Annotated in this window: 51 protein-coding genes (2 of these 51 cut by a window edge); 39 read left to right on the top strand and 12 right to left on the bottom strand. The window is 54.1% G+C overall.

Annotated features, from left to right (window positions below; genetic code table 11):
* Together AC0YNX_RS24405 and AC0YNX_RS24410 are read right to left on the bottom strand one after the other, a co-directional pair.
* On the bottom strand, positions 1–3,413 hold the 5' portion of the coding sequence (locus AC0YNX_RS24405; protein ID WP_475818301.1) for an endo-1,4-beta-xylanase. 1,498 nt of this gene lie to the left of the window's left edge; only the first 3,413 of its 4,911 coding nucleotides appear in the window; it begins with the start codon at positions 3,411–3,413; its stop codon lies off the left edge, out of view.
* A 104-nt stretch (positions 3,414–3,517) separates the two neighbouring features.
* On the bottom strand, positions 3,518–4,411 hold the full coding sequence (locus AC0YNX_RS24410; protein WP_475818526.1) for a LysR family transcriptional regulator: 894 nt from the start codon (positions 4,409–4,411) through the stop codon (positions 3,518–3,520).
* Positions 4,412–4,569: 158 nt separating this feature from the next.
* Here AC0YNX_RS24410 and zwf point away from each other — a divergent pair, with 158 nt between their 5' ends.
* The 3 genes from zwf to fsa all read left to right on the top strand — a co-directional run bounded on the left by zwf (position 4,570) and on the right by fsa (position 8,863).
* Positions 4,570–6,120 (top strand): glucose-6-phosphate dehydrogenase, encoded by a 1,551-nt coding sequence (gene zwf / locus AC0YNX_RS24415; protein WP_475818302.1) that lies wholly within the window; start codon positions 4,570–4,572, stop codon positions 6,118–6,120.
* Positions 6,098–8,092, top strand: a complete 1,995-nt coding sequence (tkt, locus tag AC0YNX_RS24420; protein ID WP_475818303.1) for a transketolase — start codon at positions 6,098–6,100, stop codon at positions 8,090–8,092. Before zwf ends, tkt begins: the two co-directional genes overlap by 23 nt.
* 105 nt (positions 8,093–8,197) lie before the next feature.
* Positions 8,198–8,863, top strand: a complete 666-nt coding sequence (gene fsa, locus AC0YNX_RS24425) for a fructose-6-phosphate aldolase (RefSeq protein WP_475818304.1) — start codon at positions 8,198–8,200, stop codon at positions 8,861–8,863.
* Positions 8,864–9,903: 1,040 nt separating this feature from the next.
* Here fsa and AC0YNX_RS24430 read toward each other — a convergent pair.
* Positions 9,904–10,794 (bottom strand): ankyrin repeat domain-containing protein, encoded by an 891-nt coding sequence (locus tag AC0YNX_RS24430; protein WP_475818305.1) that lies wholly within the window; start codon positions 10,792–10,794, stop codon positions 9,904–9,906.
* 149 nt (positions 10,795–10,943) lie between these two features.
* Here AC0YNX_RS24430 and AC0YNX_RS24435 point away from each other — a divergent pair, with 149 nt between their 5' ends.
* From AC0YNX_RS24435 to AC0YNX_RS24465, 7 genes are all read left to right on the top strand, one after another.
* Positions 10,944–12,128 (top strand): acyl-CoA dehydrogenase family protein, encoded by a 1,185-nt coding sequence (locus AC0YNX_RS24435; RefSeq protein WP_475818306.1) that lies wholly within the window; start codon positions 10,944–10,946, stop codon positions 12,126–12,128.
* Positions 12,121–13,332, top strand: a complete 1,212-nt coding sequence (locus tag AC0YNX_RS24440; RefSeq protein WP_475818307.1) for an acetyl-CoA C-acetyltransferase — start codon at positions 12,121–12,123, stop codon at positions 13,330–13,332. Before AC0YNX_RS24435 ends, AC0YNX_RS24440 begins: the two co-directional genes overlap by 8 nt.
* A 62-nt stretch (positions 13,333–13,394) precedes the next feature.
* A complete protein-coding gene (locus AC0YNX_RS24445) occupies positions 13,395–14,255 on the top strand; it encodes a 3-hydroxybutyryl-CoA dehydrogenase (RefSeq protein ID WP_475818308.1) in 861 nt (286 codons plus the stop codon).
* Between the two features lie 9 nt (positions 14,256–14,264).
* Positions 14,265–15,398 (top strand): acyl-CoA dehydrogenase family protein, encoded by a 1,134-nt coding sequence (locus tag AC0YNX_RS24450; protein WP_475818309.1) that lies wholly within the window; start codon positions 14,265–14,267, stop codon positions 15,396–15,398.
* A gap of 89 nt (positions 15,399–15,487) precedes the next feature.
* Positions 15,488–16,396, top strand: coding sequence for a methylisocitrate lyase (gene prpB / locus AC0YNX_RS24455; RefSeq protein ID WP_475818310.1), 909 nt, complete (start codon positions 15,488–15,490; stop codon positions 16,394–16,396).
* A 3-nt stretch (positions 16,397–16,399) separates the two neighbouring features.
* Positions 16,400–17,680, top strand: a complete 1,281-nt coding sequence (locus AC0YNX_RS24460) for a citrate/2-methylcitrate synthase (protein WP_475818311.1) — start codon at positions 16,400–16,402, stop codon at positions 17,678–17,680.
* A 61-nt stretch (positions 17,681–17,741) separates the two neighbouring features.
* Positions 17,742–19,169, top strand: coding sequence for a bifunctional 2-methylcitrate dehydratase/aconitate hydratase (locus AC0YNX_RS24465; protein ID WP_475818527.1), 1,428 nt, complete (start codon positions 17,742–17,744; stop codon positions 19,167–19,169).
* Between the two features lie 94 nt (positions 19,170–19,263).
* On the opposite strand, the gene AC0YNX_RS24470 is transcribed toward AC0YNX_RS24465, so the two are convergent.
* Positions 19,264–21,081, bottom strand: coding sequence for an APC family permease (locus AC0YNX_RS24470; RefSeq protein WP_475818312.1), 1,818 nt, complete (start codon positions 21,079–21,081; stop codon positions 19,264–19,266).
* Between the two features lie 206 nt (positions 21,082–21,287).
* On the opposite strand from AC0YNX_RS24470, the gene hisJ reads away from it, so the two are divergent.
* From hisJ to AC0YNX_RS24495, 5 genes are all read left to right on the top strand, one after another.
* Positions 21,288–22,139 (top strand): histidinol-phosphatase HisJ, encoded by an 852-nt coding sequence (hisJ, locus tag AC0YNX_RS24475; RefSeq protein ID WP_475818313.1) that lies wholly within the window; start codon positions 21,288–21,290, stop codon positions 22,137–22,139.
* 39 nt (positions 22,140–22,178) lie between these two features.
* Positions 22,179–22,919 (top strand): MgtC/SapB family protein, encoded by a 741-nt coding sequence (locus tag AC0YNX_RS24480; RefSeq protein WP_475818314.1) that lies wholly within the window; start codon positions 22,179–22,181, stop codon positions 22,917–22,919.
* A 32-nt stretch (positions 22,920–22,951) separates the two neighbouring features.
* Entirely contained in the window at positions 22,952–23,905 is a 954-nt protein-coding gene (locus AC0YNX_RS24485; protein ID WP_475818315.1) for a metallophosphoesterase family protein, read from the top strand.
* A gap of 161 nt (positions 23,906–24,066) precedes the next feature.
* A complete protein-coding gene (locus AC0YNX_RS24490; RefSeq protein WP_475818316.1) occupies positions 24,067–24,624 on the top strand; it encodes an SLOG family protein in 558 nt (185 codons plus the stop codon).
* A 19-nt stretch (positions 24,625–24,643) separates the two neighbouring features.
* Positions 24,644–24,982 carry a DUF1904 family protein gene (locus AC0YNX_RS24495; protein ID WP_475818317.1) on the top strand — a complete coding sequence of 113 codons (339 nt, stop codon included), beginning with the start codon at positions 24,644–24,646 and terminating at the stop codon, positions 24,980–24,982.
* 452 nt (positions 24,983–25,434) lie between these two features.
* Here the strand turns inward: AC0YNX_RS24495 and AC0YNX_RS24500 are convergent, their stop codons facing one another.
* On the bottom strand, positions 25,435–26,193 hold the full coding sequence (locus AC0YNX_RS24500; protein ID WP_475818318.1) for a glycerophosphodiester phosphodiesterase: 759 nt from the start codon (positions 26,191–26,193) through the stop codon (positions 25,435–25,437).
* Positions 26,194–26,475: 282 nt separating this feature from the next.
* Between AC0YNX_RS24500 and AC0YNX_RS24505 the strand changes: the two genes are divergently transcribed.
* From AC0YNX_RS24505 to AC0YNX_RS24520, 4 genes are all read left to right on the top strand, one after another.
* A complete protein-coding gene (locus AC0YNX_RS24505; RefSeq protein ID WP_475818319.1) occupies positions 26,476–27,441 on the top strand; it encodes a carbohydrate ABC transporter permease in 966 nt (321 codons plus the stop codon).
* Between the two features lie 5 nt (positions 27,442–27,446).
* The gene (locus tag AC0YNX_RS24510) at positions 27,447–28,277 is read left to right on the top strand and encodes a carbohydrate ABC transporter permease (RefSeq protein WP_475818528.1); all 831 of its coding nucleotides are present in this window, start codon (positions 27,447–27,449) and stop codon (positions 28,275–28,277) included.
* A gap of 91 nt (positions 28,278–28,368) precedes the next feature.
* A complete protein-coding gene (locus tag AC0YNX_RS24515; protein WP_475818320.1) occupies positions 28,369–29,799 on the top strand; it encodes an ABC transporter substrate-binding protein in 1,431 nt (476 codons plus the stop codon).
* 986 nt (positions 29,800–30,785) lie between these two features.
* Positions 30,786–31,712, top strand: coding sequence for a nucleoside hydrolase (locus AC0YNX_RS24520; RefSeq protein ID WP_475818321.1), 927 nt, complete (start codon positions 30,786–30,788; stop codon positions 31,710–31,712).
* 154 nt (positions 31,713–31,866) lie between these two features.
* On the opposite strand, the gene AC0YNX_RS24525 is transcribed toward AC0YNX_RS24520, so the two are convergent.
* Positions 31,867–32,775, bottom strand: a complete 909-nt coding sequence (locus tag AC0YNX_RS24525; RefSeq protein WP_475818322.1) for a M15 family metallopeptidase — start codon at positions 32,773–32,775, stop codon at positions 31,867–31,869.
* A 263-nt stretch (positions 32,776–33,038) separates the two neighbouring features.
* Between AC0YNX_RS24525 and AC0YNX_RS24530 the strand changes: the two genes are divergently transcribed.
* The 5 genes from AC0YNX_RS24530 to AC0YNX_RS24550 all read left to right on the top strand — a co-directional run bounded on the left by AC0YNX_RS24530 (position 33,039) and on the right by AC0YNX_RS24550 (position 36,167).
* On the top strand, positions 33,039–34,670 hold the full coding sequence (locus AC0YNX_RS24530; RefSeq protein WP_475818323.1) for a glycosyl hydrolase: 1,632 nt from the start codon (positions 33,039–33,041) through the stop codon (positions 34,668–34,670).
* A 112-nt stretch (positions 34,671–34,782) separates the two neighbouring features.
* Entirely contained in the window at positions 34,783–34,956 is a 174-nt protein-coding gene (locus AC0YNX_RS24535) for a hypothetical protein (protein WP_475818324.1), read from the top strand.
* A gap of 94 nt (positions 34,957–35,050) precedes the next feature.
* Positions 35,051–35,257, top strand: coding sequence for a hypothetical protein (locus AC0YNX_RS24540; protein ID WP_126014522.1), 207 nt, complete (start codon positions 35,051–35,053; stop codon positions 35,255–35,257).
* Positions 35,258–35,324: 67 nt separating this feature from the next.
* A complete protein-coding gene (locus AC0YNX_RS24545) occupies positions 35,325–35,801 on the top strand; it encodes an MEKHLA domain-containing protein (protein WP_475818325.1) in 477 nt (158 codons plus the stop codon).
* A gap of 3 nt (positions 35,802–35,804) precedes the next feature.
* On the top strand, positions 35,805–36,167 hold the full coding sequence (locus AC0YNX_RS24550; RefSeq protein WP_475818326.1) for an MmcQ/YjbR family DNA-binding protein: 363 nt from the start codon (positions 35,805–35,807) through the stop codon (positions 36,165–36,167).
* A 37-nt stretch (positions 36,168–36,204) separates the two neighbouring features.
* Here the strand turns inward: AC0YNX_RS24550 and AC0YNX_RS24555 are convergent, their stop codons facing one another.
* Complete coding sequence (locus AC0YNX_RS24555; protein WP_475818327.1) at positions 36,205–36,993, bottom strand: lipase family protein; 789 nt, start codon at positions 36,991–36,993, stop codon at positions 36,205–36,207.
* A gap of 153 nt (positions 36,994–37,146) precedes the next feature.
* Here AC0YNX_RS24555 and AC0YNX_RS24560 point away from each other — a divergent pair, with 153 nt between their 5' ends.
* Entirely contained in the window at positions 37,147–38,322 is a 1,176-nt protein-coding gene (locus AC0YNX_RS24560; RefSeq protein WP_475818328.1) for a PP2C family protein-serine/threonine phosphatase, read from the top strand.
* A gap of 272 nt (positions 38,323–38,594) precedes the next feature.
* On the top strand, positions 38,595–38,780 hold the full coding sequence (locus AC0YNX_RS24565; protein WP_475818329.1) for a hypothetical protein: 186 nt from the start codon (positions 38,595–38,597) through the stop codon (positions 38,778–38,780).
* A 173-nt stretch (positions 38,781–38,953) separates the two neighbouring features.
* Here AC0YNX_RS24565 and AC0YNX_RS24570 read toward each other — a convergent pair whose 3' ends face one another.
* From AC0YNX_RS24570 to AC0YNX_RS24590, 5 genes are all read right to left on the bottom strand, one after another.
* Positions 38,954–40,162: a magnesium transporter CorA family protein gene (locus AC0YNX_RS24570; RefSeq protein WP_475818330.1), complete on the bottom strand. Its 1,209-nt coding sequence runs from the start codon at positions 40,160–40,162 to the stop codon at positions 38,954–38,956.
* Between the two features lie 169 nt (positions 40,163–40,331).
* Positions 40,332–41,108, bottom strand: a complete 777-nt coding sequence (locus tag AC0YNX_RS24575; RefSeq protein WP_475818331.1) for a sigma-70 family RNA polymerase sigma factor — start codon at positions 41,106–41,108, stop codon at positions 40,332–40,334.
* On the bottom strand, positions 41,108–41,581 hold the full coding sequence (gene rsbW, locus AC0YNX_RS24580) for an anti-sigma B factor RsbW (RefSeq protein ID WP_475818332.1): 474 nt from the start codon (positions 41,579–41,581) through the stop codon (positions 41,108–41,110). The genes AC0YNX_RS24575 and rsbW overlap by 1 nt, the downstream gene beginning before the upstream one ends.
* A gap of 42 nt (positions 41,582–41,623) precedes the next feature.
* Positions 41,624–41,947, bottom strand: a complete 324-nt coding sequence (locus tag AC0YNX_RS24585) for an STAS domain-containing protein (RefSeq protein ID WP_475818333.1) — start codon at positions 41,945–41,947, stop codon at positions 41,624–41,626.
* Positions 41,948–42,030: 83 nt separating this feature from the next.
* On the bottom strand, positions 42,031–43,161 hold the full coding sequence (locus tag AC0YNX_RS24590) for a GntR family transcriptional regulator (protein ID WP_475818334.1): 1,131 nt from the start codon (positions 43,159–43,161) through the stop codon (positions 42,031–42,033).
* Between the two features lie 467 nt (positions 43,162–43,628).
* Here AC0YNX_RS24590 and AC0YNX_RS24595 point away from each other — a divergent pair, with 467 nt between their 5' ends.
* The 13 genes from AC0YNX_RS24595 to AC0YNX_RS24655 form a co-directional block, all read left to right on the top strand.
* Positions 43,629–45,260 (top strand): hypothetical protein, encoded by a 1,632-nt coding sequence (locus tag AC0YNX_RS24595; RefSeq protein ID WP_475818335.1) that lies wholly within the window; start codon positions 43,629–43,631, stop codon positions 45,258–45,260.
* Positions 45,261–45,375: 115 nt separating this feature from the next.
* A complete protein-coding gene (locus tag AC0YNX_RS24600; protein WP_475818336.1) occupies positions 45,376–47,142 on the top strand; it encodes a type 2 periplasmic-binding domain-containing protein in 1,767 nt (588 codons plus the stop codon).
* Between the two features lie 75 nt (positions 47,143–47,217).
* Entirely contained in the window at positions 47,218–48,198 is a 981-nt protein-coding gene (locus AC0YNX_RS24605) for an ABC transporter permease (RefSeq protein WP_475818337.1), read from the top strand.
* A 15-nt stretch (positions 48,199–48,213) separates the two neighbouring features.
* On the top strand, positions 48,214–49,092 hold the full coding sequence (locus AC0YNX_RS24610; protein ID WP_475818338.1) for a carbohydrate ABC transporter permease: 879 nt from the start codon (positions 48,214–48,216) through the stop codon (positions 49,090–49,092).
* 6 nt (positions 49,093–49,098) lie between these two features.
* Positions 49,099–50,793 carry a hypothetical protein gene (locus AC0YNX_RS24615; protein ID WP_475818339.1) on the top strand — a complete coding sequence of 565 codons (1,695 nt, stop codon included), beginning with the start codon at positions 49,099–49,101 and terminating at the stop codon, positions 50,791–50,793.
* A gap of 3 nt (positions 50,794–50,796) precedes the next feature.
* Positions 50,797–51,558, top strand: coding sequence for a phytanoyl-CoA dioxygenase family protein (locus AC0YNX_RS24620; RefSeq protein ID WP_475818340.1), 762 nt, complete (start codon positions 50,797–50,799; stop codon positions 51,556–51,558).
* A gap of 15 nt (positions 51,559–51,573) precedes the next feature.
* Entirely contained in the window at positions 51,574–52,779 is a 1,206-nt protein-coding gene (locus tag AC0YNX_RS24625) for an enolase C-terminal domain-like protein (protein WP_475818341.1), read from the top strand.
* Positions 52,780–53,115: 336 nt separating this feature from the next.
* A complete protein-coding gene (locus tag AC0YNX_RS24630; protein WP_475818342.1) occupies positions 53,116–53,640 on the top strand; it encodes a general stress protein in 525 nt (174 codons plus the stop codon).
* 298 nt (positions 53,641–53,938) lie between these two features.
* A complete protein-coding gene (locus AC0YNX_RS24635) occupies positions 53,939–54,463 on the top strand; it encodes a sigma-70 family RNA polymerase sigma factor (RefSeq protein WP_475818343.1) in 525 nt (174 codons plus the stop codon).
* Positions 54,460–55,599 (top strand): hypothetical protein, encoded by a 1,140-nt coding sequence (locus tag AC0YNX_RS24640; RefSeq protein ID WP_475818344.1) that lies wholly within the window; start codon positions 54,460–54,462, stop codon positions 55,597–55,599. Before AC0YNX_RS24635 ends, AC0YNX_RS24640 begins: the two co-directional genes overlap by 4 nt.
* The gene (locus AC0YNX_RS24645) at positions 55,596–56,561 is read left to right on the top strand and encodes an ABC transporter ATP-binding protein (RefSeq protein WP_475818345.1); all 966 of its coding nucleotides are present in this window, start codon (positions 55,596–55,598) and stop codon (positions 56,559–56,561) included. Before AC0YNX_RS24640 ends, AC0YNX_RS24645 begins: the two co-directional genes overlap by 4 nt.
* On the top strand, positions 56,558–57,409 hold the full coding sequence (locus AC0YNX_RS24650) for an ABC transporter permease (RefSeq protein ID WP_475818346.1): 852 nt from the start codon (positions 56,558–56,560) through the stop codon (positions 57,407–57,409). The genes AC0YNX_RS24645 and AC0YNX_RS24650 overlap by 4 nt, the downstream gene beginning before the upstream one ends.
* Positions 57,410–57,426: 17 nt before the next feature.
* On the top strand, positions 57,427–57,671 hold the beginning of the coding sequence (locus AC0YNX_RS24655) for an ABC transporter ATP-binding protein (RefSeq protein WP_475818347.1). 682 nt of this gene lie beyond the right edge of the window; the window shows 245 of its 927 coding nt (coding positions 1–245); the start codon lies at positions 57,427–57,429; the stop codon falls past the right edge of the window.

The following is a 57,671-nucleotide window of genomic DNA, read 5'->3' on the forward strand; positions in this document are numbered from 1 at the left end:
TTATCGAAATTCACGCGATATTGACCGTCATCCGGCTCGTAGGAAGAGCTCTTGCCATTGTTTGCATCGACGAAAATCTCAACCGAATCTTCCTCGTATGCATTCGCGCTTGCTTTGCTCAGCAGATTATCCGTCACAACCGCATAGACGTACAGATGGCCGCCATCCCACATCGTCTTTGCCTTAGCAGTTGCACCTGAAGTCCCCGTTACCCACACGTTTGTAGAGATTTCATTGGCTTTTGACCATATGGAATCAGCTTTACCATCAATGACCGGCGTGCCTTGAATAGCATCGGTTGTCTTCGAAGAGTTAATGAATTGGAAAACGCCAAACTTGGATGTGTTCGATGCCTGGTTGAAAGTTGTATCATTCCAAGCAATCGTATGCGGGCTGTCATTGCCGCCATCTGTCGCGGTCAAATCGAAGCCGATCTGCTGATCAACAGCAGCACCAACCAGCGGCACAGCAGCCTCAATTACATAACCGCCGCTGCGTTCGACCACGGAGTAAGTAACGCCTTCGACATCGCTATGATTCCGTGTCAATGTATAGTGCACGTCATCACCTTCGTAGGTAGCCGTTTTGCCATTATTGCCGTCCACGTAGAGGTCAATCTGATCCGAAGTATCAGAGGTAGGGTCTATTACATCGACGTAAACATAGAGATGATTCGCATCCCATAACGGTTTAACTTGAACACGAAGCGGATTGCCTCCCGTTGCCGGAATGGAGATCGGGCTGACAGTGCTCCAAGCTAATTCGGTAGTACCGTCGATCACAGGCGTACCTTGAGCTACGCTCTGGTGATTCGTCATGACTTTCAATTGCGATGGATCAACAATGCCCCAGTATGCTTGCTTCGCTTGCATTCTAGCATCGAATGGAAGAGGAAAGTCCTTTGTATGACCATTTTGGCCGTCCAACCATGTGTGATCATCGGCGATCCCCCAGATTGTTACGCCAGTCAAACTATCCTTCGACGCTTTGAATGCATCGAAGACCTCTGCATAGCGGTGTCCAAGCTGAATATCCACATCTTCAGGAAGCGAAGCGTAATTGCCTGCGCCTGTATAAACGCTGATGTCCAGCTCAGTAACCTGGTTCTCCACACCGAGATCCGCGAACATGTCGAATGTCTGCTTAATCTCATCAGCAGTCGGTCGCTCGATGTTAATGTGCATTTGATGACCGACCGCATCGACCGGCACTCCGCGCTCCTTCATGCCTTTGACAAGATCGTAAAGGAACTTCCGCTTCGCGGTATCCGTCGTGCTGTAATCATTAATAACGAGCTTTGTGCCAGCCGGCGCATACTCGTGAGCGAATTCAAAAGCCTTATCGATGTATGTTGGTCCGAGAATCTCGTACCATTTGCTGCGGCGGAAACCGTCTGGCTGTGCAGGGTCAATAACCTCGTTCACCACATCGTAAGTTTGGATATCCGTGCCAAAATGTTCGACGACACCTTTAATGTGGTTCTCCAAACGTTGCAGCAAAACTTGCTGATCTGCCGGGCTGTTCGTCAAGTCGCCGCCTTCCGCATTTTTGAACACCCATGCAGGTGTCTGCTGATGCCAGAGCAGCGTATGACCGCGCATCTTCATGCCATTATCAACGGCAAACTGACGAATCGCATCACTGCCAGTGAAGTTGAACTGTCCTTCCGTCGGTTCAATCGCATCCCATTTCATCGCATTCTCTGCAACGAGGCTGTTGTAATGCTTCTTTAGCAGCTCCGCGGTTGCGCCTGTCAGCTGCTCGGAAGATACCGCTGCGCCAATTGTGAAGTCGCCTGCATATACGTCCTTCATAGAAGGAATGTCAGTCTGAACAGGAAGCGGCAGGGAAGAGTTATCAACGGGGCCGATATACGACAATTGGAAATCATCCATATAGAACGATCTCGTGCCACCGTTGTCTGTCGCTGTCTCTACATAGGCATTCAAGACTGTTGGCGTATGCGTCATCGTGAATGTACCGGAAAGCTTAACCCATGCACTGTCAGTAACGGAGGTGTTAGCCGAAACATTGGCGTACATACTGTCGCCATGCTGCAAGCTAAGACGCAGAGTGGTTGCTGCTTGGCCTGGAGCCATCTTCACCCATACGGACAAGTCATATTGATAATTGCGGTGCATTTTGCCAAGGACATTAAGAAGAGGGCCGGCATACTGGCCTTCAGTTGTCGCAAGCAAGCTCTGCGCGCCACTCGAAGTGTGATTGTCTGCGGTAGATGCGCTTACAGAGTCGCCTGCATTGCGAGGAACCCAGCCTTGTACGCCATCCTCGAAATCGGAGCTCACACCGGATTGATCCAGATCACCCGGATCTTCGCCGCCGGAACCGGAGCCGGGCGTGACATCCTTGATTTGCACTTCATCCAGATATAAATCAGCTGTAGAGGTCGAAGTGCTATCGGATTCGAACCAGACCCGGAGCTCGGTCGTATTGCTAGGCACTTGGTAGCCTTTCAGCTCGAATGTGGTCCAAGCGCTATCTGCAACGGACTTGTTGCCGATCAGCCATGGATAGCTGTCCGTTCCGCCGGATTTCACTTTCGAAGCGAGATGAAGAGTATCGGAACCCTGGCCAAGTCGAACCTTGAACGAAAGATCGTAAGTATGATCAGATGCGAGAAGTCCAGTTAGGTCACGGCTCAAGCTGCTGTTTCGTGATGCCCGGTTCGTGAACTTCAACGACTTGCTGCCTTCAGAAGCATTGTCTGTAGAAACGGCAACGTCACCGGCATCTCCCCAGGACAATTTCTCCCAGCCGCCTACCGCATTATCATCAGCTTCGAAGCTTTGGTTCAGAACGACCGTCGATGGTGCATGAACCGGAGGAGTTACATCCTTGATCAGGACCTCGTCCAAGTAAACATCCGCTGTTGAAGTGGACGTACTGTCGGATTCGATCCATACCCGGAATTCAGTTGTACTGCTGGGCACTTGATAGCCTTTAAGTTCAAAGGTCGTCCAATCCGTGTCATTGACCGTTTTGTTGCCAATCAGCCACGGGTAGTCCGTCGTACCGGCTGAGACAACCTTGGAAGCGAGATGGAACGTATCGCTTCCAAGACCAGATCGAACCTTGAACGAAATATCGTACTTATGATCTGATTGCAACAAGCCGAGCATATCGTGGCTCAGGCTGCTATTGCGCGTTGCACGGTTCGAGAATTTCAGGGACTTGTTGCCATCAGAAGCAAAGTCCGATGTAACAACGGCAACGTCCCCGTTACCGCCCCAAGACAGCTTATCCCAGCCGCCGAGCTCTCCATCCTCGAAGCTCTGTTGAAGCACAATTGCCGGGTCTACAGCCGCTTCGGCTCGAAGTGCGAACCAGCCTTGCGGAACGAGCAACGCGATGGCCATTAGAAGCGAAATCACTCTTCTGATGCTTGCTTGCATGTGTGCAATTCCCCCTATCGGTAGTTTATTAAAGCGCTTACATTAACAACTACATTATAAATGCCGCCTAATTTAGGCGGCACCGGAGGAAGTATAGTACGTTCCTAACTAATTAAACTATTCCCAATCATATCTATAAACTTGACCGCAGCGCTCGACAGCGGCATGCTGCGCATCGTCATAATGCCGACCTGTGAAGGCGGCAATTGCACGTCGAGCTTAATCTCGAAGAGCGATCCGTCCTCCAGCTCTTTGGACACGAACTCGCGCGTTACATAGGAGATGCCGAGGCCTTTGCGCGCCAATTCGATGAGCAGATCGACGCTGCCCACTTCAATCTCTGGCTTTATCGTATGACCGTAGCTCTGGAACAGCTCCGTTATGGCCATCCGTGCCCGGCTGTTGCGCGAGAAGAGAATGACGGGATATTGCTGCAGCTTCTCAAGCGACAGCGATACATCCTTGAGCTCGGCGTACTTCTGCCCTGCAACGAAGCAGTCTTGCAGCTGCAAGCTTTCCCGCACTTCCAGCTGCGGATCGGTAATCGGCATCCGAACAACGCCAAGATCAATACGTCCTTCTTTCAGAAAAGAAATCACCTCAGGCGTCGTCCCGTGGTTCAGGTGAAGCTTAACGCCAGGGTACTTCCGATGATAATCCTCCAAATAGGGGAGGATATAATGTTTGAACAAAGAGTCGCTGCCGCCGATTCGCAGCTCGCCGCTGTCGAGATTTTTGAGTGCGGCCATTTTCTCTTCTGCGAGTGAGATGAGAATTTGCGACTGCTCGATATACGAATACAGAACAGCGCCTTCCTGCGTCAGCGCGACACCTTTGGGGTTACGGTAAAATAGCGTGATGCCGAAGTTGTCCTCCAGCTGCTTAATCGCGTGGCTGACACTTGGCTGGGTAATGTACAGCGCTTTGGCTGCCTGCGTGAGACTGCCTGTCTTCGCTGCCCAGTAAAATACTTTGTAAAGCTCGTAGTTTATGTTCATAGACATGGTCTATAGCTCCTGTGAAATATATTAATTACATGTATATGTGCTAATCGTATTATAGTGTAATTAAAGAAGAGAAGCTAGCGGCAAACATCGGCCAGCAATCAGTGAGCCGGCCTGACAGCTGCATGGCATAGGAAGGAGAACGATTACTCATGGAATCAATGACACTTATTCTGTTCGGCGCGACAGGTGATTTGGCGAAGCGCAAAATCTACCCGGCGCTCTACAATTTATATATCGATGGTAAGCTGCCGTCGTCTTTTTCCGTATTCGGACTTGGACGAAGAGAGCTGACGGATGAAACGTTCCAAGCGAACGTGGAGCAATCGCTTCGCACCTTCTCCAGAAGAGAACCAGGCGACGAGGCAGTCGTGCAAAATTTCATAAGCGCGTTCCGATATAGTGTGCTCAACATCGACCGCGAGGAAGATTACACGAAGCTGCTGCGCCGTGTTGAAGAACGTGAGGCGGCGCTACAAGCTGCGCCGAATCGTATGTTCTACCTATCCGTTGGACCGGAGTTCTTCGAGACGATCGCGGCGAATATTCAGTCGAGCGGGCTTGGCGGCGCTGACGGCTGGAAGCGTCTGATTATCGAGAAGCCATTCGGCCACGACCTCCAATCGGCGAGAGAGCTGAATGAGAAGCTGAGCAATGCTTTTGCCGAGCAGGAGATATTCCGCATCGACCATTATTTGGGCAAGCCGATGGTTCAGAAATTAGAATATTTGCAGCGCTCGAATCCAGTTATTGAGGCACTCTGGACCAATCGCCACATTGCGAATGTGCAAATTACCGCGAATGAGACGGTCGGCGTTGAAGAGCGCGCAGGCTATTACGATCATTCGGGTGCAGTTAGAGATATGTTCCAGAATCATATGCTGCAGCTCCTCATGATGCTGGCCATTCATATTCCGAGCAATGGTAGCTCTGAAGTGGTTCGTCTGCGGAAAAAGCAGGTGATGGAAGCGCTCGTGCCGCTGCATAGCGACAACATCGAAGCCTCGATCGTACGAGGCCAATATGCGGCAGGCAACTTGCAAGGCAAACCGTTGGTCGGCTACACATCCGAGCAGGGAATTCCGGAAACGTCGATGAACGATACGTTTATCGCAGCCAAGCTTGAAATCGACGATTATTTCTGGCGAGGCGTTCCGTTCTATATTCGTACCGGCAAAAGAATGCATGAGAAATCGACGCGAATCGTCGTCGAGTTCAAGGAACCGCTGAAGCATCAAGGAACGCAGCAGTCGGAGCAGCTGGAGCCGAATCTGCTGGTCATTGATATTGGTCCTCAAGAAGGCATTACGCTGCAGTTGAATATGAAGGACCCGCGGGAGAAGGGTGCTTTTGAACCGATGAATATCGAATTCCATACAAGCTCCAAAGATGTACCGGAGGCGTATGAGAATTTGATTCACGATGCGATGCTCGGCGATCCGACGTTCTTCGCGCATTGGGATGAAGTGGAGCTGTCCTGGCAATGGGTACAGCCAATCCTCGACGCTTATCAGGCAAACCGCATTCCCCTGCTTCCTTATGCGGCAGGATCTTATGGACCGCGTGCATCCGAGGAGCTGCTCGCCAGAGACGGTCACCGCTGGTGGTTAGATGCAGAATTGGAGCAAGAACAAGAGCAGGAACAATCAAATGAGTTAAAAGAAGGAGAAGGTACAAACTATGCCTACAACACAAACAATTGATCAATTAGCGATTGATACGATCCGGACATTGTCCATCGATGCGATTAACAGCGCGAATTCGGGACATCCGGGATTGCCGATGGGAGCTGCGCCAATGGCGTACACGCTCTTCGCGAATCATCTGAATCATAACCCGGCACATGCCAAATGGTTCAACCGCGACCGTTTCGTTCTATCCGCGGGCCACGGCTCGGCTTTGCTGTACAGCCTCTTGCATCTGACTGGCTACCAAGTGAGCATTGAAGATCTGAAGCAGTTCCGCAAGCTGAACAGCAAGACACCGGGTCATCCGGAGTTCGGACATACAGACGGCGTCGATGCGACAACTGGACCACTTGGTCAAGGTATTGCCAATGCAGTCGGCATGGCGATGGCAGAAGCGCATCTCGCTTCCAAATACAATCAAGACGGCTTCCCGGTCGTTGATCACTATACGTTCGCTCTTGTCGGAGACGGCTGCTTGATGGAGGGTATCTCCTACGAGGCGATGTCGATGGCGGGTCATATGAAGCTCGGCAAGCTGGTCGTGCTGTACGATTCCAACGATATTTCGCTCGATGGCGATTTGAACCTCTCGTTCGGCGAGCAAATGCAGCACCGCGCGGCTTCCGCGAACTGGCAGTACCTGCGCGTTGAAGATGGCAACGACATCGAGGCGATCGGCGCGGCAATCGCAGCGGCGAAGCAGCATGACTCGCAGCCGACTTTGATCGAGGTTCGTACTGTCATCGGCTACGGCAGCAAAAATGCAGGTACGCACAAGGTGCACGGTAATCCACTCGGCAAAGAAGAAGCTGTAGCTACCAAAGCGGTATATGGCTGGAACTATGAAGAAGAGTTCACGGTGCCAAGCGAAGTTCGCACGCACTTCAATGGGCTGAAGGAGCAAGGCGCGGCTAAGGAAGCGGCGTGGAATAGCCTGGTCTCGGCGTATACAGCTCAGCATCCTGCCCTTGGTAAGGAGCTTGCATCTGTCATTGACGGTTCGGTTACGATCGACGCTGCGGACATCCTGACATTTGATTCATCGAAACAAGTTTCGACTCGTGTTGCGAGCGGCAACGCGATTAACCACTATGTGAAGCTCGTACCTTCGATCTTCGGCGGCAGCGCGGATCTTTCGCACTCGACGATGACAGATATTAACGGCGAGAAGAAGTTCGCAGTGGAATCTTATGCAGGACGCAATGTTTACTTCGGCGTTCGTGAGCATGCGATGGGCGCGGCAGGCAACGGTATGGCGCTGCATGGCGGCGTCAAACCTTTTGTCAGCACATTCTTCGTATTCAGCGACTACTTGCGTCCGTCGATTCGTCTGGCAGCATTGCAAAAGCTTCCTGTCACGTATGTGTTCACGCATGACTCCATCGCCGTTGGCGAAGACGGACCAACGCATGAGCCGGTTGAGCATCTCGCAGCACTACGCACAATTCCGGGTCTTACAGTAATCCGTCCGACGGATGCGAATGAGACTGCAAGCGCATGGGCATATTCATTGCAGCAGCAAGATGGACCGGTCGCTCTCGTGCTGAGCAGACAGAACCTGCCGGTATATGAATCGACAAGAGGAAACATCGACGCGGTGTCCAAAGGCGCTTACGTACTGACGGAAACGAACGCGAATCCGGATGTGATTCTGATCGGAACAGGCTCCGAAGTATCGCTGGCGGTTGGTGCGAAGGCTGAGCTTGAGAAGTCCGGCGTCTCCGTACGCGTCGTTGCGATGCCGAGCCGCGAGCTGTTCGAGCGTCAATCTGCAAGCTACAAAGAGTCGGTGCTTCCTTCTGCGGTGACGAAGCGGGTTGCGATTGAAGCAGGTATTTCGCTTGGTTGGGATCGTTATGTAGGACCGAGCGGTACAGTGCTGTCGATTGATACATTCGGCGCATCCGGTCCAGGCGGAGAAGTGTTGGAGTACTTCGGCTTCTCAGTAGATAATGTAGTTCGACTGGCAAATCAATTGTTGGGTTAATTGTACGAGTGAGCAGATAAATTCGACAATGTTAAGCGTAAACGGCTGTCGTCGTCCTTTCAGCAAATGTGAAAAAAATAAATCGTAAGCGGAGGTAAGATTGCGATGAAATTTTTTATAGATACTGCGAATTTGGAAGACATTAAGAAGGCGTATAGAGTCGGGGTATTGTCCGGCGTAACGACGAACCCGTCCCTGGTTGCGAAGGAAGGCGTGAAGTTCGAGGATCGGATCGCGGAGATTTTGCGTGAAGTGCCTGAGGTTGAATCCGTGTCGGCTGAAGTAACGCCTGACGCGCTGACGGCAGAAGAGATGATCGCACAAGCGAATGAGCTAATCAAGATTAACAACTACGATAAGAACATCACGATCAAGCTGCCGATGACGCTTGCTGGTCTTGAGGCTTGCCGTTACCTGAGCAAGAAAGGCGTTAAGACGAATGTCACGCTCATCTTCACCGTGAACCAAGCGCTCTTGGCGGCTCGCGCCGGTGCGACTTATGTCTCTCCGTTCCTTGGACGTCTGGACGACATTTCGGAAGATGGCGTTCAATTAGTTGCCAAAGTGGCTGAGCTGTTCCGCACGCATAACTTGGAAGCTCAGATCATCGCTGCATCCGTTCGCCACCCTGACCACGTTACTCGCGTGGCGATGGCCGGCGCGCACATTGCGACGATTCCATTCTCGGTCATCGAGCAAATCTCCAAGCATCCTCTAACGGATCAAGGCATGGAGAAGTTCGCTGCGGATTGGAAGAAAGCAGTACAGTAATTGACCGGCGGATTGCCGATATAGGAAGACCTCCTGAACCCTGAACTGGGTTCAGGAGGTCTTTTTTTTATTGTTTGGTTTAGGTGGAGGAAGGTGGATTGTCCTGCAGATGTACATTGTTACCGCCAAACTTTCATATTAGGTTTGAAAACTAGCTAGTGTTTGCTTCGGTTCAGTGGGACTCGGACAAAGAGGTCCACTAGACCAGCTACATTCAGCGAAGAAATGCCGAAGAGGTCCAGCAGACTAGCTACATTGAGCGAAAGTTATTCGGAGAAATTGGAAGAGGTCCACTAGACCAGCTACATTGGCCGAAAGTTACTCCAAAACGCCGAAGAGTTCCAGCAAACCAGCTACATTGGCCGAAAGTTACTCAGAAACACCGAAGAGCAGCAAACCAGCTACATTCATGGAAAGTTGCTCAAAAACGTCGAAGAGGTCCAGCAGACCAGCTACATTCATGGAATGTTACTCAGAAACGCCGAAGAGGTCCAGTAAACCAGCTACATTGTTTCGATTCGACCCGTATTAAGCGACCGGAATCAAGCAAAGAGTGGTACGAAGTACCACTCATGGGCGGAAATTGCCCGGAATCAAGCAAAGAGTGGTACGAGGTAGCACTCATGGGCGGAAATTGCCCGGAAATAAGCAAAGAGTGGTACGAGGTACCACACATGAGCGGAATTTGGCCGGAATCAAGCGAAGAGTGGTACTAGGTACCACACATGAGCGAAATTTGGCCGGAATCAAGCAAAGAGTGGTACGAGGTACCACACATGAGTGGAAATTGCCCGGAATCCAGCAAAGAGTGGTATGAGGTACCACACATGAGTGGAATTTGGCCGGAATCAAGCAAAGAGTGATATGAGGTACCGCACATGAGCGGAATTTGGCCGGAATCAAGCAAAGAGTGGTACGAGGTACCACACATGAGTGGAAATTGCCCGGTAATAAGCGAAGAGTGGTACGAGGTACCACTCTGACCCAGAAAGGACTAGTTATCAGGAAGAGAAGCACTTGATGCTCCTCTTTCTTAAATTTTATCCCCCGAGCCGCTTCAGCAGCGCTTCGGCCTCTGCCCGCTTGAAGTAATTCGCCCAGCCATCGGGCGTGGCGTTATACCGGCGGTCGCGCTTGCCGAGGTCTGCGCCGCGGCTATGCAGAATCTCCACCAGCGCGACATTGCCTGACGCTGCTGCCCAGTGCAGCGCGGCTCCGCCGGTCTCATCGAAGCCGCGCGGGACCGCGTTCACGTCCGCGCCGCGATCGAGCAAGTACGCAACGGCTTCCACGCTGCCGCCGATGCAAGCGTAAATGAGCGCCTGCTGCAGCAGCTCATTCGCCACAGGCTCGCCGGTCATCGGCGTATTGACCGGCTCCCGGTGCACGCCGGCGCTCGCAAGCAGCTGGCCGTCTTCGCCGAAGAAGCCAGGCAGCAAATCAACGCGCCCTACGGCGGCAGCCAGCTCAAGGTCGAGCGCTGCGCCGCGAGCGAGCAGCAGATCGCGCACCTTCGTGTTGCCATACCAGATCGCCTGAGCCAGCGGCCGACGGTCGTCGTTCAATCCATTAATGGATGCGCCAGTATCCAGCAGCAGCGACGCCATTGCCACATCGTCATTGCTCGCGGCCCATTGAAGCCCGGTTTCGCCTCGCTCGAGGTCAATCGCGCGAGCGTTCACATCCGCGCCTGCCGCAAGCAGAGCCTGTCCAATCTCCAGCTGGCGCGGATAATGGCCGGGCCAATCGCAAAGATGATGCAGCAGCGTGCGTCCTTGCTTGGAGCGCGCCTCCGCAAGCGCTGGATGCTCCCGCAGCAGCTCCTCCAATCGCTCCACCTCGCCAGCTTTTACCGCCCGGCAAGCCTCACGGAAAGCACCTGATAATGCTTCATCCCGCGCTTCGAAATCAACCTCTCGTGCAACGCTCATACACCCGAACAACTCCGTTCCTCGAATTGTCAAAACAAGCAGCTTTATCCCCACTCTATCATGAATCCGCTCCGGCGAAAATACGATGTAATAAGCACCCATAGTGAAGCAGCGCTCTGTCTTTAGCCGAAGAGGGAGGAGCGTACAAGATGGATTTTCAGCTTACAGAGGAACAGCTCATGATTCGCGAAATGGCGGCCCGTTTTGCAGAAAATGAAATTGCTCGTGCGGCAAGCAGTCTGGATGAAGCGGAATTGTTCGATCGACAATCATTTCAAACGATGGCGGAGCTCGGATTTGCAGGCTTGCCTTGGCCCGAGGCTGTAGGCGGCGCAGGAGGCGGCTTCGTAAGCTTCGTGCTTGTGCTGGAGGAGCTATCCCGTGTCAGCGCGTCGCTCGGAGCGGCATTATGGGCGCATGTTTATTTGGCGGCTTGGCCGCTCTATACGTATGGCAGCGGGGAGACGAAGCGGAGCTACCTGAAGGCGCTGATTGAAGGCAATCGCATTGGTTCAGGCGTCCTTCCGGGAACGGTATCCGGAAGCACCTCGCTGCGAGTCGGCGTAGCGGCACAGGCGCAAGTGGAAGTGGAGGCGGATGAGGAAGGCTATGTGCTCGACGGTGTGCAAAAATATGTCCTCGGCGGTACAACAGCCGACTTCTTCATCATCTATGCGGAGACAGGGCAGAGCAAGGCGGGCAGAAGGAAGCACTACAGTGCGTTTGTCGTGGACAGAGATTGCCCAGGCCTCGTTATCCAGCCGGTCACGAAGAAGCTGGGACTTCGCTCGGCAGGTATGGCGCATCTCAAGTTCACGCAGAGCCGCATCCCGAAGCGGCAGCGGATCGGACGCGAGGGGCAGGGCAGCGCGATCGCAAGGCAAGCGGCGGCAAGCGTTCGTTATGGGCTCGCGGCAGTTGCGGCAGGCATAGCGCAAGGAGCGGCGGATGCGGCGCTCGCGTATGCGATGGAGCGGACGCAGTTCGGCAAGCCGATTGCGAAGCATCAGGCGGTTGCTTTTATGCTTGCGGATATGCGGACGGCGGCGGACGCTTCGCGGCTGCTCGTGTATCAAGCGGCACATGGAGAGGACGCCGAAGGTGCTGCAGATGAAAGAAAGTCGGTACTGGCGCTTGCTTTTGCAGCGGATGCGGCCGTGACGTCGACGATTCAAGCTGTGCAAGTATTCGGCGGCTACGGGTATATGAAGGAGTTTGCGGTGGAGCGGTACATGCGAGATGCCAAAGCCGTGCAAATCTGCAAGGGGCTCGAGCTTGCCGTGCCGAAGCTGCCGCGCAGGAAGGGGGGACGCCATCGCCATGCCAATGGCTGAGCTTGTAATTGCCGGAGGGGCGCGTACCGCCTTCGGCAAGTTTGGCGGAGCATTAAAGGGAATGAGGGCAGTCCAGCTTGGAGGTATCGCGATCCAAGGGGCGCTGCAGAAGAGCGGAGTCCAGCCGCAGTCGGTGGACGAAGTGTTAATGGGCATGGCGGTTCAAGCGGGAGCGGGGCAGAATCCGGCGCGGCAAGCGGCGGATTACGGCGGCATTCCGCTTGCTGTGCCTGCGGAGACAATCAATAAAGTGTGCGCTTCCGGCATGCGGAGCGTGACGCTCGCTTCACAGATTATTGCCGCAGGAGATGCGGAGCTGATCGTTGCCGGCGGCATGGAAAGCATGAGCAGCGTGCCATATGCCTTGCCGGATGCACGCTTCGGCCTTCGCATGGGCGACAACAAAGTGATGGATTTGCTGCAGCGGGACGGTCTGCGCTGTGCCTTCGCCGATATGCATATGGGCGATTATGCGGATACGATTGCTGCTGATTACGGTATTACAAGACTCGAGCAGGACGAGTGGGCACTGCGCAGCCATGAACGCGCGGTGCAGGCGGGCATGCAGGGGATATTCCTCCCGGAGATCATTCCGGTCCCGTTGTCATCTGGCACACCGGCTCAGACGAAGAGTCACGTATTCGCCATTGATACCGACGAAGCGCCGCGCGGAGATACAAGCGCGCAGAAGCTGGCCGCGCTCGCTCCGGTGTTCAAAGGCGGCAGCTCCGGCACGATAACCGCCGGTAACGCCCCAGGGCTGAACGACGGAGCGGCTGCGCTCGTCGTCGCTTCGAAGGAGAGAGCGCTGCGGGACGGTTTATCCGTCCATGCGGAGCTGCTCGGGCATGCGGCGGTCAGCGTGGAGCCGCGCAATTACCCAATTGCGCCTGCATTCGCAGTGCAGAAGCTGTTGGCGAAGCAGGGGCTGGCGCTAGGCGCAATTGACCTCTTCGAGATTAACGAAGCGTTCGCCGTCGTTGTGCTGGCTTGCAGCAAGCTGCTCGGTCTCGAACCGGACAAAGTGAACGTGCATGGCGGCGCTATTGCACTCGGTCATCCGGTCGGCGCAAGCGGCGCGCGTATTATACTGACGCTCATTAACAGCTTGGAGCGCCGAGGCGGCGGTCTTGGCATCGCGGCGATATGCAGCGGCGGCGGTCAAGGAGACGCGGTGCTGGTACGAGTAGGAGGCAGCAGCTGAGCTGTTGTTCATCGCACTCGGCACACTTGCCATAAACGCGCTTCAGGAGGTGAACGAGTTTAGTGATCATTAATCATATCGCCGTTATTGGCACGGGTCAGATGGGTAGTGGAATTGCACAAGTTGCAGCGCAAGCAGGCTGTCAGGTGCGGCTATACGATGCCGAACCGGGGCGGATAACAAGGTCGCTGGCAGGCATCGAGAAGCAGCTTGCCAGCGGAACCGCCAAAGGCAAGTGGACGCAGGAGCTGGCGGAGCAAGCGCTCGTTCGTATTGTCGCGGCTGGCAGCTTAGAAGAAGCTGCCGGAGGCGTTGACCTCGTCATCGAGGCGATCATTGAGAGCATGCCCGCGAAGAAGGCGCTGCTTGCGGAGCTGGATGGCCTTGTTGCGGCGCACACGATACTTGCGAGCAATACGTCCTCGCTGCCGGTCACGGAGCTGGCTTCGGTGACGAGCCGGCCGGAGCGTGTCATCGGGATGCATTTTATGAACCCGGTGCCTGTCATGAAGCTCGTCGAAGTGATTCGCGGATTGCGTACCTCGGATGCTACCTATGCTTCGGTGGCGGAGCTAGCAGAGCGGATGGGGAAGACGGCGCTGGAAGTGCGTGATTTTCCCGGCTTCGTGTCCAATCGCATTCTGATGCCAATGATTAACGAGGCGATCTACACGTTGTACGAAGGTGTTGCATCCATCGAAGCAATCGACGGCGTCATGCGGTTCGGGATGAACCATCCGATGGGACCGCTGGCGCTTGCGGATCTGATCGGGCTCGATACATGCCTTGCGATTATGGAGACGCTGCATGACGGCTTCGGCGATTCGAAGTACCGACCGTGCCCGTTGCTGCGCAGCTATGTACATGCCGGATGGCTGGGACGCAAGAGCGGACGGGGATTTTATGCCTATGAAGGGGGATGACTTCTTCTTGTGAAGCTGCAATTTACGAAGGATCAGGAGCTGCTGCGGAGCAGCGTGAGGACGTTCGCGGCAAACGCTGTTGCCTCGGCGGTTCCTGCTATGGAGGAACACGACACATTTCCGAGGGCGATTATCGATGAGATGGGGCGCCTTGGATTTATGGGTATACCGATTGCGCAGCAATACGGCGGCCGCGGTCTTACGCTGACCTCGTATATATTGGCGATTGAGGAGCTGTCACGCGTAAGCGCGGCAGTCGGTGTCATACTGTCGGTGCATACGTCAGTCGGGACGCTGCCGATTGTGTATCACGGCACCGATGAGCAGAAGCAGAGGTATTTGCCGAAGCTGGCTAGCGGCGAGTGGCTCGGCGCCTTTGCGTTAACAGAGCCGCATGCAGGCTCGGATGCGTCCACGATCCGAACGGCTGCCGTTCGGGATTCGGATACGTATGTGCTGTCCGGTTCAAAGCTGTTCATTACGAATGGCGGCGAAGCGGACAATTACATTTTGTTCGCTGCGGTGCAGGATGGTTATACGGGCAATCGCGGCGGCATTACCGCGTTTCTCGTGGATAAGAGCACACCGGGCTTTCGCGTCGGCAAGAAAGAGAAGAAGATGGGGCTCCACGGCTCCAATACATGCGAGCTCATTCTTGAAGAAGCGATCGTGCCCGCGTCAAGACGGCTTGGGCAGGAAGGGCAAGGCTTCGCCATTGCCAAGTCCGCCTTGAACGGCGGGCGGATTGGCATCGGCGCGCAAGCGCTCGGCATTGCGCGGGGAGCGCTAGAGCTTGCCGAGCAGCAGGCGACGGCGATGCCTGCGCGGCAGCGGAGCAGAGCCGCGTCCGAGCTTCGCGACATGGCGGGGCAGGTTGAGGCTGCCGCGCTGCTCGTCTATCGCGCGGCAGCTCTGCACGAGCGGGGCATCCGCTGCACGAAGGAGGCTTCGATGGCGAAGATGTTCGCTAGCGACACCGCCATGAGCATCGCGACCAAGACGCTGCAGTGGTGCGGAGCCAGCGGGCTTGCCGATGAGCTGCCAGCGGAGCGGTACTTCCGCGACGCGAAGGTGACGCAAATCTACGAGGGAACGAACGAGATTCATCGCATGGTCATTTCAGGCGAGCTGCTGCGCGGCTGAAGCTGGGCTTTGAGGTTGAAGCCTTCAGCCAAAGCCCTCAGCAAGAAGCTGCGAGCAACAGCTCGCTCACGAGAGGAGTGAAGCCGGCTATGGGGATGGGGAATCGAGACTCGCCGGGCCGACGGTTCCGCGAGGCGCTGCAGCAGGAGAAGCCGCTGCAAATCGCCGGCGCGATCAACGCCTATTCGGCGATACTTGCGCAATCGGCTGGGTTTCGCGCGCTCTATGTATCGGGGGCGGGGGTGGCGAATGCCTCCTTCGGCCTGCCCGATCTTGGCATCACGACGCAGGGGGACGTGCTGGAGGATGTACGGCGCATTAGCGCGGCGGTTGATCTGCCGCTGCTCGTTGATGCGGATACTGGCTTCGGCTCGGCATTCAATATCGCCCGGACGGTGCGGGAGATGATTCGCGCCGGTGCTGCGGGTATCCATATTGAAGATCAGGTCGCCGCCAAGCGCTGCGGGCATCGGCCGAACAAAGCGATCGTGAGCACGGCAGAGATGTCGGATCGCATCAAGGCAGCGGCGGACGCGAAGAGCGATACGGATTTTGTGCTGATGGCGCGCACGGATGCGCTCGCTTCGGAAGGGATGGAAGGGGCAGTTGCAAGAGCGCTCGCTTATGTTGAATCGGGGGCGGATATGATTTTTCTCGAGGCGGCCGGCAGCTTGGCAGATTATGCAGCCTTCATCTCGCAAGTGAATGTGCCGGTGCTCGCGAACATTACCGAGTTCGGGAAGACACCGCTGTTCACGGTGGAAGAGCTTGCTGGCGCAGGCGTATCCATGGTGCTCTATCCGCTCTCGGCCTTCCGGGCGATGAATGCGGCAGCGCTGAAGGTTTATACCGCGCTTCGGACGCAAGGAACGCAGGCAAGCGTGCTTGGCGATATGCAGACGAGAGAGGAGCTGTACCGGTACTTAGGCTACTACGAGTATGAGCGTAAGCTGGATGCGCTGTTCGCGCAAGTTGACGAGCCGGATGAGGGGGAGTGAACGATGGCTGTGAAGAAGCCCGGAGGCTTGGCTGGCATTGAGGCAGGTTCCACAGCAATCAGTACCGTTGGAAAAGACGGCCGAGGCTTAACGTACCGCGGCTACTCAATTGAAGATTTGGCAGAGCACGGCAGCTTCGAGGAGACGGCGTATCTGCTCATTCATGGCAAGTTGCCAAATGTTGATGAGCTTGCGGGCTACCGGCGTAAGCTGGCGGTCGCAAGCGTCTTGCCGGAGACGCTGAAGCGCATACTGGAGCTGCTTCCACCGGATGCGCATCCGATGGAGGTGCTGCAGGTCGGCTGCACCTCGCTTGGCACCATGGAACCTGAGACCGATGCACGAACGGCTGCCGATCTCGCGGACCGGCTCATTGCACTCACAGGTCCGATGCTGCTGCATTGGTATCATTATCACCGTGGAACGCTGGGGAACGCCGCTGTCCCAGCCGATTCTCGGCAAGAAGCAGCAGCGGAGAAGCCAGCGGCTCTCGTCATTACGGCAGATACCGCCGAAGATGACCCTCAAGCCGTTGAGGTGCAGCAGCAGCAAGCTGACGCATCGCTATCCGTGCCTTCCTCTCCCGAATCACAAGACTACGACTTCAACAATTACAGCGTTGCCGGTCATTTCCTTTATCTGCTGCATGGTCGCGACGCCGAGCTCGCAGCGATTCGCGTCTTCGACGTATCGCTTGTTCTCTATGCCGAGCATGAGTTCAATGCATCGACGTTCGCGGCACGAGTAACCGCTTCGACACTTTCGAACTACCATTCGTGCATCGCGACAGGCATCGGTACGCTGCGCGGCAACCTGCATGGCGGCGCGAACGAAGCGGTGATGGAGCTGATCACCTCCTTCGAGACGCCGGAAGAAGCAGAGGCCGGCACGCGTTCGCGGCTTGCAGCGAAGCAGCTCATTATGGGCTTCGGCCACCGCGTGTACACCGTGTCTGATCCGCGTTCCGACATTATTAAGAAATGGTCGGAGACGCTCTCGCTCTGGGCGCAGGACGGTCAGCTATACGCGATTTCCGAAGCGATTGAAGGCGTGATGCGGCAGGAGAAAGGGCTGTTCCCGAACCTTGATTTCTACAGCGCTTCCGCGTATCACTTCATGGGTGTCCCCACGCCGATGTTTACGCCGATCTTCGTCATCTCCCGCATAACGGGCTGGACCGCCCATGTTATCGAACAGCGGCTTAATAACCGTCTTATTCGTCCGTCGGCGGCGTATGTCGGACCTGATAACCAGCCGTGGTCCGATGTGCATGTGCGATTTTAGATAAAGAATCGAGGTGCTCTTCGTGGGACACGGACATGGAACAGGTCATAGCGGGGACAACATGCGGCCCGAACCGGACCAAGTGCTCGTCGATATGGCTGATTATGTGACAAGCGCTGTCATTGAGAGTGACCTTGCTTACGAGACAGCACGTTATTGTCTGATGGATACGCTCGGATGCGGCATTCTGGCTTTAAAATATCCCGCCTGCACGAAGCTGCTCGGCCCAATCGTACCCGGCGCGGAGCTAGCTGGCGGCGTTCCTGTCCCAGGCACCGGCTACCGGCTTGATCCGGTAACGGCGGCGTTCAACATCGGCTGCATGATCAGATGGCTCGATTATAACGATACTTGGCTGGCGGCGGAGTGGGGGCATCCATCCGATAATCTTGGAGCTATTCTAGCGGCGGCGGACTATACAAGCAGGCATCGCCTTGCTGCCGGGGAGCCGGCGTTTACGATGCTCGATGTGCTGACAGCGATGATCAAGGCGCATGAGCTGCAAGGCGTGTTGGCGCTCGAGAACAGCTTCAATCGTGTCGGACTCGATCACGTTGTGCTCGTCAAAGTTGCATCGACTGCCGTTGCTACCGGACTGCTTGGAGGCAGCAAGACAGACATCATCAATGCGCTCTCGCACGCTTGGCTGGACGGTCAGGCGCTGCGCACATATAGACATGCGCCGAATACCGGCTCCCGCAAGTCTTGGGCAGCAGGCGACGCGACAAGCCGCGCGCTTCGGCTTGCGTTCATCGTGCTGCGCGGGGAGATGGGGTATCCATCGGCGCTATCGGCGAAAGGATGGGGATTCTACGATGTATCTTTCAAAAGCAAGCCGTTTCAATTTAGCCGTACATACGGCGCCTACGTCATGGAGAATGTACTATTCAAAATATCCTTCCCCGCCGAGTTCCACGCACAAACGGCGGTGGAGAGCGCGATCCATCTGCATCCGGAGGTCGCAGGCCGACTAGACGATATCGCGAGCATCCGTATTCGGACGCATGAGTCCGCAATCCGCATTATCGACAAGAAGGGGCCGCTGCATAATCCGGCTGACCGCGATCATTGCCTGCAATATATGACTGCTGTGGGGCTGCTGCATGGCCATTTGACGGCGGATCATTACGAGGACGAAGCCGCCGCAGATCCGCGCATCGACCGGCTGCGCAGCTTGATGGACGTGACGGAGCACGAGCCGTATTCGGTTGACTATCTCGATCCGGAGAAACGTTCGATTGCGAGCAGCGTGCAGGTGCTCTTCAAGGACGGCAGCGCGACAGAAGAGGTTGCGACGGAATATCCACTTGGCCATAAGCGCCGTAGAGGCGAAGGTATTCCGCTGCTCATTCAGAAGTTCGAGGCGAACTTGGCGACAAGATATGACGCCGATCAGGCGCAGCGTATTATTGACGTGTGCAAGGATCGCAAGCAGCTTGAGGCGATGACCGTGCCTGCGTTCATGGATCTGTTGGCGTTGAACGGTTAGCGGCCAGCTATACCTTCACTTCAGTCATATGCTTCCGTCTTTCAACGTCTGGCACACAAAAAAGCCGCCCAGCTAAGGGCGGCTTTCTCTCAATTTATTTGTGCAAACGATATGGCACTGTCGCGATAACGACGTCCTTCTGCGTGAACAGGTACGCCCGTAGCAGCAAGCTGGATTGGTTATGCAGGATGTTATGCCACCAATGTCTAGTGATGAACTGCGGAATCAAGACCGTGATATGGTCCGACTCTTGCGTCTTCCATTCCACCGTCTCGATGAAGCGGACCAGCGGACGGATAATGCTGCGGTAGCTGGAGCGCAGGACGATCAGACGAACGCCTGGGTCCCACTCTTCCCATTTGCGCTCGAGGCGTTCGATCTCTTCTTCGTCAAAGCCGACATAGACGGCTACGACGTTGTCCGTCAGCGATTTGGCATAGCTGATCGATTGGAGAACGACTTGTGTAATGCCGGCAACCGGCACGACGATCGTACTGCCTTTAATCGCTGGCTTTTCTTTATCAATGTTCACTCGCAGCTCGTCGGCTGTATTCTGGTAGTGACGGTTGATTTTGAAGAAGCACAAGATTACGATCGGCAAGAAGATGAAGACCATCCAGATCTGGCTAAACTTCGTGAAGATGAAGATCAGCGTAATGATTAGCGTTGTCAGCATCCCGATCGTGTTGACGCACAGGCCGAGAACCCATTTCGCCGGCTTCAGGCGAATCCAGCGAATCATCATGCCAAGCTGAGACAACGTGAACGGAATGAATACGCCGACCGCGTAGAGCGGAATCAGGTTCTCCGTGTCACCGTGGAACAGCACGACAAGCAGTGCCGAGAATACGCCTAGAAAAATAATACCGTTCGAGAAACCAAGACGGTCGCCGCGCACTTTGAAGGCGTTCGGCATATATTTGTCCTTCGCCAGCATGAAGGCAAGCAGCGGGAATGCGGAGTACGCCGTGTTCGCCGCTAAGAACAGAATTAGAGCAGTAATGGCTTGAATCGCGTAGTAGATCAGACCGCGTCCGAAGGTCGCATTGGCGATTTGGGAGACGACGGTTTCCTTCTCGTTCGGTACAATGCCGTACCAGTAAGCGAGCAAGCTGATGCCGATAAACATCGCGCCGAGAATCGTGCCCATCATAATGAGCGTAACCGCAGCGTTGCGCTCTTCCGGCTTCTTGAAGTTCGGAATGGCGTTCGACACGGCCTCGACGCCGGTGAGCGCCGAACAGCCGGAGCTGAATGCCTTGAGCAGCATGAACAAACTTATATTCGACACGGCTGCGCCGATCTCCGGTATATCGGAATGAACACCGTATATGATGACTTTAAATACGCCCGCGATAATGAGGACGAACACCGCGATGACAAACAGATAGACGGGATAAGCGAGCACCGAAGCCGATTCTCCGATCCCCCGCAGGTTCATGATTGTGAGGAACACGATCATGATTAGCGCGATGAACACCCGGTGATCATGCAGCGAAGGGAATGCCGACGTGATCGCATCCGTTCCTGCCGAGGAGCTTACGGCAACAGTCAGGATGTAGTCGACAAGCAGGGAGCCGCCTGCGAGCAGTCCCGTCGAGACGCCTAAATTATCTTTGGCGACAATATAGGCCCCGCCGCCCTTCGGGTAGGCGTAGATCGTTTGGCGGTACGATATGATAAGTACGAGCAGCAGTCCGAGAACCGCGATGGAGATCGGAATGGAGTACCAGACGGCTGCGAAGCCCGCTGCAATCAAGACAAGCAAAATCTGCTCGGTGCCGTATGCAACCGACGACAAGGCGTCGGACGATAGCACGGCAAGCGCCTTCAGTTTGCTAAGCCTTTCTCCTTCCAATTCTGCGCTTTTCATTGGACGCCCGATTAAAAACCGTTTAAATCGGCTAATCATGGAGTAATCCTCATCCTCTTTTCTTCACCGTATAAGGTAAAAATTCACTTTCATCTCAAGGATTGTATTAGAATATCCGAAATGAACAAATTTCATTATATCAAAAATATGGTTGGTTGAAAGATACAGTTTCGTGAAGGCGCAAACATTTAGTTGAAGGCTCATGGAGCGGTGGTATACTTGGGATATTACGCCACCTTTGAAGAATGTGTAAAGGAGAAGAGGAGATTACGATGAAACCGCCGATCAAATGGGATGGACACACGCACACGAAATTTTGCTATCACGGCAACGATGCTGAAGAGGAGCTGTATGTCGATCGCGCGATCGAGCTTGGTTTCCAGCGTTATTCCATTACGGAGCACCCGCCGCTGCCGGTGAATTGGGTAGCCGATGAGAAGCTGATGCGGGAGCTTGCGATGCCTAGCGATGAACTGCCCCTGTACATGGATTATGCTAAATCCATCAAGCAGAAGTACGAGGGCCGCATCGACATCGGAGTTGGGCTGGAGCTTGATTACTTGCATGGAAATCTATCATTTACGGAAGCGATCGTAGACCGCTATGAGAAGGAACTGGAGGACGTCGTTTACTCCGTTCACTATTTGCAGGGCAAGGGCGGTATGCGTTGTATTGATTTTACAGCGGATGATTTTGCAGAGAATCTGCTCTCGTATTACGGTTCGATGGAGAAGGTCGTCGATGAGTATTACAATCATGTGGAGCTGGCAATCGAATTCGCTTCGAAGCTGCCGATGCGCAAACGGATCGGCCATATTAATTTAATCGAGAAGTTCTCGCTGAAGCTGCCAACTATTGATGAGGCGCAGATTAGAAGCAGACTGACCGCTATCTTGCCGAAGCTTGAGCAGGGCGGAGTCGGCATTGATGTGAATACAGCAGGGTTGCGCGTAGCAACATGCGGCAAGCCTTACGTTCCAGGATGGTTTATGGCAGAATGCGCGTCGCGCGGCATTACTCTCGTCTATGGATCGGACTCGCACCGTCCCGACCATGTCGGCTTCGGTTACGAGTGGTTTGAGGCTAATTTTGCATAAGTGAGTGACACCACTCTAGTCAAAAAGGATTGATGTAAGATGGCGCAAACCGTCACACAGGTGTTTGATCCAAGTATATGGCATATCAGCAATCTGGAATTGACGCTTCGGCTCGTGCTTGCGCTCGCGCTTGGCGGGCTGATTGGGCTCGAACGCGAGTTTGGCGGCCATTCTGCTGGATTTCGGACGCATATTCTTGTTTGCGTAGGTTCAGCAGCCATTGTCTTGCTATCTATGTATGGATTCTCGGAGTTTGCTGCCGATCCGAATGTAAGGCTGGACCCTTCGCGCTTAGCGGCCCAAGTGGTTAGCGGCATCGGCTTCCTCGGGGCAGGCACCATTCTGCGAACGGGGATCACGGTGTCAGGGCTTACGACTGCGGCTTCCCTCTGGGTCGTGGCAGCGATTGGGCTGACGGTCGGAGCGGGGTTTTATTATGGCTCGGCCGTGCTTACTTTCCTTGTTGTCGTCAGTCTATTCGTGCTCAATAAGATTGAGAAGAAATTCTCGCGGGCGAAGAGCAAGCGGGATATCGTTCTGAAAATGACGAAGGATTCGGCGAGTCTCAGCAATGTCGTAACCGAGCTGCATCACTTCGGCATTCAGATTAGCAAGATTATTGTTGAGAATGAGCAAGCTGCCGCTGGCGATAATGCGGAAATGCTGATCGTCAGGCTGCAAGTGAAACTGAATTACAAGAAGCGGTTCGAGGAAGTTATCGTATCGCTTGCATCGATTGAAGGCGTCGTCGGCATCGAATCCGGCGGTGAATCGCTCTAGTGTTCTAAACAGGTCATGGGGGATGATGTAGGATGGCAGAATCGAAGCAACAATCATTGCATTACCGCGAGGATGGCACTTTTACGATTGTACAATTCACGGACTTACACTGGCAGAATGGGGAGCCTGACGATGTGCTGACGAAGCTGCTGATGGAGCTTGTGCTGGATCAGACGTCTCCGGATCTTGTTGTATTTACTGGCGATGTGATTTATAGCAAAGATTGCACCGATGAGAAGCAGTCGCTGCGCGACGCGGTTCGTCCGGTGGAAGAGAGGGGCATCCCTTGGGCGGCCGTATACGGCAATCATGATACGGAGCATCTGTTGACGCGGGATGAGCTTATGCAGGTGCAGCTGGAGCATGAGCATTGCCTTAGCAGCGCTGGTCCAGAGGAGATTCATGGCGTAGGCAATTATGTGCTTCTGCTCAAGGCGCATGGCAGCGATAAGCCGGAACATGCGCTATATATGTTCGACAGCGGCAGCTATTCCACGCTGCCTCAGCTGGAAGGTTATGAATGGATTCACCGTGACCAGATTGAATGGTACGTTTCGCAATCTAAGGCTCTTCGCGAGGCGAACGGCGGGGAGCCGCTGCCTGCTCTTGCTTTCTTCCATATTCCGCTTCCGGAATATGATGAGGTGTGGCAGAAGGAGCTGTGCTTCGGCAGCAAGCATGAGGGCGTTGCCAGCCCGCGGATCAATTCGGGGCTATTCGCGGCGATGATGGAGATGGGCGATGTCGCAGGCACATTCTGCGGACATGACCATGTGAATGATTATTGGGGTGCGCTGCACGACATCCGTCTCTGCTATGGCAGAGCGACTGGTTATCAAACGTACGGACGCGAAGGATTCCCGCGCGGCGCACGGATCATTCGTCTGCAACAAGGAGAGCGCGGCTTCGTGACCGAGCTTCGTCTTGACGATGGCAGTGTCGTTCTTGAGCAAGAGGAGCATTACCCGAAAGGGATCGAGCTGTAGAAAGCTGGATTGTAGTAGGGGGGAGGGCACACTTGTCTTCTGCTGGATTGCGGCAGGGGACTCGGTGCCCTTTTTTCCATGGGAGTGAAGGTGCTAATGCTGTATTTTCGCTTGGCGTATGCTACCCTTAACTTATCGTCTATGTAGGAGTTCGAAGTGTAATGAAAACAATATTAGTCAGTGGCTATCGGGCAACAGAGCTAGGCATCTTCTCCGCGAAGCACCCTGGCATCGCCATTATTAAGAAGGCGCTCACGAAGCAGATTTCGGCACTGGTCGAGGACGGACTCGAATGGGTCATCGTCAGCGGCGGATGGGGCGTCGAGCTGTGGGCAGCGGAAGTGACGATCGAGCTGAAGAAGAGCTACGAGAGCTTGCGACTTGCGATCATCACGCCTTTTCTTGAGCAAGAAGAGAACTGGAATGAACAGAAGAAAACAACGTACAGTGAGATCCTCTCTGGCGCGGATTATGTGAACAGCGTCTCCAAGCAGAAGTACGCGGGACCTTGGCAGTTCAAGGCGAGAGACCGCTTCCTGCTGGACAACTCGGACGGGCTGCTGCTCATCTATGACGAGGAACAGGACGGCTCGCCGCGTTATTTGCTCGAGCTCGCGCGTGCACATGCCGAGGTGACGCCGGATTATGGGATTATTACGATCTCCGGTCATGATTTGCAAAATATCGCTGAGGATGAGCAGCACTACGATTATGAATAGATAGATGGAGGTTCATGTTATGCCGCAATTGACGGTTCGAGGAGTTAATAGTGAAGTGCTAGTTCATGTAAGCGAGGCGCTGCTCGAGGAGTTGGCTCAAATTTGCGAGTGCGGGACAGACAATTTTACGCTGGACTGTCTGCCGGTTGTATCGGTGTTCGGAGGAGCGGTCGTGCAGACGTACCCGTTCGTTGAAGTCGCTTGGTTCGACCGCGGGCAGCACGTGCAGGACAAGCTCGCCGCAGCGTTGACGCGCCATCTGCAACAAGCAGGCGTTGCTGAGGTGGAAGTCGCGTTCAAGGTGTACAAGGAGACGGCGTACTACATTAATGGCCGGCCTTGTTCGGTGGCGGAGTAGGGGAGCCTGGGAGCCTAGTGGATCGTATCGGCTCGAATTGAGCCGATGTGGCTCGCGTCTAGAAATCTTCGGTTTCTGAGCTGAGATTGACTGCGTTATAACCGACAACGAGATTTAATCGCGAGAGAACATATATGTTCTCTCGTACGTGAAAATCCGCGATTTCGGAGCTGAGAGCACACATATGTGCTCTCGGAGCCGCGGATACCAGGTAACGAGCGATTATTAGTGCTGAGAGAACGTATGTGTTCTCTCGTGCATGAAAATCCGCGAATTCGGAGCTGAGAGCACATATATGTGCTCTCAGTCGACTGCCTCGTCGATCGCGAGTCGGATAATCCGTCTCGCCCGTTGTGAGCACGGAAATATGTTCTCATGTATGTGGAAAACCGCGAATTGCTCAAACAGCCTGCACGGATCAACCGTGCAGGCTGTTTGATTTCCCTATGCGCTTAAGATCGCTCGAGATGTTCCATCAAACGAGCCGGATAATCGGTAATAATGCCTGTCACGCCAATGGAGATCAGTCGATCCCAATCAGCGGGATGATTAGCCGTGTAAGGGTAGATGCACAGACCGGCGACTAATGCGTCTTCAGCATCGTCCGCCCCGATCAAGGTATGTTCCGGATGAAGGGACCAGACCTCCGTCTCCAGCAGCGCTGCGTATGAAGCATGATGAATCAGATCGGCCGCATATAGCAGTCCAATGCGAAGCTCCGGTTCAGCTTGTTTCAGCCTCAGAAGCAGCTTGTGGTCGAAGGAGGAGACGACGGTACGATCCAGCCGATTGTCGCCTCGCAGGTAGTGCAGCAGAATATCATCGAAAAGCGCTCCACCGGAATCTTTGACTTCAACATTAATTTCGATGTGCTTCGGGAGCAGGTCGTAGACTTCCTCCAGAAACGGAACTCGTTCCCCGGCAAAAGCAGACGAGAACCAGCTTCCCGCATCCGCCTCACGGATGACATCCGAATGCAGGGCACGAATCGCTCCGGAGATGTCCGTCGTCCGGTCGAGTGTATCGTCATGGCAGACGATGAGCTTGCCGTCCACCGACATATGAATATCGAGCTCTACCATTTGGCTTCCTTGTTCGGCTGCAAGCTCGAAGCTTGCCAATGTATTCTCGGGCGCTTCGCCGGATGCTCCTCGATGCCCAATTACGATTGGACGGCTTACCATGACGTCTTGCTCGATTTTTGCTGACATCCTTTTTTCCTCCTGGCTCGGGCTCCAGCTCCGTTACAAACCCTTTCGGCGAACCCTTTTGTCAAGATTATATGCCTTCTCGAACAGTCTGTCCCCCTCGGATATGCAATGTAAATGAATCTTTAGAAAGGAATGGCTTTTTTCAATTTAAGCGCTATCACCTTTCCTAATCTTAATAAAATACTGATCTCGGGCTTACAAACGATCGTTATGGTAGTTATTGTGACATCCGCCAATTAGGGTGCAGCCAAAAAAACTTTGGAAAGGCGGTTACAATCCCATATGGACTCATCCCTCTATTCGGACAAGTCTAGTCAAGTCTTGTCATCAGCTTCCACAATCTCGGCCAGAACCTCAGGTACCGCAGGAAGGTTAAGACGAATGAAGGAGCAGCTGTTAGGTTATCTGTTCCTTGCGCCTAGCCTAGTTGTATTCGTCCTGTTCTTATTTTACCCGATGGTCCGTTCCGTCTATTTGAGCTTTCAGCTTACCGATCCCCGAGGAAGAGTGGCCGCTTACGAAGGATTGGGCAACTATTCGCGGTTGTTGCATTCGTCCGATTTCTGGAACAGCCTTTGGATTACGGTCAAGTTCACGCTGCTGACCGTGCCGGGTGGACTTGTTCTCGGCCTGCTATGCGCAAGCCTTGTACATTCTGCAGGCAAAGGGAGCAAGGTCTTTCGCCTTATCTTCTCGCTTCCGCTGGCGCTCTCGGTCGGAACGGCATCCATCCTGTGGATGATCCTGTATCATCCATCGCTCGGCATGCTGAACTACCTGCTGGGACAGATCGGCATTGGACCGATCCAGTGGCTGACCGATCCCTCCGTGGCGCTTGGTTCCGTCTCGCTTATGACTGTGTGGATGAACTCCGGATTTCCGTTTGTCCTGCTCCTGGCTGCTATTCAAGGACTCGACAATGATGTCATGGACAGCTCACGGATCGACGGTGCTTCGATGTGGAGAACCTTCTTCTCCATCAAGCTGCCTCTGCTGTCGCCGACGCTATTCTTCCTTGCGGTGGTGTCCATCATGAGCGCCTTTCAGTCGTTCGGGCAAATCAATATTCTCACCCGTGGCGGCCCAGCCGGATCCACGGATGTGCTGGTGTACTCCATTTATCGGGAAGCGTTCATCAATTACCAGTTCGGAACCGGAAGTGCGCAGGCTATCGTCTTGTTCGTCCTGATGCTTCTTCTAACAGCGGTACAGTTCCTAGTACTTGGAAAGAAGGTGCATTACCAGTGAAAGCAATGAATCACCCGCGTAATCCGATTCGGTTATCCAGCCATTATGGCTTGCTTATTCTGCTGTCGCTGCTCGTGCTGGGACCGCTGCTGTATCTGCTTGCTCAGATCTTTATGACTTCGGACGAGGTAAGCAAATATCCGCCTAAGCTGCTACCTTCCGGCTTCTATACCGGAGAGCTGAAGAACGCGATCGACACCGTGCCTATATTCGGTTTTATCTTCAACAGCTTTGTTCTGGCGACCGCGATCATGGTACTTCAGGTGCTGACGGCGGCTCTGGCTGCTTACGCATTCGTCTACATCCGGTTTACCGGCAGCCGCTTCTGGTTCGCCTTGTTCATAAGCACCATGATGATTCCGTGGGAAGTGACGATCATTCCCAACTACCTCACGGTCAGAAGCTGGGGATGGCTCGATTCCTTCCAAGGGCTCATCGTGCCGTTCGCGGCCTCGGCATTCGGCGTGTTTCTGCTACGGCAGTTCTTCATGCAGCTGCCCCGCGCATTGTTCGAGGCGGCGAGAATCGACGGCTGCGGGCATTTCCGCCACTTTGTTTCCGTCGTGCTGCCGTTATCGGGACCCGCTGCTGCTTCGCTAGCCGTTTATGTGTTTCTGAACGGATGGAACCAATACCTCTGGCCGCTTCTCACGACGAGCAGCGATGCCATGCGAACGGTCCAGATCGGAATCGCGATGCTTCAGTTTGAGGAGCTGACGAGCTGGAATCTGGTTCTTTGCGGCGTGGCACTCGTTCTGGTGCCTTCATTCGTTCTTTTGGCGCTCGGCTTGAGGCCGCTTGTCCGTGGAATTACAGCGGGCGCGGTCAAAGGCTAATAGGCGCGGCCGTTCATGGATTGGGGTACTCGTCCTACGGGACTTACCAATAGATAAATATCCTTACAAAGGAAAGGGAGAGAAAATCAACATGGTTAAAAGCAATTGGAAAATGGTATTGCCCGTGGCGGCAATGCTCGTTCTGCCTCTATCCGCATGTGCATCAAATCCAGACAATGGCGGCAAGAACGCCGATCAGGCGTCGAATACCGCAGCTGCCAATACGGAGAACACCGCAAGTGCAAATGCCAATGCCGGCGCAGCGAACACCACAGAACCAGCCAAAGAGCCAGTCAAAGTTGTATGGTGGCATTCCATGAGCGGCGAGCTCGGCGAAGCTGCGGACAAGCTGGTCAGTGACTTCAACGCCAAGCATCCGGATATTCAAGTAGAAGGCGTCTTCCAGGGCACTTATGACGAGAGCTTGAACAAGCTCAAGGCTTCCATGGACTCCAAGTCTGGTCCTTCCTTGATCCAGGTGTATGAGATCGGTTCGAGATTCATGATCGATTCCGGTGCGGTTACGCCGGTGCAGCAGTTCATCGACGCGGAGAACTATGACGTGTCATCGCTGGAGCCGAATATTCGCAGCTACTACACATTTGACGGCAAGCAATACTCCATGCCTTTTAACACATCCAATCCAATTCTTTACTATAACAAAGACCTGTTCAAAAAAGCCGGTCTAGATCCGAACAAGCCGCCTGTCACTTATCAAGAGGTAGCTGACGATGCCAAAAAACTGACCGAAGGCAGCGTGACAGGTGGTTCTTTTGCCATCTATGGCTGGTTCGTGGAGCAACTGCTCGCTAATCAAGGCAAGGACCTCGTCAATAACGGCAACGGCCGCGAAAGCTCCGCTACGGAATCGCTCGTGAACCAGGATGCAGCTGTGAATACGCTAACTTGGTGGAAGAGCATGATTGACAACAAGTCTGTTCTGAATCTTGGACGCAAGACGGACGATACCAAAAAAGCATTCCTCGCCGGCCAAGTCGCTATGACGCTGGATTCGACGGCTTCATTGCGCGGTATCGTTGATGGTGCAGCAGGCAAGTTTGAAGTGGGTACAGCCTTCCTGCCTAAGCCGGACGGTTCTACCGATGGCGGTGTTGTTGTAGGCGGCGCGAGCTTGTGGATTCTGAATAATAAGTCCGATGAAGAACAGAAGGCTGCTTGGGAATTCATCAAGTACCTGGCTGAGCCGGCTGTTCAAGCGCAGTGGCACATCAACACAGGCTACTTCCCGATCACGACCAAAGCTTACGACGAGCAGATCGTCAAAGATAACCTGGCGAAATATCCGCAATTCCAGACAGCAGTTGATCAGCTTCATGCTTCCAAGCCGAGCATGGCAAGCCAAGGCGCCGTTATGGGGGTATTCCCGGATGCTCGCCAAACGGTGGAAGGTGCAATCGAGGAAGTATTCACTGGCAAGAAGGATGTTAAGGCAGCGCTTGACGATGCGGCGAAGCAAATTACCGAGAAGATTAATATCTACAACAAGACGGTACAAAAATAAGCTACGTTGGTGGTGCGAAAGTCGGAAACAGCCCTGGGAGCTATGCTCTCAAGGGCTGTTTTTGTGTATATGGAGCTTTGTATGGATAGCAGTTAGTGAGAGAGGGTTTTCCCGCTCTCAACAAGCAATTGTGCTGCATTTGCGCGCCGAGAGAGGCTTTAGCCGCTTTCCGTTGACCAATTGCCGCTCTAGCTGGCTGTTTGGTGAGTTGAGAGAGGGTTTTCCCGCTCTCAACAAGCATCTGTGCTGCATTTGCGCGCCGAGAGAGGCTTTAGCCGCTTTCCGTTGACTAATTGCCGCTCTGGCTGGCTGTTTGGTATGTTGAGAGAGGGTTTTCCCGCTCTCAACAAGCATCTGTGCTGCATTTGCGCGCCGAGAGGCTCTAACCGCTTCCGTTGACCAACCTCAGACGAGATCGAGCAGGTTTTGGAGCTGAGAGAACGTATACGTTCTCTCGCGCGCGAAAAGCCTCAAATTCCGAGCTGAGAGCACATATATGTGCTCTCGGAGCCGCGGACATCAGGAAACGAGCGAATATTAGTGTTGAGAGAACATATATGTTCTCTCGCGTGAGAAAATCCGTAAAATCCGAGCTGAGAGCACACATATGTGCTCTCAGCTTGTTTGTGGTAAGTGTGGGGTGGCGAAGGAGTTTGGAAGGTGTTCGTTCAAACCAGAGCGGGGCGGTCGAATGATTCTGTAGAAGCGGCAGCGTTCGCCTAAGTCGGATTCCAACGGTGGCTTTGTTGTTCAAGGAATCCGAGTAAAACAGAGATCGGAAGAACATTCGACTGCGAAGCGGGAGTGTTTGAGAAGGATTTGTTGCGAAGCGGGAGTGGTTGACCGTTCATTTTCCGATTTGCCCACTCCCTCCCAATTCGTACAAACATCCAGCCGAAACGTACAATTACACGCCTGATTGTTCGTTGTACAATATGGGTGATTACGCACGCAGCATTTATTTTCGAGGAGGATTTGAACGGCATATGAGCGTATTTCCTGTATTATCTCAGCAGAAGCTGCTGCAGCGCTTAGCCCATCCGCAGCGCTCAATTCGTATGGTACTCGATACGGACACGTACAACGAAATCGATGACCAGTTCGCGGTGATTTATGCGATGAAATCGCCGGAGAACATGACTGTAGAAGCCTTCTACGCAGCGCCGTTCTTCAACGACCTGTCGACAGGGCCGAAGGATGGCATGGAGAAAAGCTATAATGAGCTTAAGCGTATCTCGTCGCTTTTGCCGGAGATGGAAGGTGTGCCGGTCTATCGCGGTTCAGAGAGCTACCTGCTTGAAGCGGGCGCGCCTGTCGAGAGCGAAGCGGCAAGGAACCTTGTTGAGCGCGCGATGGCGGCGCCTGACGATGATCCGCTCTATGTGGTCGCAATCGGCGCGATTACGAATGTCGCTTCTGCTATTCTGATGGAGCCGCGCATCATCGAGAAGATCGTTGTCGTCTGGCTAGGCGGCCATGCGCTGCACTGGCGAGATACGACGGAATTCAATCTCGCGCAAGATTTGCATGCGTCCCGTACGGTGCTGGACAGCGGCGTACCGCTCGTCCTTATTCCATGCGGCGGCGTGGCTTCACATCTGTCGACGACGCTATCCGAGATCAAGGATTACGTTCGTGATAAAGGGCCGATCGGCGAGTACTTGTACGAGACGTTCAAGAACTGCCACCCGGACCACTTCGGCTACTCGCGGGTTATCTGGGACATCTCGACAATCGCTTATCTGAACAACGAGGCATGGACGCCGAGCACGCTCGTGCATAGCCCGGTGCTGTCCTCCGACTTCCGCTGGAGCGTCGACCGCAATCGCCACTTCATCCGCTGCGTTGAACATATTCACCGCGACAGCGTGTTTAAAGATCTGTTCAGCAAGCTGGACAACAACAATAAATAAGCGTCGCCAAGACGCGAAAACATCAAAAAAAGCTAACCGTCCCGCTGCCGTAGCAGTTGGGGTGGTTAGCTTTTTCGCATCCGCTGCCGCAGCAGTCCTGGTGGTTAGCTTTTTCGGCCCTGCCTTCTTTCGTCCCTTACTTGTTTCACTTCAATCAAAACTTCGCCAGAAACTGCTCCAGCGTCTCATTATTCTTCTTAACCTGCTGAGCAACCGCCACGCCGACATAACGGATATGCCAAGGCTCATACATGTAGCCGGTCAGATCTTCCTTGCCCTTCTCATAACGGATGATGAAGCCGTAATCCGCCGCGTGAGCCGCCAGCCACTTGCCTTCCTTGGACTCGCCGAAGCTCTCGTCGAGGTTATAGTTAACGCTCTTGCTCGAGACGTCCATCGCAAGTCCAGTCTGGTGCTCGCTCTGGCCTGGGTGCGCGCTGAATGTATTCGCTTCGTCTTCGCCGTTCTCGCGGGCATAGTTGTCGAATATCGTTTTCTGCGATCCATAGGACCGATAGCCGGATACGGCAGCCAGCTCAATACCGTCCTTCTTTGCGCCAGCGAACAAATTCTCCAGCGCTTGCGCAGCTATCGCGCGAAGCTGCTGTTTCGGACTGGTGCCTGAGAAAGAGAAAGTAACCTTCGCGACGACAAGATCCTTAGGCGTATAGGTCGAGTCGAGCTCGCGTTTCTTATTGACGAGAACGAGCGAGCTGTTCATATTCGTCACGATGTCCTTGCCAACCGAGTTCTTCTTAATGGTTAACGCAGGCGAATTCTCGTGCATATAAGCCTGGAAAGCAGCCTGGCTGCTCGACATGGACGCAGACGCTGCTGTCACTTCTTTGTCATCCGTCGACTGGGCTGCATCATTGCCCTTCGTGCCAGTTGGCTTCGTTGAAGCGGAGTTATTATGATTTTGCTGACTGTTGCTTACTGAAGTTGGAGACTTATCATCGGAATGGCTGAACAGATCGCCAAACACGGTAGTTTGAGAGGATAAAATAACGACTGCGGCAGCAACGCCGACGACGGCCGTGCTAATTGCAATTAATTTTTTCAAAGCCTTGCCTCCTACGAATTACGTTTCTACAACAATTATAGACACTTGACATCCTTTTACAACTGGGGACAGGTACCAAAGTACGTCAATCTCTTGTCATGCTCTCAATGAAGACGAACTGTTGTCGCATATTGTTGCATTGTGCCGATATATCGCGTGATTAGGAAAATCCTGCTAAAAAATGTCTTTCCTAGTTGCTGTAAAATGGTGTAAAATTTCTGCGTAGCTATACATAAAAGATATCATCATGGAGGAACGAAAGAGTGAAGACCAACGGTAGCATGCTGAATTTCGCAAGAAAACTAGTACTCGCAATGTTTGCCATTATTGTCGCTTTTACAACATTCCACACGTATGAAGCGCACGCAATGAACGTATGGGGGATCTACAAGGAAGCGGTAGCGCTCGAGCAGAAAGGGAAATATGCCGAAGCGATTGCCAAGTATAAGCTAATCATTCCCGAGTTTGTGAATAAGAAGGAATACGGCAATTCCGCGAATATGTACCGCTATGTCGGTAACGACTATGCGAAGATGAAGCAGTACGACGATGCTGTGGCAGCTTGGGATAAGGAAGCGGAATATTCCGGCAAAGCGAATCAGACACAGATTAGCATCGCCGCGAAGCGCAAAGCAGATATGCTGCGGAGCTCCGCGAAGCTGTTCGTAGAGACGAAAGCATCTGAAGTCGGTACATCCAACACGCATGGCGCGAAGTTCGAGCCGAAGAACGGTGCATACATCGGTGCTTATGCGGAGCGTGATCCAGCCGTTCATAATGCAGCGACTTCGAAACCGTTCTACACAGAGAAGTTTCCGGAGTTAACGGGCAAGAAGCACGCTGCGTATTTGTTTTATTTTACATACGGTCAGCCATTGTCCACGATTAAGAGCCATCTCGACCACGCCCGTGCTGCGGGCACGGCGATTGAGCTTGGCGTTCAGCCGTTGAAAGGCCTGGACGAAGTGAAGGACAATGAATATCTGCGCCAGCTGGCACGTGATATCGAAGCTTCCGGCGTGAAGGTGTTCCTTCGTTTCGCGAACGAAATGAACGGCGATTGGGTGCCATGGCACGTGGATCCGAAGGTTTACATTGAGAAATTCAGAATTGTTGCCAAAGTGTTCCACCAAGAAGCGCCGAATAATGTCGCTATGGTATGGGCGCCGGACCGTCAGCCGGAATACAGCATCGAGAGCTACTATCCTGGCGATGATGCGGTCGATTGGGTTGGCGTAAGCTTGTACTCGATCTTTAACCCGACGCTTGATCCGCTCAAACAAGGCGAGGACCGCTCGAGCCACCTCGAGAAGTTTGATTTTATTTATAAGAAGTACTCCGCGCGCAAGCCAGTATTCATATCTGAAGGCGGCGTTGCATACATGTATCCGGAGAAGCAGCAGGACAAGACGGCATGGGCTGTTTATAAGATGAAAGAGTTCTACTCGACCTTGCCAATGCTCTATCCGAAAGTCAAAGCTGCGTTCTGGTTCGACAGCAACCATGACCAAACCGCATCCTCAACTCGGATGAAATATTATATGCTCTCAGCGAATGAGAAGCTATTAAACGCTTACAAGAAGTCGGTGGCGAATCCGTTCTACCTCAGCACCATCGGCGATGAATCACCAGTTGCTTATAAGCCGGTGAACACGGCTTCGGCTGTGACTGCTGGGACGCAGAAGATTTCCGCTTATATGAAGACGTGGTCGCCAACGCTTAGCAAGGTGACCTACGAAATCGGCGGCAAGCTTGTTGCCACAGCAACCGATTCGCCATGGACGGCAAGCATCAACTTCGCGCCGTACAAAGGCAAGAAGATTGACGTAGTGCTGAAGGCATACAGCAATAACACGCTTATTACGACGCAGAAAGTCGCTGTCAGCGTGAAATAAGCTCGCTTGATGGAACCCGGAGTGCCTTGCCTAAGGCGCTCCGGGTTTTATTTTGCAAGCGAATCGCGCTACAATAGAGGCAGTGGAAGTATGGCAGGGAGGGAAAGCTAAAGTGGATACAATCACAACATTACAGGAGCAGCTGCGGCTGGCGAATGAGGAAATTGAGTCGCTGCGGAAGGATAAGCTGCGGCTAACGCAAGAGCTTGCGAAGGCGCGCGGCATGCTGCGTGCAGGCGCTGCGGACAACATGTCCACGAAGCTGAAGGAAGCGCTGCGGGAATAGTTATTTTGCAGTAGAAAATTACCATTCGGGCTACTGGAAAGAAGTCGGAAAAAGCGCTACAATACAACTAGTACACACTAACGAGGTGATCTTAATGTCCGAGAACGAGACGACGCCGGAAGTGCAGGAGCCGAAGAAGGTTTCCCTAGCAGAAGCTGTAAAGCAGAAGCTGGCTCAGAAGAAGCAGGAGCAGGCGAATGGTGCAGGTAAACAGAAGCATGGCCCAGGCGGCAACCAACAAACAATGAAAAGCCAAAATCATAAAAAAGTTAACAACCAGCGCAAGAAAATGGGCGTATAGTTCAAACAAGAAGCTGAAGGTGATTATGCCTTCAGTTTTTTTTGATATTAAAGGAGTGTAAGCGGAGATGGAGAAACATGGAGTCGGCGCTTCGGAGCGTCATGCAACTATCATTCTGGACAGCTATCTTCGGCTGCTGGGCAAGCCGCTCGTGGAGGGGGAGACAAATGCTGAATCGGCGGCAACGCAGCTGTTCGAAGCACCGATTGTTGTGCTCTCTCACGGGACACAGGCGGACCCTGTGCTGAATTACGGTAATCGCGCGGCGCTTAGGCTGTGGGAGATGGATTGGGATGCGTTCACGCAAATCGAATCTCGGCATACAGCGGAACCGATGATTCAAGCCGAGCGGCAGCGATTCCTCGAAGCAGTCGCGAGCCAAGGCTACATAGACGATTACAATGGAATTCGCATTTCGAGCAGCGGACGGAGATTTCGTATCGAAGAAGCGATCGTCTGGAACCTCTATGATGAAGATGGCGCTTATTATGGACAAGCTGCGGCTTTTCGAAACTATACTTTTGTGCAGGAAGGGGAATGCTAACAGATGGAAGCGTTGATCGGACACTGCTTGTCCAAGGCAGGAGCTATTAAGGAATATCCGTTTGGCCCAGATCCGCTTGTCATGAAAGCCGGTGGCAAAATGTTCGCTCTCATCTCCGGGGATGGATCGGGCATCTCGCTCAAATGCGATCCGGTCATCGCGGAGAATTTACGCCAGCAGTATGAGGCGATAACGCCCGGGTATCATCTGAACAAGAAGCATTGGAACTCAATTGCTCTGGATGGGTCTGTCCCTGTGCCAGAGCTGCTGGATATGATTGATCATTCTTATGAGCTGGTGCTCAAAGGAATGACGAAGGCGGAGCGTGCCCGGATTGCTGAATCGGCGGCGGTCAAGCTTAAGTGAGATGATAGTATAAAGCCGCCGAGTTTGGCGGCTTCGCTTATTTCTGCGGGCACCAGCCGGGAGGGCCGGAGCAGATCGCGGCTGTGAAGCCAGGGGCATCCTGTGCCAGATCATTGAAGTAGCTGCTGATGACATGGTTGCCGCCGATCGTCCCATTCCGAAAGCTGCGTTTGACCTCTTCTTTGACATGCAAGTAGTAATAGCTCTTGTCGGTCTTCGGTGATTGATACACAAGGGGCGGCAGATGAGGCACGACGTCGAATTCGTTCTGAATCCGGAACGAGACCGGGACTGCTGCATTGTAGGCACGGACGAAGCTGGGGTCGCCCGTTCTAGGCGAGCCGAATGTATACGTAATGATGGAGTCCGGCTTCCGGTTCACAGCGATATCAAGTGATGCCAGCGTCGCCAGCGCTCCGCCTAAGCTATGGCCGGTGACGAAGAGCGGCTTATCGCTTGGCACTTGGTCAAGCAGCCGGAAGATCTGGTCGCGTGCAGACATGTATACCTCTGTGAAGCCGCGATGCGTCATTACATTCTTCTTGCTGATCGGCTTGAACGTCGTTTGCTGCGCGATCATATCCGTCACCCAATCCGTTGGCGAGCTTGTGCCGCGGAAAGCGAGAATGACGGCTTGCGGCGATTCGATGACGAAGCCGAACGGTTCATCGTTGCCAGCGAACGAAGACGCGTTGAAGGAGCCGACGACGCGATAGGATTCCGGTACAAGGAAATAGCCGTTATTGTTGTATTGCATATAGGTTTGCCCGCAGACTGCAGCCAAAAAGATGGCTGTGCGAATATCGACCGTACTGCCATTGCTCATGAATGCACCCACTCTCCTTGCTCCCATTGTATGAGCCGATAGGCCAATGTGCTTTAGGCCGGTGCCCTCGCTGTGACGATTCAAACGAGGTTGTCAGGGGTAACGATTAACAGAGAGAGATAAACTTGAAATAGCAAAGCTAGGAGATGGAAAATGCGAATTGCCGTCGTTGACGATAATCCGATGAACATAACGGTGGTCAGAGAAATATTGAAGCGAGCGGGTTATACCGACATTGAGTCGGCAGGATCGGCTGGAGAGATGTTCAAGCTCCTTGGGCTAACGAAGCAAGGCGAAGAGCCGGATGTCGGGCCGGGAGACGACGGGCACGGCATTGATCTGATTCTGCTTGATATGATGATGCCGGGTATTGATGGGATAACGGCTTGCTCGATGCTGCAGCGCTCTGCTCGGCTGAAGGATATTCCGGTTATTATGGTGACTGCAATTGGCGATTCGAAGAAGCTTGCAGAGGCGCTGGACGCCGGGGCGAGCGACTATGTGACGAAGCCGATTAACCGTATTGAACTGCTCGCCCGCATTCGCGTGGCTCTGCGGCTGAAGGTGGAGAAGGATTGGCATAAGGAGCGGGACCGGCGGGTACGCGAGGAGCTGCAACTGGCGCGGGAAGTACAGCTGGCGGCATTGCCGAATAAGCTCGATGACGAGGGCGTCGCGATTGATGCGATCTTCCGCCCGTCCGAGGAGCTGTCCGGCGACTTGTATGCCTGGAACCGAATCGACGATCACCGATATGGCATAGCTGTGATGGATGCGATGGGTCACGGAATCTCGTCATCGCTCGCTTGCATGTTCATCGCCTCGGTGCTGAAGGAAGCGATGTCGAAGCAGGTGGAGCCGAAGCGGGTCATCCGTGAGCTGAATCGCCGCTCACTGCAGCTGCAATTTGCAGATCAGCTGATTCAGTATTATTTTACGGGCCTCTATATCGTTGTTGATCTCATTGAAGGCGTCGTCGAGTATGTGAATGCGGGCCATCCGCCGGGAATGATAATTCGCAGCGATGGCGAAGTAGAGACGTTCAAGCAGGGCGGTGTGGCGATTGGCATGTTCGGCGACATCGTCGTTGAGAAGCATACGCTGCCGATCAGCTCGGGCGACCGAATCGTGCTGCTGACCGACGGCATCTATGATCTTGTCGGCAGCGATAGCGAGGAAGACCGGCCGGCGAGCTTGACGGCTTTGCTCCAGCCGTACGGCAGTGCTACCTCGCTCGCGGAGCTCGAGAAGGCGCTGTTCCATGCGGGGCAGCTTGAGGAAGAGCTGCAGTCGGACGACCGCTGCTTGGTCGTTGTGGATATTAAGTGATCGTGTGATCGAGTGATTAAGTGATGAGGGAGCCCCCTGCTTGGCAGGGGCTCTTTTTTTGTGAGGTGAATTACGATCTAACGGAACGTACAGCGCTTATTCGCAGCTGTCGCTCTAACGGAACACAGAGAAGCTATTGCCCCTCCATTGCCCCTAAATGGATGCAATTGCTCGCAATAAGACTTCTGTGTACCGTTACATTTTCAAAACAGCCGAATTCTCCGAGATAACGTGTCTGTGTTCCGTTAGAGAAGGCGGGGCGAAGCGGGAGAGTGTTGGTTCTGAGGAAGCGCGAAGGTGAGACGGGAGTTAGTGGAGAAGCTGGCGCGGGACGCGGCGGAAGTGTGTTGGTTCAGAGGGAGCGCGGAAGTGTGACGGGAGTTAGTGGAGAAGCAAGCGATGGGGCGAAGCGGGAGAGTGTTGGTTCAGCGGAGGCGCGAAAGTGTGACGGGAGTTAGTGGAGAAGCGGGCGTGAGACGCGGCGGGAGAGTGTTGGTTCAAAGGGAGCTTGAAAGTGAAACGGGAGTTAGTATGAGAAGCTGGCGCGGGGCTAGGCGAGAGAGTGCTGGTTCAGCGAAAAACGCAAAAAGCGGGAAGAGCGCCCCATAGCGCCTCTTCCCGCTCTCGATTGCTAACGACTCGACCGCGATGGCAGCGGAGCGTCGTGTTCGTCGCGGCTGTTCCCGCCGCCGCCGGTCGCGCCGCCTGTGCCCTGCGCGCCGCGCGTGCGGCTGCTGCGGCTCGGCAATGGCCGCATGTCGTCGCCAGCTGCGGCAGCATCGGCGCGCGAAGAAGAGCCGACGATTTCGCCCTTGTGACGGCCGTTCAGCAGATCGCCGGTCCAACCTTTGTGCCACAGCCACCAGTAGATTAGCATGGTGACGACGACGATGATGGAGCAGACCGCGACGAAGCCCCATGGCTCGCCTGCCCAAGGAATGCGCTTGAAATTCATGCCCCATACCGCGCCGATGACCGTGGCGGGCATGAACAGGGCGGTGAAGATCGTTAGCGTCTTCATAATATCGTTGCCGCGGAAGTTCGAGATGGCGTCGTCCATCATCAGGAGCGTGTCGATCTCCATCGCATAATGGCTAAGCAGTGCTTCAATGCGCTCAAGCTTGAGCTCCATCCGCTTGTACTCTTCCTGCTCGAGCAACGTGTCCATGAATGCTTCCTTGGCCGCGCCTTGAATTTCCTTGATCGGAATGAACAAGTGGCTCCAATGCAACAGCTCATATCTCCGTTCGAAGATGCTGTTCATGAGACCCGTGCGATTCTTCCGGCGCATCTTGTGCTCCAGGTCGCCAAGCCGCGTCTCGAAACGGTCGAGTCCGGCGTGGAACGTCTCCAGTATGGAGCCGAGAACGACGAAGAAGCCCTCCGGTGCACTCTGACAGCGGTTCAGCTTGTCCTGCCATGGGTCGAGCTGCAGCCGAACAGATAAGCGCATGTCGCCGGCAAGCGTCACGAGCCGAGCCTCCGTTACGCGAAAATGGAGCGGAAGCAAATCGCTCTCGTCATCCGACACTTGAAACATAAGCGTTCCCTGCAGCACGGATTCGCCGCCGGCCAGCTCGCTGACGATAATTTGGTTGTGAGTGTTACCTTCAATATCGCTTAACCAGCCGGCAAGCTCAGGGTAAGCCTGCTTCAAGGCAGCGGCGCTTGCCTGCTTCGCCTCAGCCTGCTCCTCGGCATGTTCCGAGAGGAAGGCATCGGCTGATCCGCCGCCGGCAGCTCGGCTGCTGCTGCGGCTGAGGCCGGATGATTCCGGCCGCTGCTCGTTAAGCACAAGCCATTCCCATTTGGGAGGAAACTGCAGCAAACGATGCATCATGGTTTAGAAGCCTCCTGCGTGTCCGTTCATACGTGTTGCTACCATCATAACGCGAACAATACGCAGAGTACAACTCCAGAGCCGACAAATTTATCCAAAATGGCTTCAAATCACAAAAGAAGCGCGCCATCCGCGGTTCACAGTGTCGTGCCGCAAGGATAGCGCGCTTCTAATCGTCAAGCTCTTCTTGTTCGCTTAATAGCTTCTTCAGCTTCGTCGTCGCCCTCCGCTGAATACGGGAGATGCTCATCTGCGAGATGCCGAGCAAGTCGGCGATTTGCCGTTGCGGCAGTCCATCCTGATAAGCAAGCAGCAGCACGCGCTGCTCCGCCGGTTCAAGCTGCTTCATAGCGGCTTGTAGATCGAGCCGCTTATCGACGCTCTCGAAATCATCAAGCGGAGATCCGAGCAGATCGCCGAGCGTCGAGTTGCTGTCCTCGTCGGATATTGGCGTATCGAGAGAGACGTAGTGATACAGCTCGCGTCCAGCGAGAATTTCGGTTGTTTCCTCGACGGATAGCTCCATACGCTCCGCGATCTCATCCATTCTCGGGGAGCGTTCGAGCGTAACGGTCAATTCGTCAATGGCTTGCTGAAGCGCGATGCCTTTCTCCTTAATGCGGCGGGGAACCTGGACATACCACGACTTGTCGCGAAGGAAGTTCTTCATATGGCCGATAATGCTCTTCATCGCATAAGGCTCGAACTGCACGCCAAGCGTGCTGTCGAATTGGCTGAACAGGCGAAGAAGCGCCATCTGGCCGATCTGCATCAAATCCTCGTACAAGTCAGGACGGTTACGTGATATTTTACCGGCAGCCATTCGAACCATAGGCTCATAATGGACGATCAGAAGCTCAGCGGTCTCATTGTTCGGGTTGTTCTGATAGGCCGTAATGAGTTCGATGCCGTCCGCGCTCCGTTGATTAGCCGGCTGCGTGCTCATTAGAGATCACCGCTTCGGATGAGCCGTTTCGTCAGCACGACCTCGGTTCCCATCTCGCTGCTCACGATAACGTCGTCCATTAACGCTTGCATCAAGTAGAGGCCGAGCCCGCCGGCTTGCAGCTCATCGATCGTTTTCCCGTCCACAGGCTGTGACTGCCTCGATGCCGCCGCAGCATCGAAGCTTGTTCCCTCGTCCTTCACAATGATGGAGAGCGCATCGTACTTCTTCACGAAACGCACTTCAATCTGAGGCATGCCGGCCCCTGTAAGAACCGCACTGCTCCGCATGTCGCCATACGCATGAAGCACAGCATTGTTGCATGCTTCGGACACAGCTACTTTCATATCTTCGATTTCCTCGTATGAGAAACCGATTTTGGCTGCAAGGCCGTAGAGCGTCAGCCGTACCAGATCAATATATTCCGCAGCTGCTGGCACTTTGAGCGTGATTAAGTCTTCATTAGCGTTCATTGTTGTGAGTTCCTTTCTGAAGGCTGGTCGTAGACTATCGCCTTAGGCTTGTTTCAGTAGAAATGGCGTAATGCCTGTCATATCAAACAGCTTGCGAATATGCGGGGGCACTGCGGTTACCGTGAAGGGCGCTTCTTTGGCATGTCGGGCTTTCAATACCGAAACAAGAATCCCAATGCCCGTGCTGTCAACGTAGCGCAGCTCCTGCAGATTCAGAATCAATTCGCGATCGGTCAGTTCGATGAGCGGGGTCATTGCCGCACGCATCTGCACGGCCGATTCCAGGTCAAGCTCGCCGCCGATATAGACGGTGCACTTGCCCACCTGATTTTCCGTTCGCAGCACTAATTTATCGTTCTGTTTCATCGCGCAACGCTCCCAAATCTAATAAATTTCTATAAAGCGTATTACCCACGCATGATTCTTTTGAATCAGATAAGAGTTCCAAGTTATGTAAAATCCGCCGGTGCCGCTGTCGTTCCTCCTACGACAAGCCGAGGGGGCAGCACGATCTTCTTGCGCTCCTGATCCGGATTCTCGGCGAGCGAGAGAAGCAGCTTCGTTGCTTGTATGCCGATCTCTTCCTCCTGTTGTAGGACACAAGACGGACGTTTCGCCCAGCGATAGGAATGCTCCAAATCATCGAAGAAAATAACGGACAACTGCTCGGGAATCGAGAATTCCAGCCGTTCCGCCGCGGCGATGACTTTCAGGCCGAGCGAGGAGTTGAGCGCGAAGACGGCAGTCACATCGGTGCTCTCACGCAGAAATCTCTCAATCTGCAGCCGATCCGTATTGGTGAAGACAAGTCTCGGATCGCTAGGAATACCGTTGTCGGACAGCGCTCTGCGGTAACCTTCAAGCCGGTCCTCCATGCTCGATGTGCCTTTGGCCGGAGCAGTCAGGAAGGCGATGCGCCTATGACCGGATTGAATGAGATGGTTCGTCGCTTCATAGGCGCCGCCAAAATGATCGGAGCAGACGCAGTTCGTCTCAAGCCCTTTCAAATAGCGGTCTATGACGACGATCGGATAGCCGCGAAGCGACATTCGCAAAATATCTTCGTTATAGCTTTCTCCTTCTATAGGGTAAACAATCACACCGTCCACGCCAAATTCGTCAGCTTCTGCCAGAAGCGTGCATTCGGTCTCTACAGACTCATGCGTGAGCGACACGATAACCCGATAGCCTCCCAGCGCAGCTTCCTGCTCAACGCCTTTCACCAGATTGACCATGTAGGCCGTCTTGAGACTGGGAATCATCAAGGAGATCAGCTTCATCTTGCGCGGCTTCACAAGAGCAGCGGCGGATGCGGTGGCAGGAGGATAGAGGACCGGTTCTTTGCTCTGCGGCCCATCGGAAACAAAGGAGCCTTTCCCTTGAATGCGATAGACCGCTCCTTCCTCGACGAGGGTGGACAATGCGCCTTTCACCGTAATGCGGCTGACGCCGAAATGCTCCGCCAGCTCGTTCTCAGAAGGCAGTCGCTCTCCGGGCTTTAGCTTGCCTTCTGTAATTTGGTCGGCGATGTAGGTGCGAATCTGCGTATATAAGGGCACTCGCTTCACTGGAACGGACATCTTAAGTCTCCCACTCTCTCCTACTTGCTATGATATCTCCGCGAAACGCAAGCTTTTGCTGTAAGGACTGGCGATAGCCGGATTCACTTGATATATTGAATATACAACTTTTAACAAATCATTCAAATCTTTTTCTTTACAGCATAGAAGGATGGGAGTATGATTCAGATAAATGAATATTGTCAACAATCCATTGAGCAACAGTTGTATATTTGATATAAGCAACTTGTTCAACCCTTCAATGTTTAGCCCTCAACGTTTATTCTTCTCGGATGTATAAGCCCAACCCACCTCACAGCGCCATGAACTCCATGAGTATTTCTATTGCTAGCCTGCCACTTTAAACGACCGCAACACACGACAGACAACCCAATATTTTCTCAGTAACCACAAAATGTAAGCGCTCTATTCACATGACAGTCTCCATGATCAGCTACTTGCTTGTTTGCCGATTCCACATGAATCACATGCGAATTCGTCAGGGGGAGTTAATGATGGTAATGGGTGTAAAGCTGCAATCAAGGCCGAAGACTTACTTCTTGCAGGAGGCGATTGAACGAGGGTTCAGCGCCATTGCGAACCGGCTGGATCGAGAACAGAATTACCGGCCGTATTTCTTGCTTCGCCTGAAGCCGGAACCGAAGCTGGAGCATCATATTTGGGACCTTGGCGATATGTGCAGCCGGTTCACGGATGCGTATTTGCTGGGCCGTTCGGTGACGGGATCATCTGCCTACAAGGAAGAAGAAGAGGCGCTTCGCGCAATGCTAGACACGTGCGATCCGTTTCTCAATCCGTTCATGGCTGGCCGAATGCTGCTTGCTTATGTCGATCTGTACCTCGATGCTCCGAGCGAGGAGCGCCGGGAAACCGTGGAGCGATTAGCCGCTTCGATCCAAGGCAATGTGCAGCATGAAGGCGACTATAGCTATTGGTTCAAGAACGCAGACGGCTGGAACACGATGGAGCATGCGGTATTCGGCGATTTCAACGGCTACCCGACATTCCCGCTCGGAGGCATTATGCTGGCGCTGGCGCGTTTCACGGAAACCGTCAACGATTCACCGGATTGCGAAGATTTGCTCGACCGGATGTGCCGGTTCGTGCTGAATGTCAGCGGCACCTTTGAAGCTGATGGCCGCTATCAAGGGCATACACACTCCGGCGGCATTCTGACTGCAGCTGTAGCGATCATGCGCCGCGCGCTGCGTACGAATGATGCTGCAGTTGTACAGCAGATGAAGAGCGTGTTCGACTGGACCATGCGCTTCTCGAGCACATGGGGCTGGGTGCCGGACGGCGTTGGCCCGGATGATGCTTCCTGTGAATCTTGCACGATTACGGACGCCATTCATCTTGGTCTGCTCATTGCTCGCCATATTGACGAGAGCTATTACGCAGTTCTGGAGCGGTTCGCCCGCAACCAGCTGCTTGAGAATCAATTCGTACATACCGATCCGATGCTGCCTCAAGGCGATTTCCCCGAGAAATTGATCCTGGAGCGCGCGCTCTATGGCAGTTGGGCTTCTTGGTCGAAGCCAGGTTCGCTCGACAATTGCAGCGAGAGCGTCGAGGGCTGCTGCTTAGGCGCAGGCATTCGCGCTTGCTACCTCCTCTGGGATGACATCGTGACGAAGAAGGACGGCATCGTCAGCGTGAACATGGCGCTGAGCCGCAATAGCGAGTGGGTGGAAGTGATCAGCTATCAGCCGTATGAAGGCAAGCTGGAGCTGCTTATTCATGACGCCGAAGCGCTGCGCGTGAGAATGCCGGAATGGATCGCTCGCGAGGATGCAGTGCTGTCCGTTGATGGCGCGGCATTGCCGATTCTTGCAGACGATGGAGGCTACATTCGCCTCGATGGCCTGCAGCCGGGACAACTCGTTCAGCTGCTCTACCCGCTGACGACGGTTGAGACGGTTGAACGCGTATCCGGCAGCGATTACAACGTTCGCTGGCGCGGCGATACCGTGTTGTCCGTGACGCCATCCGGTCAAATCTATCCGATCTATCAGCGGAAATGGATGGAGCAAAGCAACGCTCCGATGACGCAAGGCATCCCTTATGCGGACCAGCGCGGGGGCAATGTGCATTGGTAGAATTTGAGTAAGGGGGGAATGGCTGCGGCTGGAACAGACAGGCTCGGCGGGGAAGACCGAAGCTTCAAACTGATGTTTGCATGAACCACCTATCACATATCCAGGGGGAATTACTGTGAGAATCCGTCAAAATGTAGGGATTTTGCTTACTGCAGCTTTTACGGTAGGTTTGGTCGGATGCGGCGGCAACAATGGCAACAATACCAGCGACAGCAGCAATAGCGGCAATTCAACGAGCAATGTGGCCAATTCCACGAATACAACAAACTCCACGAATACATCCAATTCATCGAACAGCAATAGCACGAATTCGACGAATACGTCGACAAACTCGTCCAGTGAGGAAATCGGCACAGTCGATAGCTTGAAGGTTACCGCGTTCAACTGGGGCTGGGACAACGCCGACCCGGCGAAGGACATCGTCCTGCCGGAGCTGAAGAAGCGCCTTGGCCTGAAGGACTTGACGTATGACGTCATCAAGACAGGCGGCTACGACGATGTTGTGCAGAAGCTGCAGCTGTGGGCATCCACGGGTGGCTCTGACTGGCCGGATATCGTCACAACCGGAGCGGACTCCAGGACGAAGCTTATTCTGAACAACCTCGGCGAAAGCGGCAAGCTCGAAGACTTAACGCCATGGCTGGAGAAATATCCGAACGTGAAGAATGCCGTGGAGAAGCTGCTCCCGTTCACTTCCGACGCGCATGATGGCAAAATCTACAGCATCGCGCAGAACTTCTCGAACATGCAGGCGTACGCCATCGACCAGCCGACCATCTGGATTCGCAAGGACTGGCTCGACAAGCTGAACTTGCCTCTGCCGAAGACGGTGGACGATCTGTACAATGATCTGAAGGCGTTCAAGGAGCAGATCAAAGACGTCAACGGCCAGCCGGTCATTCCCTATGCGGCATTCGGCGAGAACTTCCGCAATATGATTAAGCTCTTCTTCCCGCCGGACCAGAACGATGGAACAGGCGTATGGTACACCGATGCGGATGGCAAGCCAGCCCGTTCCGACGTCAGCCAGCCGGAGAATCTGATCCGAGCGCTTACGTTCTACAACAAGCTGTATAACGAAGGCTTGATTGAGAAAGAAGCATTCACGCTCAAGCAAGGTCAGATCGACGAGAAAGGCAATCAAGGCCGCTACGGTGCCGTGCATGGCGCATATTGGGAACAAGCCAATCCGTTCACGGACAGCATGAAGAAGACCGATCCGAAGGCGCAGTTCGTCGGCGTGCAGCTGTATGATCCGACAATCGCTTCCGGCCCAAGCCTGCCGAAGTTCAGACTGGAGGCATGGAGCCTCTGGGCGGTGAAAGCAGGACTGCCGAAGGAAGAAGTCAATACATTCTTCAAGACGCTGGACTACATCCTCTCTGAGGAAGGCACGATTCTGACGAAATACGGCATCGAGGGTCAGCAGTGGGAGCGCAACGCCGATGGCAAAGTCGTGGATACGAAAGCGTTCTTCGACGAAACGTCCGGCGACTGGAACAAGCGCGCGCACTTCGGTATCGATGTGTACTCCTTCATACCTAACTATGAAGCGCTCATCAAGAACCAAGCGCCAACCGGCTATGAGCTGCGCGAAGATATGATTGAGACGTGGAAGAACCTTGGCTCCAAGTTCCCAACGGAATACGTGACAGATCCACAGCGATATGTCGAGCCAGGCGATGTCGAGAACAAAGCGACAGTCGGCCAGAGCGAGCGTTATAAGCAAATGGTAGCAAAGGCAATAACGGCGAAGAATCCGGACGGCATCAAGAAGCTGGTCGAGGATTGGGGCAAGAACGTCAAAGCGCTTGGCTATGACAAAATCGTTGCAGAGCGCGAGGAATCAGCGAAGTCGATTCACCTTGAGAACTTGAAGTAATCGTTTCTGTGGGGGAGCGCCGCTCTGGCGCTCTCCTTGAATCATTCCTTGGCAAGAAGGAGGACTAAAGAACCGATGACAACTCTCGCAGAAAGCCAGACGAACACCGTAATGGAACCTCGGCGCAAGGCAATGACGAAGCGGATCTTACGCAAAATGTGGGAGCAACGCTGGCTTTATATTTTCACCATACCGGGCATCATCTTCTTCCTCTTGTTCTCGTATTATCCGATGGTCGGCATCATTATCGCTTTCCAGGACTACAACCCGGTCAAAGGCTATACGGGCAGCGAATTCGTCGGTCTAGAGAATTTCAAAACGATCTTTAATCTGCCTGACTTCACGAACGCGCTTCGCAATACGATTATAATTAGCGGTCTGAAGCTGCTGATTGGCTTTCCGGCTACCATTCTGTTCGCGCTGCTCATTAACGAGATTCATCAGACGGTATTTAAGCGCTTCGTGCAGACGATCAGCTATTTGCCGTACTTCATCTCTTGGGTTATCGCTGCAGGATTGTGGTACAAGATGCTCTCCCCGGACGGCGGACTCATTAACGAAATGCTGACGCGCATCGGCTTCTTGAACGAGCCGTTCTACTTCATGGGCAGCACGGATGCGTTCCTGCCAGTCGTCATCTTCACGGAATTATGGAAGAATATCGGCTTCAACGCCATTATCTACTTGGCTGCGCTGTCTGGCATTGATCCGCATCTGTACGAGGTGTCCAGCATCGACGGGGCAAGCCGCATCAGGCAAATTTGGCATATCGCGCTTCCGGGCATCCGCGGCACGATGGTGCTGCTGTTCATCTTGAGCGCCTCCGGTCTAATGAGCGCGGGCTTCGACCAGCTGTGGACGATGGGGAACCTGCAGGTGCAGGAGGTTGGGCAAATTCTCGATACGCTTATCTTAAGTTATCTGCGTAATTCGGGCGGCTTCATGGGGCTCTCGCTCGGCGCAACAATGGGCGTGTTCCAAGCGACAGTCGGACTTATTCTGTTCCTCGTCTGTAACTTTGTTGCCAAGCTAATCAAGCAAGAGTCGCTCATATAGGGGAGGAGTGCCGGCATGCAGAGATCACGGGGTGAAAAATGGTTCAACGGCGTCAATATGCTGTTCATGCTCGCTTTTTCGTTACTGTGCTTGTATCCGTTTATTTATATTCTGGCCATCTCCTTCAATGATGCGATGGATGCGCAGAAGGGCGGCATTTATATTTGGCCCCGCATGTTCAGCTTGGAGAACTACAACGTCATCTTCAGCGATCACAATATCTTCATCGCCTACGGCGTCACCGTCGCTAGGGTTGTCGTCGGCGTCATTACGCAGGTGCTGCTTGTAGCGATGTTCGCGTATGTGCTCACGAAGAAGAACTTCCCGTTGCGCAAGTTTCTGAACTGGTGGATTGTCATTCCGATGTTCCTCAGCGGCGGACTGATTCCATTCTATATCACGCTGCAGCAGCTTCATCTGCTCAACAGCTTCTGGACGTACATTATCCCTGGCTTGTACGGCGCATTCAACATTATGCTCGTGCGCACATTCATGACCGAGCTGCCTGAAGCGCTGGAGGAGTCGGCGAAGATCGACGGCGCGTCGGATGCGCGAATCTTCTTCAGTATTATCTTCCCGCTGTCGAAGCCGGTGCTTGCGACGGTTGCGCTGTTCGTCGGCGTCAACCACTGGAATGACTGGTTCACAGGCTTCACCTTCATCTCGAATACGAAGCTGTGGACGGCGCAGAACCTGCTGCTCTTCCTCATTCAGTCGAATGAAGCGTCCAACCTTGCGGTGCTGAGCAAGATGCATCAAGGCGCGGTGACCGTTACGGCGGAATCGATCAAGATGGCGATGCTGATCGTCACGACAGCGCCGATTCTATGTATCTATCCGTTCTTGCAGAAGTATTTTGTCAAAGGCATCATGCTAGGCTCATTGAAAGGATGATCGAAGATGGAACAAGGCAAGCTCGGTAAGTTAGACAAGTTAGGCAAAACGATTGACTATCGGGATCTGGCAGCCCTTGCTATCAATCATTACGAGCAGATGCTTGATCCGGACTATCATTACCTGCCGTACTTCTTCGCGAAGATCGGCAGTGACGAGTCGTTCGCATGGCATAGCGAATGGGACTTTGGCGACGCGGTAGGTAGGTTTCTAGATGCTTCGATTCTGTGTGGCGAGATCATCGGCAAGCGGATCGGACGCGAGGCGGAGGAGCATTTGAAAGAAGCGCTCCGCTGGATGCAGAGCGAGTCCGATGGTCTGTTCTACCGGATGAGCAACGAGTGGGGCGTGCCTGCGGGAGCGAATATGTTCGATCAGCGAAGCGTCTTCCTTGGGCTGCTCAGCTGGCATAAGTTCGATCAGGATGTAGAGGCGCTGGTGCGCATCGAACGCATGCTGAAGGGGATGCGGGCAATAGCGGTGGAGCGGGACGATTACATCTGCTATCCGTTCGAGACGTATGTGCCGGGGATGGCGGTGCCGGAGCAGATGTACACCGAGCATGGCTTTATCGTCGAACCAACGCATTACGGCGGCGGTGTGTTCATTCTGCCGCTAGCGATCTATTACGAGCGTACTGGCGATCCGCTAGCTGCGGAAATGCTGGAGAAACTGACGAATTTCGTCGTGTACCACTCGAAGGTATTCGCTGAGGATGGCAGCTTCTGGTCGCAGGGACGATACCCGGATGACGGGCATTTCCATTCGAAAATGGGCGCTGTCGCAGGCATTCTCCGCTATGCGATCTTGTTGCAGGACCGAACGCTGATCGACTGGTGCCAGAAGGTGTACAACTGGGCTTGCTCGATGGGCAGTACATACGGCTGGTTCCCGGAAGGCACGGGCTTGAACGGCGAAGAGCCGGTTGATGAACGGTATCGCTGGCTGCCGGGCGTCATTCAGCACAGCGAAACGTGCTGTACGACGGATATGATTCATACGGCGATTTACCTTGCGAAGAATGGCAATACCGCTTGCTGGGACGATGCGGATCGGTTCGCCAACACGCTTGTCGCCTCGCAGGTAAGGGATATTTCGTGGGCGAAGACGGTGACGGACAAGGAAGAGACGAAGACAAGAACGTATCGTGACGTGCCGGAGCGCTATCGCGGGGGCTTCACGGGGCGGATGAACCCAAACGACTTCTCGAACGGGGGCAAAGTGGATACGATGGCTTGCTGCTGCGCGGCAGGCGGACGGGGCTTGCACCTGGTTTGGGATCATGCGACTTCATGGGAAGGGGACCGTCTCTACGTCAACATATGGCTGAATAAGGCGAGCGAGGATGTACGCATGGAGTACGGTGTGCCGGAGGAAGGCGTACTGTGCGTAACTCCGTTGCGTTCTAGCGATGTTTATATCCGTCTTCCAGGATGGCTGAAGGCGGATGAGCTGAAGTGCCAGGCGCCAAGAGGGCTAGCGGCTTCGGCTGTGGTGGATGCTGGCTATTTCGTTGTAACGGGCCTTCGAGCTGGCGAAACCGTGGCGCTTACGTTCGAGCCGAAGCTCGTGGAGCATACCGAAGTGGTAGCAGGCAAGCCGTACGAGGGAGCATGGATAGGCAATCGCCTGTTCGATGTAAAGCCGCATGGCGTCATGCCGATGTACAAAGCTCTCGTAATGGAGTTAGAGGAGGAGTAAACGATGAGTCTGACATTGAGCGAGCAAGTCGCCGAGTTCGAGCGCGACGGCTATCTGATTGTGAAGCAAGCGCTGAGCAAGGAGCAGGTGTCGTTGTTGATTGATCGCGTCATCGCGATTTCTGAAGGTTTCACGACGCGTGAAATTCCGGACATTATCGACAGAGATGAGGCTTTCGTGCCTCTGCTCGTCAACCCGCCTGTCTTTAACGTGATGCGCGCTCTGATGGGACCGAAGCTGCAGATGGAGAGCGTCAATGCGACGCGGATTAAGCCGGGCAAAGGGATGCCGGTCGGCTGGCATATGGACTCGCATGTGTATCCGGAGCCGCTGCCTCCGCATTGGTACTTCCCGGTCTCGATCAACTGCGCGTATTACCTCGATGATATTACGCAGGAGAAAGGGCCGCTCGTCGTCGTGCCCGGTTCGCATAAGAGCGGGAAGAATCCGCCGGATGGCCAAGATTACTTCGAAGGCCAAGTGGAAGTGCTTGTGGAAGCGGGAGATGCGGTCATCTTCCATGGCGCGCTCTGGCATGCGGCGCTGCCGAACGTGCATCCGACCGAGGAGCGTCGAGCTTTGTACTACAATCACTTACAGTCGTTTTGCAAGAACCGCGTCGATAATTTCATGGGCGAACGCTCGCAGCAGCTGCGCGAGAGCGGTCCGTTCTACATTCAGCAGATGCTCGGCAAGTTCGATGGCTGGCATGAAATCCCAGCAGATGCTGAAGAGCAACTAGCGAGCCTGCAAGGTTCGAAGTGAGGAGCTGCCGCTTGCATGGTGGAACAATTGCAAATTAGAGATGTCCGCGTCATTCTAACCGCGCCGGATGGAGTCAATCTCGTTATCGTGAAGATCGAAACGAATGAGCCCGGTCTCTACGGCCTAGGCTGTGCAACGTTCACGCAGCGCCACCTTGCAGTGGCGACTGCGGTCGAGCAATACTTGAAGCCGTTCCTGATCGGCAAGGACCCGCGACGCATCGAAGATATCTGGCAGACGGCGATGGTCAGCGGCTATTGGCGCAACGGACCGGTGCTGAACAACGCCGTCTCCGGCGTCGATATGGCGTTGTGGGACATTAAGGGGAAAATGTCGAATCAGCCCGTATATGAACTGTTCGGCGGCAAGCTTCGCGAAGCGGCGGCGATCTATCGCCATGCGGACGGACGCGATCCGCAGGAGGTCGAAGACAATGTGCGCGCCTTCATGGAACAGGGCTGCCGCTATGTCCGCTGCCAGCTTGGCGGCTACGGCGGTCAAGGGCATAAGCTGCACCAGCCTGACCACGTGCTGCCCGGCGCTTATTTCGACCCGGACGCTTATGTGCGCAGCGTGCCGCGCATGTTCGACCATCTGCGCGATAGTCTCGGCTTCGAGGTCGAATTGCTGCACGACATCCACGAGCGGATCGTGCCGATCGAAGCGGTGCGGCTCGCGAAGCAGCTCGAGGAGCATCGGCTGTTCTTCCTCGAGGATGCGCTGCCGCCGGAGCAGCTCGACTGGTTCCGCCATATTCGCGGACAATGCGCGACGCCGATTGCGATGGGCGAGCTGTTCGTCCACTCCGCGGAATGGATGCCGCTCGTGACGGATCGGCTGATCGACTTCATCCGCTGCCATATTAGCGCCATCGGCGGGCTGACGCCTGCGAAGAAGCTCGGCACGATCTGCGAAGCGTTCGGCATTCGCACGGCTTGGCATGGTCCGCCGGACTTGTCGCCGGTCGGTCAAGCGGCGAATCTTCACCTCGATCTGTCGAGCCCGAACTTTGGTGTTCAAGAATGGAGCGCGCTGTCAGAACGGATGCACGAGGTATTCCCGGGTAGCCCGACCATCCGCAATGGCTACGCGTATGTGAACGACAAGCCGGGGCTAGGCGTTGACATTGACGAGCAGAAGGCAGCGCAGTATCCGTGTCATGACGTGCTGCCGGGCTGGACGCTGTCGCGCATTCCGGACGGCTCGCCTTCGCGGCCTTGATAACCTGTTTACTCGCCTAGCGGGCTGGCCGCCTGCCGCCAACCTCGCGCTAACGAATCGTATAGCGCTTATTTAGCCAATTTCGGCTGGTTGAATTGGCTAACGAACTGGAGACACGCTATTGCCCTGATTTTGCCGCCGAAATGGCTCAAAAGAGTGGAATAACGTTATCTGAGTTCGTTAGAATTTCAAACCCGCCAAACTTGCTCGAATAACGCCTCCTGAGTTCGTTAGAGAGGGAGCAACAAGGATGGGCGGAGAGGATTCCGGTTATTTCCTCCGCGAACAGGGCATACCAAGGGTGGTATAGTTTAGCGGTATGCGGAGGCGAACGAATTGACTTACAGAATTGGGATTTTCAACACGGAGAACGAAGCGGTTGAAGCGGTGAACGCGCTTGAGAAAGCTGGCTTCACGCGGAATGAGCTGAGGGTGATCACGAAGGATCGGGACCATTCGAGGCGCATCGAATCGGAGACGGATGTCCATGCCGATGAGATGACGGACCTCATGCTGACCCGCGCTGCTGCTGATGAGCACAACAATAACGATCTTGGCGTCGCTGCGCCGGTTCCGGTCAGCGGGCTGAATATGGGCGTCTTTGGCGGAGTGGCGTTCCCGAATAACGGCATCTTGGCCGCAGCCGCTGGGTATGACAGCGACTCGACCATCGAAGCCGCGCTTATCGATATCGGCCTTGATGAGGGCGATGCTGGCGCTTGCCGAGATGCGCTTGCTCGCGGAGCGATATTGATCGCTGCCAATATGGGCGATAATCAGCTCGCTGACGGTCCGGATTTGTCGGTCGGCGGCACGGCGGAAGCGGTATTCCGCGACAGTGGAGCTGAGCGTATTTTGTAGTTTTTTTGGATGGCATTCAAGATGCGACAAGCTATAATCAGTTGGATGCGCGTAAAGCATCCGAACAAGGCTAAGGACGATAATCAACCGGGTGGCGCAGGTGGCGCTGCTCGGTTGATTTTTTTTGTCTATGTATAAGAAGACGCCGCTGATTGAATAGCTATAATGGATATATCCATTGAATTATTTTTCGTGCTCACGCAAAAAAGTTCTCGCCATGCTGCTGCGAAACTTTTTTCGTGCTACATGCTATATTTCACCCATACCCAACGTCTTACTCTATGAAGGAGGCGAGAGCATGCCGAACGAACAGATGCCGGCCCGATTTCAACAGATATTTCGGGAGCATTATCCACCTGTGCTGCGCAAGATCATTGGTCTTATTGGAGACCGCGCCGCGGCGGAGGACTTGGCGCAGGAAGTGTTTATCAGATTGTACCGCAATCCGCCGGAAGATCTGGAGAGAACGGGACCTTGGCTGCACCGCGTAATGACGCGTATCGTATATGACCATTACCGCAAGGCGGGAAGGTTGAATGACTTGAATGAGAAGCAGCAGCATGAAGCGCTGTCGGATGAACAGACTTATCCGTCCAATGAGGCGGTTGTTATTCAGAGCTGGGAGCGGGACGTTGTGCGTGGCGTGCTGAATAAGCTATCCGAGCGGGACAGGCAGGCGCTGCTGTTGAAGGAGCAAGGCTACAGCCATGCTGAAATTGCCGAAGCGCTGCAAGTGAATCCGAAGATAGTCGGAACGCTGCTCATGCGAGCGGCCAGCCGATTTAAGAAAAATATGTTGTCCGAGGAGGTTATGGAGCAATGAAACAACCAAAACGTGTAGATGAAGAGAATCAAGGGCTGAATATAACGGAAGACGATGTGGAGCTGGCGTTGAACCGACTGTTCATGTCCGTGAAAGAGGAAGAGGTCGCGCCAGTCTGGCTGAAAGAGAAGCAAATGCCAGCAACAGGGCTGCGTGAAGAGCAACCAGAGGAAGCGAAGGAAGCATCGCCGAAGCAGGAGCAAACTCCAGCTCAAGAGATTGCAGAGGTGTCACCGCAATTCAACACTATTAATGAAGCAAAAATTTCGCGCAAGCGTTCGAGCCGCTTCAAGCGGAGATGGGTATCAATCGCATCGGCTGCGACGGTTGCTGGCGTGCTCTTGTTCTCGTCTTGGGGTCAGGATGTCATGGCATCGGTGATGAACACGTTCCGCGTGCAGCATTTTCAAACGGTGTCCATCAGTGAAGCCGATATGCAAAGCTTCCAAGCTGCCTTGCAGGACGGAACGGTGGGGACTCGCCAGTTGGACCTGAAGCGCTACGGTGAAATCGAGCAGACAGGCGGCGGCCAGGAGCGGACTGTAAGTGAAGCGGAAGCGGCTGCACTTGCCGGAGACCGTCCACTGAAGGCACTCTCAGTCAAAGGGAAGTCTGTCATTCACTACATGCCGGAGCAGCAAATTACGTTCAAGCTGCATCCGAAGGCGATCAATCAGATGATCGCGCTGCTCGGCGGCAAGACGGAGTTCCCGAAATCGGTTGAGGATTCGCCGATCAAGCTGACGATTCCGGGCACTTTCGTCACGCAAAGCACGGACGAATCTTCGTCGAAGCGGCTTACTCAGCTGCCTAGCCCATCGCTGGATGTGTCAGACGACATAGATGTCGAGCAGATTCGCCAAGCCGTGCTTGATTTGCCGATGCTTCCAGATGATATGCGGACGAAGCTTGCCGGCATTGGCGATTGGCGCCATACGCTGCCGGTGCCGTCGTTCTCCACAGATAACGTGCACACGACGAAGATTGAAGGTAATGAAGCGATTGTGACAGACTCAGGCTATAACCGCTCGGTTATCTGGTTGCAAGATGATTGGGTTTATCAGCTAAGCGGCACGGTGAAGGACTATCCGACGGAACAATCCATTATTAATGAAGCTCAAGGAATGATGAAATGATGATTTTGCAGACAGATCGCCTGTCCAAAATGTATTCATCGGGCACAGGCTGCTCGAATATCTCGCTCAGCATCAAGCAGGGTCAGATATTCGGGCTGCTCGGACCGAACGGGGCAGGCAAGAGCACGTTTGTGAAGATGGTGGTCGGCCTCCTTCGCCCGGACAGCGGCAGCGGCACGCTGTTCGGCAAGCCGATCGGCGACCCCGAATCGCGGGTGAAGCTCGGGTATTTGCCCGAGCTGTTCCGCTTCCAAGATTGGCTGACCGGCGCGGAGGTGCTCCGTTACCATGCCGGACTGTGCGGCATGACGCGCGGACAGACGAAGTCGGCTTCTTTCGCCGCGCGGATGAAGGAAGTCTTCCGCATCTGCGGGCTGAACGAGCGCGGCAATGACCGGGTTCGGCAATATTCCAAAGGCATGCAGCAGCGGCTTGGACTTGCGTGCGCGCTGCTCATGGACCCGGAGTTCATCATTCTCGACGAGCCGTCATCGGCGCTTGATCCGATCGGACGGTATGAAGTTCGTCAGCTCCTTGAACAGCTGCGTTCAGCTGGGAAGACGGTCTTCTTGAACACCCATCTGCTTGAAGATGTCGAAGCGGTATGCGACGAAGTCGCGTTCTTGCATAAGGGGCAGCTTCGCGCAAGCGGTTCGATGCGCGACATGCTGCAACGAGGCTTGAACTGGGAGCTTTCGGTCAGCGGTTGGCTGCCGGAGTTACAGGAGGAGCTGCGTGAGCAACTGTTGCCTGGGATGACGGCCGAAGTCGCGAAGCAAGCTGCGGATGGCAGCGCCGTCTTGAAGGTGTCTGCGCAGGACCGCGAGCAGATCGGCTATCTAATTCGCTTATTAGTTGAAGAAGGCGTAACCGTCTATGAAGCGGTGCCGGTCCAAGGCAGCTTGGAAGCATGGTTCCTCTCCATGTCGGGCGGGGAAGCGGCAGGAGGTGCGCGCACATGAGCTGGATCTCTTTTGCAGGCAAGGAATTGTTTCGCAAACGGATATTGCCGGTAACGTTCGTGCTGTCGATGCTGTTCGTCTCGCTCTTCATCTTCGGCGTCTACAAGATATCGACCAATTTCGAGGGCCATCAAGTCACTCTCACCGGGAACGTCGCCGACAGCATTATGCTGATGTCACTCGGGCTGCTTTTCTCCCAGATGATTATCGCGTTCTTCATCCTCTTCACGACGATGGGCGCGATCTCCGGCGAGGTTGAGAATGGTCTGATGCTGGCTGTTCTGTCGAGGCCAATCGCAAGATGGCGCGTATACCTTGGCAAGTATATCGGATACGCGTTCTGGCTGGTGCTGTACGCGGGCATTATGTTTTTTGCGATATTGCTGCCGGTTCATTATTTGCTGCATTTTCCGGTATTGCCTTTGATCTTGCTGAAGACATTTCTACTGTTTATCTGGATTCCGATGCTGCTGCTCGGCGTATCGATGCTTGGCTCGACTTATTTGCCGATGCTTGGTAATGGCGTTGCCTGCGCGATGTTGTATGGGCTTAGCATGTTCAGCGGCTTCGCCGAGAATATATTCAGTCAGAAAGGCGAGAATGAAATGGCCAGCCAGTTTGCATTCGTGCTGAAGCTATTGATGCCAGCCAATGCGCTGCTGAATCGGATCACGTTTGAGCTGCTGGATGGGCTGCAGCTACCGGTGCCGACGCAGGCGATGGAGAGCATGGGGCCGTTCGCTGTGTTTAACGTACCAAGCGGTGCTTTTATCTTGTATACCATTATTTATTTCATCGTCATTCTTGCGCTTGGCTGTCGTGCCTTTCGTAAGAAGGACATCGCTTAAAGGGGAGTTTAAAGACAATGAACGATGTCATTCTGCAGGTCCGTGGACTTTGCAAGCATTATAAAGGAGTCAATGCGGTAGACGGTATTGATATGGCTCTGCAAAGGGGCGATATTTACGGCTTTCTCGGGCAGAACGGCGCGGGCAAGACGACGACAATCCGTATGATGATGGGGCTCATTCAGCCAACAACTGGCTCTGTCGAGCTGTTCGGCGAGAAGATTGGGAGAGGCAAGAATCCGGTGCTGCGTAAAGTTGGCTC

Source organism: Paenibacillus sp. J31R98 (genome assembly GCF_056269245.1).

Bases quoted from the DNA above. Each gene is read 5' to 3' on its own strand.
- AC0YNX_RS24575 (WP_475818331.1), bottom strand. From the start codon at position 41,108: ATGAGCACGCAGCCGGCTAATCAACGGAGCGCGGACGGCATCGAACTC.
- AC0YNX_RS24605 (WP_475818337.1), top strand. From the start codon at position 47,218: ATGACAACTCTCGCAGAAAGCCAGACGAACACCGTAATGGAACCTCGG.
- AC0YNX_RS24550 (WP_475818326.1), top strand. From the start codon at position 35,805: ATGGAAGCGTTGATCGGACACTGCTTGTCCAAGGCAGGAGCTATTAAG.
- AC0YNX_RS24590 (WP_475818334.1), bottom strand. From the start codon at position 43,161: ATGTCCGTTCCAGTGAAGCGAGTGCCCTTATATACGCAGATTCGCACC.
- AC0YNX_RS24645 (WP_475818345.1), top strand. From the start codon at position 55,596: ATGATGATTTTGCAGACAGATCGCCTGTCCAAAATGTATTCATCGGGC.
- AC0YNX_RS24570 (WP_475818330.1), bottom strand. From the start codon at position 40,162: ATGATGCATCGTTTGCTGCAGTTTCCTCCCAAATGGGAATGGCTTGTG.
- AC0YNX_RS24485 (WP_475818315.1), top strand. From the start codon at position 22,952: ATGGCAGAATCGAAGCAACAATCATTGCATTACCGCGAGGATGGCACT.
- AC0YNX_RS24640 (WP_475818344.1), top strand. From the start codon at position 54,460: ATGAAACAACCAAAACGTGTAGATGAAGAGAATCAAGGGCTGAATATA.
- AC0YNX_RS24515 (WP_475818320.1), top strand. From the start codon at position 28,369: ATGGTTAAAAGCAATTGGAAAATGGTATTGCCCGTGGCGGCAATGCTC.
- fsa (WP_475818304.1), top strand. From the start codon at position 8,198: ATGAAATTTTTTATAGATACTGCGAATTTGGAAGACATTAAGAAGGCG.
- AC0YNX_RS24460 (WP_475818311.1), top strand. From the start codon at position 16,400: ATGGCTGTGAAGAAGCCCGGAGGCTTGGCTGGCATTGAGGCAGGTTCC.
- AC0YNX_RS24625 (WP_475818341.1), top strand. From the start codon at position 51,574: ATGGTGGAACAATTGCAAATTAGAGATGTCCGCGTCATTCTAACCGCG.
- AC0YNX_RS24540 (WP_126014522.1), top strand. From the start codon at position 35,051: ATGTCCGAGAACGAGACGACGCCGGAAGTGCAGGAGCCGAAGAAGGTT.
- AC0YNX_RS24520 (WP_475818321.1), top strand. From the start codon at position 30,786: ATGAGCGTATTTCCTGTATTATCTCAGCAGAAGCTGCTGCAGCGCTTA.
- AC0YNX_RS24620 (WP_475818340.1), top strand. From the start codon at position 50,797: ATGAGTCTGACATTGAGCGAGCAAGTCGCCGAGTTCGAGCGCGACGGC.
- AC0YNX_RS24635 (WP_475818343.1), top strand. From the start codon at position 53,939: ATGCCGAACGAACAGATGCCGGCCCGATTTCAACAGATATTTCGGGAG.
- AC0YNX_RS24430 (WP_475818305.1), bottom strand. From the start codon at position 10,794: ATGAGCGTTGCACGAGAGGTTGATTTCGAAGCGCGGGATGAAGCATTA.
- AC0YNX_RS24435 (WP_475818306.1), top strand. From the start codon at position 10,944: ATGGATTTTCAGCTTACAGAGGAACAGCTCATGATTCGCGAAATGGCG.
- AC0YNX_RS24650 (WP_475818346.1), top strand. From the start codon at position 56,558: ATGAGCTGGATCTCTTTTGCAGGCAAGGAATTGTTTCGCAAACGGATA.
- AC0YNX_RS24500 (WP_475818318.1), bottom strand. From the start codon at position 26,193: ATGTCAGCAAAAATCGAGCAAGACGTCATGGTAAGCCGTCCAATCGTA.
- tkt (WP_475818303.1), top strand. From the start codon at position 6,098: ATGCCTACAACACAAACAATTGATCAATTAGCGATTGATACGATCCGG.
- AC0YNX_RS24510 (WP_475818528.1), top strand. From the start codon at position 27,447: ATGAATCACCCGCGTAATCCGATTCGGTTATCCAGCCATTATGGCTTG.
- AC0YNX_RS24465 (WP_475818527.1), top strand. From the start codon at position 17,742: ATGCGGCCCGAACCGGACCAAGTGCTCGTCGATATGGCTGATTATGTG.
- AC0YNX_RS24490 (WP_475818316.1), top strand. From the start codon at position 24,067: ATGAAAACAATATTAGTCAGTGGCTATCGGGCAACAGAGCTAGGCATC.
- AC0YNX_RS24505 (WP_475818319.1), top strand. From the start codon at position 26,476: ATGGACTCATCCCTCTATTCGGACAAGTCTAGTCAAGTCTTGTCATCA.
- AC0YNX_RS24555 (WP_475818327.1), bottom strand. From the start codon at position 36,993: ATGAGCAATGGCAGTACGGTCGATATTCGCACAGCCATCTTTTTGGCT.
- AC0YNX_RS24610 (WP_475818338.1), top strand. From the start codon at position 48,214: ATGCAGAGATCACGGGGTGAAAAATGGTTCAACGGCGTCAATATGCTG.
- rsbW (WP_475818332.1), bottom strand. From the start codon at position 41,581: ATGAACGCTAATGAAGACTTAATCACGCTCAAAGTGCCAGCAGCTGCG.
- AC0YNX_RS24410 (WP_475818526.1), bottom strand. From the start codon at position 4,411: ATGAACATAAACTACGAGCTTTACAAAGTATTTTACTGGGCAGCGAAG.
- AC0YNX_RS24585 (WP_475818333.1), bottom strand. From the start codon at position 41,947: ATGAAACAGAACGATAAATTAGTGCTGCGAACGGAAAATCAGGTGGGC.
- AC0YNX_RS24495 (WP_475818317.1), top strand. From the start codon at position 24,644: ATGCCGCAATTGACGGTTCGAGGAGTTAATAGTGAAGTGCTAGTTCAT.
- AC0YNX_RS24545 (WP_475818325.1), top strand. From the start codon at position 35,325: ATGGAGAAACATGGAGTCGGCGCTTCGGAGCGTCATGCAACTATCATT.
- AC0YNX_RS24440 (WP_475818307.1), top strand. From the start codon at position 12,121: ATGGCTGAGCTTGTAATTGCCGGAGGGGCGCGTACCGCCTTCGGCAAG.
- AC0YNX_RS24560 (WP_475818328.1), top strand. From the start codon at position 37,147: ATGCGAATTGCCGTCGTTGACGATAATCCGATGAACATAACGGTGGTC.
- AC0YNX_RS24480 (WP_475818314.1), top strand. From the start codon at position 22,179: ATGGCGCAAACCGTCACACAGGTGTTTGATCCAAGTATATGGCATATC.
- hisJ (WP_475818313.1), top strand. From the start codon at position 21,288: ATGTGTAAAGGAGAAGAGGAGATTACGATGAAACCGCCGATCAAATGG.
- AC0YNX_RS24595 (WP_475818335.1), top strand. From the start codon at position 43,629: ATGCGAATTCGTCAGGGGGAGTTAATGATGGTAATGGGTGTAAAGCTG.
- AC0YNX_RS24470 (WP_475818312.1), bottom strand. From the start codon at position 21,081: ATGATTAGCCGATTTAAACGGTTTTTAATCGGGCGTCCAATGAAAAGC.
- prpB (WP_475818310.1), top strand. From the start codon at position 15,488: ATGGGGATGGGGAATCGAGACTCGCCGGGCCGACGGTTCCGCGAGGCG.
- AC0YNX_RS24615 (WP_475818339.1), top strand. From the start codon at position 49,099: ATGGAACAAGGCAAGCTCGGTAAGTTAGACAAGTTAGGCAAAACGATT.
- zwf (WP_475818302.1), top strand. From the start codon at position 4,570: ATGGAATCAATGACACTTATTCTGTTCGGCGCGACAGGTGATTTGGCG.